General features: G+C 58.1%; 54 protein-coding genes, 1 tRNA gene and 1 pseudogene (1 of these 56 running past the window's edge). 40 read left to right on the forward strand and 16 right to left on the reverse strand.

The window, feature by feature from the left end; genetic code table 11:
* Positions 1-22 precede the first annotated feature (22 nt).
* Positions 23-99, forward strand: a tRNA-Met gene (locus ACQZ6D_RS20475).
* 200 nt (positions 100-299) lie between these two features.
* Here ACQZ6D_RS20475 and ACQZ6D_RS20480 read toward each other — a convergent pair.
* From ACQZ6D_RS20480 to ACQZ6D_RS20495, 4 genes are all read right to left on the reverse strand, one after another.
* A complete protein-coding gene (locus tag ACQZ6D_RS20480) occupies positions 300-518 on the reverse strand; it encodes a hypothetical protein (RefSeq protein ID WP_245260850.1) in 219 nt (72 codons plus the stop codon).
* A gap of 103 nt (positions 519-621) precedes the next feature.
* Positions 622-1,626: a cell division protein FtsZ gene (ftsZ, locus tag ACQZ6D_RS20485; RefSeq protein WP_111804895.1), complete on the reverse strand. Its 1,005-nt coding sequence runs from the start codon at positions 1,624-1,626 to the stop codon at positions 622-624.
* Between the two features lie 57 nt (positions 1,627-1,683).
* On the reverse strand, positions 1,684-2,967 hold the full coding sequence (gene fabF, locus ACQZ6D_RS20490) for a beta-ketoacyl-ACP synthase II (protein ID WP_025595181.1): 1,284 nt from the start codon (positions 2,965-2,967) through the stop codon (positions 1,684-1,686).
* A 164-nt stretch (positions 2,968-3,131) separates the two neighbouring features.
* Entirely contained in the window at positions 3,132-3,719 is a 588-nt protein-coding gene (locus ACQZ6D_RS20495) for a TetR/AcrR family transcriptional regulator (RefSeq protein WP_003519277.1), read from the reverse strand.
* Between the two features lie 98 nt (positions 3,720-3,817).
* Between ACQZ6D_RS20495 and ACQZ6D_RS20500 the strand changes: the two genes are divergently transcribed.
* The 3 genes and pseudogenes from ACQZ6D_RS20500 to ACQZ6D_RS20510 all read left to right on the forward strand — a co-directional run.
* Positions 3,818-4,930, forward strand: coding sequence for an efflux RND transporter periplasmic adaptor subunit (locus tag ACQZ6D_RS20500; protein ID WP_111802152.1), 1,113 nt, complete (start codon positions 3,818-3,820; stop codon positions 4,928-4,930).
* A complete protein-coding gene (locus tag ACQZ6D_RS20505; protein ID WP_111801726.1) occupies positions 4,930-8,040 on the forward strand; it encodes an efflux RND transporter permease subunit in 3,111 nt (1,036 codons plus the stop codon). Before ACQZ6D_RS20500 ends, ACQZ6D_RS20505 begins: the two co-directional genes overlap by 1 nt.
* Before the next feature lie 172 nt (positions 8,041-8,212).
* A pseudogene (locus tag ACQZ6D_RS20510) lies at positions 8,213-8,362 on the forward strand (IS3 family transposase); the annotation flags it as partial.
* Between the two features lie 47 nt (positions 8,363-8,409).
* On the opposite strand, the gene ACQZ6D_RS20515 reads toward ACQZ6D_RS20510, so the two are convergent.
* On the reverse strand, positions 8,410-8,958 hold the full coding sequence (locus ACQZ6D_RS20515; RefSeq protein ID WP_065658404.1) for a TetR/AcrR family transcriptional regulator: 549 nt from the start codon (positions 8,956-8,958) through the stop codon (positions 8,410-8,412).
* 112 nt (positions 8,959-9,070) lie between these two features.
* Here ACQZ6D_RS20515 and ACQZ6D_RS20520 point away from each other — a divergent pair, with 112 nt between their 5' ends.
* From ACQZ6D_RS20520 to ACQZ6D_RS20535, 4 genes are all read left to right on the forward strand, one after another.
* On the forward strand, positions 9,071-9,859 hold the full coding sequence (locus ACQZ6D_RS20520; RefSeq protein ID WP_003519273.1) for an SDR family NAD(P)-dependent oxidoreductase: 789 nt from the start codon (positions 9,071-9,073) through the stop codon (positions 9,857-9,859).
* Between the two features lie 48 nt (positions 9,860-9,907).
* The gene (locus ACQZ6D_RS20525; protein WP_003519272.1) at positions 9,908-11,002 is read left to right on the forward strand and encodes an alkene reductase; all 1,095 of its coding nucleotides are present in this window, start codon (positions 9,908-9,910) and stop codon (positions 11,000-11,002) included.
* A 254-nt stretch (positions 11,003-11,256) separates the two neighbouring features.
* Positions 11,257-12,081 (forward strand): oxidoreductase, encoded by an 825-nt coding sequence (locus ACQZ6D_RS20530; RefSeq protein ID WP_003519271.1) that lies wholly within the window; start codon positions 11,257-11,259, stop codon positions 12,079-12,081.
* Positions 12,082-12,192: 111 nt separating this feature from the next.
* Complete coding sequence (locus ACQZ6D_RS20535; protein ID WP_003519270.1) at positions 12,193-13,197, forward strand: NADP-dependent oxidoreductase; 1,005 nt, start codon at positions 12,193-12,195, stop codon at positions 13,195-13,197.
* A gap of 40 nt (positions 13,198-13,237) precedes the next feature.
* Here ACQZ6D_RS20535 and ACQZ6D_RS20540 read toward each other — a convergent pair whose 3' ends face one another.
* Together ACQZ6D_RS20540 and ACQZ6D_RS20545 are read right to left on the reverse strand one after the other, a co-directional pair.
* Complete coding sequence (locus ACQZ6D_RS20540; protein WP_003519268.1) at positions 13,238-13,819, reverse strand: TetR/AcrR family transcriptional regulator; 582 nt, start codon at positions 13,817-13,819, stop codon at positions 13,238-13,240.
* 219 nt (positions 13,820-14,038) lie between these two features.
* On the reverse strand, positions 14,039-16,324 hold the full coding sequence (locus ACQZ6D_RS20545) for an FdhF/YdeP family oxidoreductase (protein WP_115064512.1): 2,286 nt from the start codon (positions 16,322-16,324) through the stop codon (positions 14,039-14,041).
* Between the two features lie 156 nt (positions 16,325-16,480).
* Here ACQZ6D_RS20545 and ACQZ6D_RS20550 point away from each other — a divergent pair, with 156 nt between their 5' ends.
* On the forward strand, positions 16,481-17,704 hold the full coding sequence (locus tag ACQZ6D_RS20550; RefSeq protein ID WP_448730122.1) for an MFS transporter: 1,224 nt from the start codon (positions 16,481-16,483) through the stop codon (positions 17,702-17,704).
* Between the two features lie 10 nt (positions 17,705-17,714).
* Complete coding sequence (locus tag ACQZ6D_RS20555; protein WP_448730121.1) at positions 17,715-18,830, forward strand: FAD binding domain-containing protein; 1,116 nt, start codon at positions 17,715-17,717, stop codon at positions 18,828-18,830.
* Positions 18,831-18,926: 96 nt separating this feature from the next.
* Here the strand turns inward: ACQZ6D_RS20555 and ACQZ6D_RS20560 are convergent, their stop codons facing one another.
* The 5 genes from ACQZ6D_RS20560 to ACQZ6D_RS20580 all read right to left on the reverse strand — a co-directional run bounded on the left by ACQZ6D_RS20560 (position 18,927) and on the right by ACQZ6D_RS20580 (position 23,666).
* Positions 18,927-20,600, reverse strand: a complete 1,674-nt coding sequence (locus ACQZ6D_RS20560) for an FAD-dependent oxidoreductase (protein ID WP_065658409.1) — start codon at positions 20,598-20,600, stop codon at positions 18,927-18,929.
* A gap of 57 nt (positions 20,601-20,657) precedes the next feature.
* Complete coding sequence (locus ACQZ6D_RS20565) at positions 20,658-20,963, reverse strand: UBP-type zinc finger domain-containing protein (protein ID WP_003519260.1); 306 nt, start codon at positions 20,961-20,963, stop codon at positions 20,658-20,660.
* Positions 20,964-20,991: 28 nt separating this feature from the next.
* Positions 20,992-21,363: a response regulator transcription factor gene (locus ACQZ6D_RS20570; protein ID WP_065663393.1), complete on the reverse strand. Its 372-nt coding sequence runs from the start codon at positions 21,361-21,363 to the stop codon at positions 20,992-20,994.
* Positions 21,364-21,454: 91 nt separating this feature from the next.
* Complete coding sequence (locus ACQZ6D_RS20575) at positions 21,455-22,096, reverse strand: response regulator transcription factor (RefSeq protein WP_013762159.1); 642 nt, start codon at positions 22,094-22,096, stop codon at positions 21,455-21,457.
* On the reverse strand, positions 22,089-23,666 hold the full coding sequence (locus tag ACQZ6D_RS20580) for a sensor histidine kinase (protein WP_448730120.1): 1,578 nt from the start codon (positions 23,664-23,666) through the stop codon (positions 22,089-22,091). Before ACQZ6D_RS20580 ends, ACQZ6D_RS20575 begins: the two co-directional genes overlap by 8 nt.
* A gap of 362 nt (positions 23,667-24,028) precedes the next feature.
* Between ACQZ6D_RS20580 and ACQZ6D_RS20585 the strand changes: the two genes are divergently transcribed.
* From ACQZ6D_RS20585 to ACQZ6D_RS20595, 3 genes are read left to right on the forward strand one after another with little or no spacing between them, the layout of a single operon-like run.
* Positions 24,029-25,048 carry a cupin domain-containing protein gene (locus ACQZ6D_RS20585; RefSeq protein ID WP_448730119.1) on the forward strand — a complete coding sequence of 340 codons (1,020 nt, stop codon included), beginning with the start codon at positions 24,029-24,031 and terminating at the stop codon, positions 25,046-25,048.
* Positions 25,049-25,098: 50 nt separating this feature from the next.
* Positions 25,099-25,617: a Dps family protein gene (locus tag ACQZ6D_RS20590; protein WP_448730118.1), complete on the forward strand. Its 519-nt coding sequence runs from the start codon at positions 25,099-25,101 to the stop codon at positions 25,615-25,617.
* A 24-nt stretch (positions 25,618-25,641) separates the two neighbouring features.
* Complete coding sequence (locus ACQZ6D_RS20595) at positions 25,642-26,613, forward strand: alpha/beta fold hydrolase (protein ID WP_025595168.1); 972 nt, start codon at positions 25,642-25,644, stop codon at positions 26,611-26,613.
* A gap of 71 nt (positions 26,614-26,684) precedes the next feature.
* Here ACQZ6D_RS20595 and ACQZ6D_RS20600 read toward each other — a convergent pair whose 3' ends face one another.
* Positions 26,685-27,638: a LysR family transcriptional regulator gene (locus tag ACQZ6D_RS20600; RefSeq protein WP_025595167.1), complete on the reverse strand. Its 954-nt coding sequence runs from the start codon at positions 27,636-27,638 to the stop codon at positions 26,685-26,687.
* Positions 27,639-27,685: 47 nt separating this feature from the next.
* Between ACQZ6D_RS20600 and ACQZ6D_RS20605 the strand changes: the two genes are divergently transcribed.
* Positions 27,686-28,009, forward strand: coding sequence for a nuclear transport factor 2 family protein (locus ACQZ6D_RS20605; protein WP_448730117.1), 324 nt, complete (start codon positions 27,686-27,688; stop codon positions 28,007-28,009).
* A complete protein-coding gene (locus tag ACQZ6D_RS20610; protein WP_448730116.1) occupies positions 28,006-28,785 on the forward strand; it encodes an SDR family oxidoreductase in 780 nt (259 codons plus the stop codon). The genes ACQZ6D_RS20605 and ACQZ6D_RS20610 overlap by 4 nt, the downstream gene beginning before the upstream one ends.
* A gap of 21 nt (positions 28,786-28,806) precedes the next feature.
* On the opposite strand, the gene ACQZ6D_RS20615 is transcribed toward ACQZ6D_RS20610, so the two are convergent.
* Positions 28,807-29,274 (reverse strand): MarR family winged helix-turn-helix transcriptional regulator, encoded by a 468-nt coding sequence (locus ACQZ6D_RS20615; RefSeq protein ID WP_003519242.1) that lies wholly within the window; start codon positions 29,272-29,274, stop codon positions 28,807-28,809.
* 144 nt (positions 29,275-29,418) lie between these two features.
* Here ACQZ6D_RS20615 and ACQZ6D_RS20620 point away from each other — a divergent pair, with 144 nt between their 5' ends.
* From ACQZ6D_RS20620 to ACQZ6D_RS20630, 3 genes are all read left to right on the forward strand, one after another.
* The gene (locus ACQZ6D_RS20620; RefSeq protein WP_013762166.1) at positions 29,419-30,210 is read left to right on the forward strand and encodes an alpha/beta fold hydrolase; all 792 of its coding nucleotides are present in this window, start codon (positions 29,419-29,421) and stop codon (positions 30,208-30,210) included.
* Between the two features lie 187 nt (positions 30,211-30,397).
* Positions 30,398-31,378 (forward strand): alpha/beta fold hydrolase, encoded by a 981-nt coding sequence (locus ACQZ6D_RS20625; protein ID WP_013762167.1) that lies wholly within the window; start codon positions 30,398-30,400, stop codon positions 31,376-31,378.
* Positions 31,379-31,453: 75 nt separating this feature from the next.
* Complete coding sequence (locus tag ACQZ6D_RS20630) at positions 31,454-32,164, forward strand: gamma-glutamylcyclotransferase (protein WP_025595163.1); 711 nt, start codon at positions 31,454-31,456, stop codon at positions 32,162-32,164.
* Here ACQZ6D_RS20630 and ACQZ6D_RS20635 read toward each other — a convergent pair.
* A complete protein-coding gene (locus tag ACQZ6D_RS20635; protein ID WP_003519235.1) occupies positions 32,151-33,050 on the reverse strand; it encodes a LysR family transcriptional regulator in 900 nt (299 codons plus the stop codon). The genes ACQZ6D_RS20630 and ACQZ6D_RS20635 overlap by 14 nt on opposite strands.
* Before the next feature lie 120 nt (positions 33,051-33,170).
* On the opposite strand from ACQZ6D_RS20635, the gene ACQZ6D_RS20640 reads away from it, so the two are divergent.
* The 17 genes from ACQZ6D_RS20640 to ACQZ6D_RS20720 all read left to right on the forward strand — a co-directional run bounded on the left by ACQZ6D_RS20640 (position 33,171) and on the right by ACQZ6D_RS20720 (position 50,976).
* Positions 33,171-34,103 (forward strand): VOC family protein, encoded by a 933-nt coding sequence (locus ACQZ6D_RS20640; RefSeq protein WP_019566825.1) that lies wholly within the window; start codon positions 33,171-33,173, stop codon positions 34,101-34,103.
* 57 nt (positions 34,104-34,160) lie between these two features.
* The gene (locus ACQZ6D_RS20645) at positions 34,161-35,078 is read left to right on the forward strand and encodes a LysR family transcriptional regulator (RefSeq protein ID WP_003519232.1); all 918 of its coding nucleotides are present in this window, start codon (positions 34,161-34,163) and stop codon (positions 35,076-35,078) included.
* 723 nt (positions 35,079-35,801) lie between these two features.
* Positions 35,802-36,491 carry a hydrolase gene (locus ACQZ6D_RS20650; protein ID WP_013762171.1) on the forward strand — a complete coding sequence of 230 codons (690 nt, stop codon included), beginning with the start codon at positions 35,802-35,804 and terminating at the stop codon, positions 36,489-36,491.
* A 62-nt stretch (positions 36,492-36,553) separates the two neighbouring features.
* Positions 36,554-36,841, forward strand: coding sequence for a XapX domain-containing protein (locus ACQZ6D_RS20655; protein ID WP_003519470.1), 288 nt, complete (start codon positions 36,554-36,556; stop codon positions 36,839-36,841).
* Positions 36,841-38,823 carry an amidohydrolase gene (locus tag ACQZ6D_RS20660; protein ID WP_448730115.1) on the forward strand — a complete coding sequence of 661 codons (1,983 nt, stop codon included), beginning with the start codon at positions 36,841-36,843 and terminating at the stop codon, positions 38,821-38,823. Before ACQZ6D_RS20655 ends, ACQZ6D_RS20660 begins: the two co-directional genes overlap by 1 nt.
* Positions 38,824-38,996: 173 nt before the next feature.
* Positions 38,997-39,440, forward strand: a complete 444-nt coding sequence (locus tag ACQZ6D_RS20665; protein ID WP_003519413.1) for a DoxX family protein — start codon at positions 38,997-38,999, stop codon at positions 39,438-39,440.
* Complete coding sequence (locus ACQZ6D_RS20670; protein WP_065687457.1) at positions 39,437-41,035, forward strand: MFS transporter; 1,599 nt, start codon at positions 39,437-39,439, stop codon at positions 41,033-41,035. Before ACQZ6D_RS20665 ends, ACQZ6D_RS20670 begins: the two co-directional genes overlap by 4 nt.
* A 112-nt stretch (positions 41,036-41,147) precedes the next feature.
* Entirely contained in the window at positions 41,148-41,456 is a 309-nt protein-coding gene (locus ACQZ6D_RS20675; RefSeq protein ID WP_141566664.1) for a hypothetical protein, read from the forward strand.
* A gap of 193 nt (positions 41,457-41,649) precedes the next feature.
* Entirely contained in the window at positions 41,650-41,826 is a 177-nt protein-coding gene (locus ACQZ6D_RS20680) for a hypothetical protein (RefSeq protein ID WP_173995255.1), read from the forward strand.
* A gap of 218 nt (positions 41,827-42,044) precedes the next feature.
* The gene (gene paoA, locus ACQZ6D_RS20685; protein ID WP_003518348.1) at positions 42,045-42,683 is read left to right on the forward strand and encodes an aldehyde dehydrogenase iron-sulfur subunit PaoA; all 639 of its coding nucleotides are present in this window, start codon (positions 42,045-42,047) and stop codon (positions 42,681-42,683) included.
* Positions 42,680-43,630, forward strand: a complete 951-nt coding sequence (locus ACQZ6D_RS20690) for an FAD binding domain-containing protein (RefSeq protein WP_003518347.1) — start codon at positions 42,680-42,682, stop codon at positions 43,628-43,630. Before paoA ends, ACQZ6D_RS20690 begins: the two co-directional genes overlap by 4 nt.
* Positions 43,631-43,635: 5 nt before the next feature.
* Positions 43,636-45,834 (forward strand): aldehyde oxidoreductase molybdenum-binding subunit PaoC, encoded by a 2,199-nt coding sequence (gene paoC, locus ACQZ6D_RS20695; protein ID WP_003518345.1) that lies wholly within the window; start codon positions 43,636-43,638, stop codon positions 45,832-45,834.
* Positions 45,824-46,783 carry an XdhC family protein gene (locus tag ACQZ6D_RS20700; RefSeq protein WP_448730114.1) on the forward strand — a complete coding sequence of 320 codons (960 nt, stop codon included), beginning with the start codon at positions 45,824-45,826 and terminating at the stop codon, positions 46,781-46,783. Before paoC ends, ACQZ6D_RS20700 begins: the two co-directional genes overlap by 11 nt.
* 44 nt (positions 46,784-46,827) lie before the next feature.
* Positions 46,828-47,421, forward strand: coding sequence for a nucleotidyltransferase family protein (locus ACQZ6D_RS20705; RefSeq protein ID WP_448742100.1), 594 nt, complete (start codon positions 46,828-46,830; stop codon positions 47,419-47,421).
* Between the two features lie 139 nt (positions 47,422-47,560).
* Complete coding sequence (locus ACQZ6D_RS20710; RefSeq protein WP_041694711.1) at positions 47,561-47,866, forward strand: putative quinol monooxygenase; 306 nt, start codon at positions 47,561-47,563, stop codon at positions 47,864-47,866.
* 299 nt (positions 47,867-48,165) lie between these two features.
* Entirely contained in the window at positions 48,166-49,152 is a 987-nt protein-coding gene (locus ACQZ6D_RS20715; RefSeq protein WP_448730112.1) for a GlxA family transcriptional regulator, read from the forward strand.
* 66 nt (positions 49,153-49,218) lie between these two features.
* Positions 49,219-50,976, forward strand: a complete 1,758-nt coding sequence (locus ACQZ6D_RS20720) for a putative bifunctional diguanylate cyclase/phosphodiesterase (RefSeq protein ID WP_448730111.1) — start codon at positions 49,219-49,221, stop codon at positions 50,974-50,976.
* Between the two features lie 61 nt (positions 50,977-51,037).
* Here the strand turns inward: ACQZ6D_RS20720 and ACQZ6D_RS20725 are convergent, their stop codons facing one another.
* Positions 51,038-51,241, reverse strand: a complete 204-nt coding sequence (locus ACQZ6D_RS20725; protein ID WP_003518333.1) for a cold-shock protein — start codon at positions 51,239-51,241, stop codon at positions 51,038-51,040.
* 503 nt (positions 51,242-51,744) lie between these two features.
* Between ACQZ6D_RS20725 and ACQZ6D_RS20730 the strand changes: the two genes are divergently transcribed.
* From ACQZ6D_RS20730 to hutC, 5 genes are all read left to right on the forward strand, one after another.
* Positions 51,745-52,857 carry an ABC transporter ATP-binding protein gene (locus ACQZ6D_RS20730; protein WP_019566835.1) on the forward strand — a complete coding sequence of 371 codons (1,113 nt, stop codon included), beginning with the start codon at positions 51,745-51,747 and terminating at the stop codon, positions 52,855-52,857.
* Positions 52,854-53,504 carry an ABC transporter permease gene (locus ACQZ6D_RS20735; RefSeq protein ID WP_019566836.1) on the forward strand — a complete coding sequence of 217 codons (651 nt, stop codon included), beginning with the start codon at positions 52,854-52,856 and terminating at the stop codon, positions 53,502-53,504. The genes ACQZ6D_RS20730 and ACQZ6D_RS20735 overlap by 4 nt, the downstream gene beginning before the upstream one ends.
* Positions 53,501-54,178: an ABC transporter permease gene (locus ACQZ6D_RS20740; protein ID WP_003518330.1), complete on the forward strand. Its 678-nt coding sequence runs from the start codon at positions 53,501-53,503 to the stop codon at positions 54,176-54,178. The genes ACQZ6D_RS20735 and ACQZ6D_RS20740 overlap by 4 nt, the downstream gene beginning before the upstream one ends.
* A gap of 61 nt (positions 54,179-54,239) precedes the next feature.
* Entirely contained in the window at positions 54,240-55,154 is a 915-nt protein-coding gene (locus ACQZ6D_RS20745) for an ABC transporter substrate-binding protein (RefSeq protein ID WP_003518329.1), read from the forward strand.
* A gap of 104 nt (positions 55,155-55,258) precedes the next feature.
* A protein-coding gene (gene hutC, locus ACQZ6D_RS20750) for a histidine utilization repressor (RefSeq protein WP_076845313.1) crosses the window boundary here: on the forward strand, positions 55,259-56,000 show its 5' portion. The gene runs 2 nt beyond the window's last position; the window shows 742 of its 744 coding nt (coding positions 1-742); its start codon is at positions 55,259-55,261; the stop codon is cut by the window's right edge — 1 of its three bases falls inside, at position 56,000.

The raw sequence follows: 56,000 nt of genomic DNA on the forward strand, positions 1-56,000 counted from the left end.
CAATAGGGATTTACGCTGGTAACGCGGGGTGGAGCAGCCCGGTAGCTCGTCAGGCTCATAACCTGAAGGCCGCAGGTTCAAATCCTGCCCCCGCAACCATCTTCAAGACTATCAACAACAAAGCCCTCCCATCCCGGAGGGCGCCTTGCGTTTAGGGCCTTGGATACCGCAAATGAATTGCTGGCGGTATAGCCACGTGGGGCTCTGATAGCGTGCACCTAGGCCTTTGTAAAACACGAGCCGGAACAAGCACTTCAAGCGCTCAGAGCGGCATTCACTCTGTGATCAGGGTTTCCGCGTCACCGACGTGGCGTTGTTTCGGCAGATTCGGGCAAGGTCGCAGGCAGCCGTTTTCTATCTAACGCCTCCGTAGCTGCCTCGAGCCGAGCCACGCGCTTTTCCAAGGAGAAGAGATAGTCCCCCTGCAAATCATCGATACCGAGGAATGCTTCTTCCCATAGACGCCATTTTTCTAAGAAGTGCTTCAGCATGTGCTGTTTTCTCTCGATCGATTTCACTGGAATTTTCTATGTCGCCCTATCTTGGGCCGGGCGGTAGCAGACACGCAGGCACTCTCAAGTCTGCAAGGACATGCTCGCTCGAGGGTGCAAAGGAGCAGGCTCACCCCGTGCGCTCCGCAAGAAAGATCACCTCTGCCGGTTGTCGCAATCCGCTCGCGACAACGGACACTTTCAGTCGACCCGCAAGCGCATCGTCGAACGTCGCGCCGATCACGACATCGGCGTTAGCGTCGACCTCTTCGCGCACGCGCGTGGCCGCTTCGTCCACATCGAACAGCGTCATGTCCGGTCCACCGGAAATCGAGACGAGGAGCCCTTTGGCACCTTTGACCGATGTGTCGTCAAAAAGCGGATTAGCAATCGCTGCTTCGGCGGCAGCTCTTGCACGGCCTTCGCCTGCCGCTTCTCCCGTGCCCATCACAGCTCGGCCCATACCGCGCATCACTGACCTTAGGTCGGCGAAATCGAGATTGATAAGCCCTTCCCTGACAATCAGATCGACGACGGAGCTGACGCCTGCATAAAGAACCCGATCCGCCATTTCGAAAGCCTCAGCAAACGTCGTTGTGGCATCTGCCACCCGGAAAAGGTTCTGATTTGGGATCACGATCACGGCATCCGCGCTTTCGGCTAGACACTCTACCCCGTGTTGGGCCATTCGCATTCGATGTATGCCCTCAAATGCGAATGGCATGGTTACCACGCCGACCGTCAGTATTCCGGCCTTCCGCGCAGCTCGAGCTATAACAGGCGCGGCGCCCGTTCCAGTGCCGCCCCCCATGCCCGCGGTCACGAAACACATATGCATCCCGGTCAGATGGTCCATGATTTCGTCGATCGTTTCTTCGGCCGCCGCTTGTCCGATCTCGGCGAGTGATCCGGCCCCAAGCCCGCCAGTCGCGATCAGGCCGAGTTGAACAACTCGTGGGGCTTTAGACATGGAGAGAGCTTGCGCATCGGTGTTTGCTGCAATGAATTCTACCCCTTGCAGCTTCTGCGCCATCATGTTGTTGACCGCATTACCACCACCGCCGCCGACGCCTATAACGGCAATCCTCGGTTTGAGGTGCAGTATGTCCGGTGTCGTGCCCAAGGTCTGGTTCATTGACGTTCAAGTCCCAAGCGAAAACAGTTTCAGCGTGTGGTGGCGCGACGCTGATCCTCAGCCAGCGCCGTTTGCCTTCGGCCACCGCCGGAACACTGCGCTCGCATTGACACCGCCAAAACCGAAACCATTGGATATTGCGAATTCAGCGTCTAATTGGCGCGCGTGGTTCGCCACAAAATCGATGCCTTCGGCTTCCGGATCCGGAGCATTCAGGTTGAGAGTTGGCGGCGCAATCTGATGCTGGAGTGCTAGAATGGTGAAGATTGCTTCCAATCCTCCAGCCGCGCCAAGTAGGTGTCCTGTTGCTGACTTCGTCCCGCTGACAGCGACAGTCTTCTCGGAACCAAAGATACTTTTGATGGCCCTGATTTCGCCGAGGTCTCCGACCGGGGTCGAGGTGGCGTGGGCATTCAGATGACCTATTTCGCGGGGGGAAATGCCTGCCTGCGCAATGGCGATCTCCATGGCTCTTTTGGCACCGTTCCCGTCTTCTGGTCCTGACGTGATGTGATGAGCGTCGGCTGTCGTGCCGTATCCGACGAGTTCGGCAATTGGTGTAGCGCCGCGAGCAAGCGCATGGCTCAGGGATTCAATGACAAGCATGCCCGCTCCTTCGCCCATGACGAAGCCATCGCGTGATGTGTCGAAGGGGCGCGATGCCTTGTCTGGTGTTTCGTTGAAAGCAGTCGACAGAGATCTGGCGGCTGCAAAACCCCCGAGGCTGACGATGTTCATGCAGGCTTCTGTTCCGCCGCATATCGCAATTTCGGCTTCATTTGACCGAATAAGCCTCGCAGCATCGCCAATTGCCTGAACGCCGGCGGCGCACGCGGTTACCGGTGCACCGAGAGGGCCTTTGAAGCCATGACGGATTGAGACATGCCCGGCTGCGAGATTGACCAGGAACGACGGTATGGTGAAGGGCGAAAGGCGACGGACACCGCGTTGATCGACGGTGCGGACCGCTTCGGTTATCGCAGGAAAGCCGCCTATACCGGACGCGATAATCGTCGCGGTCCTCAGCCGTTCCTCATTCGAGGTCGGCTTCCAGTTTGCTTGTGCAAGCGCTTCTTCCGCGGCTGCCAGTGCAAATATGATAAAACGGTCGACCTTGCGTTGGTCCTTCGGAGCCACAATGGTGTCGGGATCGAAGCCGCCCTCGGGATCTTCCATCAATGAGGGGACAATGCCCCCGATTTTCGATGGAAGGTCCGCCACCACGTCGTCACCCAGCCGTCGAATGCCACTTCGACCCGCGAGCAGGCGCGACCAGGAGATACCGACATTCGCTCCAAGGGGACTGACAGCTCCCATTCCTGTGACAACGATACGACGCATGTTTTACACCTGTTCTTCGTTTAAATTGGCATGCCTTCGGCATCCCGACCGACGGTGCGGTCAGGGCCTGTTCTCCGGATATGCAGTGCCTAAATCGCATCCGCCCGAACCCGACGCGGCGACTGCGTTTGGCTTTTGTTTTCCCTAGCTACCGAGCGCGATCCTCAGGCCGCATGATCAGCGCCTGCGATGCGCCTGATTTCCTCCGCCGCTGCGTCGAGGATTCCTTGAGACGTATTCTCGTCTTCCATGATCCGCGACAGGGTAACGGCGCCGACCATGAGAGACAGGATCGCCATCGCTTTGCCGCTGGGATTGGAGCTTCTGGTGTCATCAAGCAGTTCATTGAGCACCTCGAAGTGAGCGCGTATCCCATCCTCGAATGGACGCCTGACTTCTTCACTCTGCCGAGTAGCGTCCGACCCCAGTGCCACCAGGGGGCAGCCTTCTGCCTTTTCTCCACGGTGGTCCTTGGACAGATAGAACGCCATCACTGCTTCGAGAGGATCGGAACTGTCCGCAGCCGCTTCAGACCATCTGCGTGTAGCGCTTTCCATCGCGCGCCTCGAAGCCTGGGCTGCAAGATCGTCCTTCGATGCAAATTGCTTGTAGAACCCGCCTTGGGTGAGTCCTGCACCCTTCATCAAATCTTTCAGGCCAATGCCATCGAATCCGTGCTCGCGAAACAGACGGCTGGCAACGTTGATCACCGTCTCCCGATTTTCCTCGGCTTGTGCCCGGCTCACTCTCATATCGACCTCCGGTTAGATTTCGTTTGACATTTATAGCGCACATAGATTTAGATCGCAATCTAAATCATTTGCACCGCTGGTCAAGAAGAGAACTTACAATGAAACGCAAACATGTCCTGACTGTCGTGGGTCTTGTCGCAGCGGCTGGGGCCGCCGCCTTTTTCCTCGTTTCTGAAACCCCAAAACGGGAAGCCGAGGTCGCAGACCCAAGGACGGCTTCACCACTGGTAAGGATTGCGGAGGCGAAAAGGACCGGCAGGGCCGATCGGTCATTCACCGGGACGGTCGCATCGCGCGTTCAAAGCAATCTCGGATTTCGCGTTCCCGGTAAAATCGTGGAGCGGCTGGTCGATGTCGGTCAGCAGGTCAAACAGGGCCAACCGCTGATGCGCATTGATGAGACCGATCTTCAGCTTGCACTGACAGCAAAGCGGAATTCGGTCATATCAGCGCGTGCTATTCTGCTTCAGGCGGAAGCCGATGAGAAGCGCTATGCGGCACTGGTCAAGAATGGCCTGGCGGCCACGCCCCAGCGTTATGAACAGGCAAAGGCGGCTCTCGATACAGCGACGGCACAGCTTGCGGCGGCCGAGGCCGAAGCGGAGGTTGCCGAGAATGCGGCAACCTACACCACTCTTGTTGCTGACTCGGATGGAACGGTCGTCGAAACTCTCGGTGATCCGGGACAAGTGGTCGCCGCCGGCCAGACGGTTGTTCAACTCGCAAAGGCGGGCCCTCGCGAGGCGGTCGTCTGGCTGCCTGAGACACTGCGACCTAAGGTGGGATCGGAAGCACAGGCCAGTGTTTATGGAAGCGACGGGCTTAGTGGAAACGCCAGACTGCGACAAATCTCCGATTCGGCTGATCCTCAAACGAGAACCTATGAAGCGCGTTACATTCTTGAGGGTGATGCGGCCTCAGCACCGCTTGGCGCCACTGTAACAATCAGAACACCGGATGCCGAACGCCAGTCGGAAGTCACCGTGCCCGTCGGCGCCATTCTGGACGACGGTAATCGCACAGGCGTGTGGGTCGTCGACGGCGCCACGTCAAAGGTGAAGTTCACCCCGATTAAAGTTCAGCAGATTGGCGAGGAGACGGCATTTGTCACGGGGATCGGGACCGGGGAGCAGGTCGTTGCCCTCGGCGCGCATCTTCTCGACGATGGTGCGACCGTCAGGATTGCCTCGAGCCAAGAGGTGAAAAACTAATGCGCTTCAACCTGTCAGCCATCGCGGTTCGCGAACGTGCTATCACCTTGTTCTTTATCGTGCTGCTGGCCGCAGCCGGCGTCTACGCTTTCGTCAAGCTGGGGCGCGCCGAGGATCCGTCCTTCACCATCAAGACATTGACGGTCACGTCAGTCTGGCCGGGTGCAACGGCGCGAGAAATGCAGGACCTCGTCGCCGAGCCGCTTGAGAAACGTATTCAGGAACTGACCTGGTACGACCGCGTCGAGACCACAACGAGGCCAGGTTACGCTTTCCTGACCGTCACCCTCAAGGATAACACGCCGGCAAGTGCGGTTGCAGAAGAGTTCTATCAGGCGCGCAAGAAGCTTGGCGACGAAGCCCGCAATCTCCCGCCGGGCGTCATGGGCCCATTCGTCAACGACGAATATTCTGACGTGAGTTTCGGCCTCTATGCACTGAAGGCAAAGGGAATGCCGATGCGCGATCTCGTTCGGCAAGCGGAAGTCATCCGCCAGGACCTCCTGCACGTGCCTGGCGTCAAGAAAATCAACATCGTCGGTGAGCGCCCCGAGCAGATTTTCGTCGAGTTCTCGTATGCGAAGCTCGCGACACTCGGCATATCCGCGCAGGATATCGCTTCTGCGTTGCAGCGACAGAACACGGTCACGCCTGCGGGTTCAATCGACACACGAGGCCCACAGGTCTTTATCCGCTTCGACGGAGCTTACAACAGTGTGCAGGCGATTGCCGACACGCCGATCGTTGCTGCTGGACGAACCCTGAAGCTCTCCGATCTTGCAGAGGTGCGACGCGGTTATCAGGATCCCGCCACGTATATCATCCGCCACGAAGGTGAACCGACAATCATGCTGGGTGCGGTGATGCAGGCGGGATGGAACGGTCTTGATCTCGGCAAGGCGCTTGAGGCTCGCTCTGCCGCCATTGCGCAAACGTTGCCGCTGGGGATGACGCTTACCAAAGTCAGCGACCAGGCCGTCAACATCGATGAAGCCGTCGGCGAGTTCATGCTCAAGTTCGCGATGGCGCTTGGCGTGGTTCTGTTTGTCAGTCTGGTGGCACTTGGCTGGCGCGTTGGTATTGTTGTCGCTCTTGCTGTGCCACTCACCCTTGCGGTGGTCTTTCTCATCATGCTGGAGACCGGGCGCTTCTTCGACCGCATCACGCTTGGCGCTTTGATCCTCGCGCTTGGCCTTCTAGTTGACGATGCCATCATTGCCATCGAAGTGATGGTGGTGAAGATGGAGGAGGGCATGGACCGCATCAAGGCGGCCGCCTATGCCTGGAGCCATACGGCAGCGCCGATGCTGTCCGGCACGCTGGTCACGATCATCGGGCTGATGCCCGTGGGTTTTGCCAAGTCGACCGCAGGCGAATATGCCGGTAACATCTTCTGGGTCGTGGGCTTTGCGCTCATCGTATCCTGGATCGTCGCCGTCACCTTCACGCCCTATCTCGGTGTGAAGATGTTGCCCAACATCAAGCCGGTCGAGGGCGGTCATCACGCCATCTATGACACGCCGAATTATCGCCGTCTGCGCTCCGTCATCGAGTTCGCTGTCCGCCATAAGTTCATGGTCTGCGCCGTGGTCGGCATTTCCATGGCCGTTTCGGTCGTTGGAATGGGCGGCGTGAAACAACAGTTTTTCCCGACATCGGATCGGCCTGAGGTGCTGGTTGAGGTGCGCATGCCCGAGGGCACAAGCATCGAGGCGACGGCATCTGCGGTGAAGAAAGTCGAGGACTGGCTGCAAACTCAGCCTGAGACCAATATCGTCACGTCGTACGTAGGGCAGGGCGCACCCCGGTTCTTCTTTGCCATGGCACCGGAACTACCTGACCCTGCCTTCGCCAAGGTCGTCGTGCTCACACCCGATGCCCACGCACGTGAAGAACTGAAGCATCGCCTTCGTGCAGCTATTTCGGAGGGTCTTGTTCCTGAAGCGTCCGTCCGCGTCACCCAGCTTGTGTTTGGTCCTTACACGCCGTTCCCGGTCGAGTTCCGGATCATGGGTCCCGATCAGGATGAACTCTACAGGATTTCTGAGCAGGCTCTGGCGATCATGAAGACTATCCCCGATGTTCGCCAAGCCAACCGTGACTGGGGCAACCGAACACCCGTTCTGCGATTTGTGCCCGACCAGGAGCGGCTCAATCTGATTGGTCTTTCTCCATCGGAGGCAGCCCAGCAATTGCAGATGCTGCTCTCCGGCATCCCCGTTACGCAGGTGCGCGACAATATCCGCAACGTGCCCGTCGTCGCTCGCAGTGCTGGCGAAAACCGCCTCGATCCGTCACGTCTTGCCGATTTCTCTCTGATGAGCAGGGATGGCCGTCAGGTTCCGCTGGATCAACTCGGGCACTCCGAAATCCGGTTTGAAGAACCTATCCTGAAGCGTCGTGACCGCACGCCTGTCATCACGATCAGGTCTGATATCAACGAGGCGACGCAGCCTCCGGAGGTTTCCCAACAGGTTATGAAAGCTCTGCAGCCACTCATCGCGTCGCTTCCCGTTGGATATCGTATCGAGATGGGCGGCAACATCGAGGAGTCTCTCAAGGCGAATACGGCACTCGCTCAGGTTTTCCCGGTGATGATTGCTGCCATGCTGATCGTCATCATTCTGCAGGTTCGCAGTCTCTCGACAATGACAATGGTGATGCTGACAGCGCCGCTTGGTCTTGCCGGGGTGGTTCCGACCCTGCTCCTGTTCAATCAGCCTTTCGGCTTCAACGCCATTCTCGGCTTGATCGGACTGGCGGGTATCCTGATGCGCAACACGCTTATCCTGACAGAGCAAATCAAGGAGAACCAGGCGGCGGGGCTTGATGACTATCATGCCGTTATCGAAGCGACAGTGCAGCGGACACGACCCGTGATCCTGACGGCTCTCGCGGCGATCCTGGCGTTCATACCTCTGACCCACTCAGTATTTTGGGGGTCGATGGCCTATACCCTGATCGGTGGAACGGCAGCAGGCACGGTGATGATCCTGCTCTTCCTTCCGGCTCTCTATGCTGTCTGGTTCCGGATCAAGCCACCCAAGGCGGGTGCCGAAAAAGAGACGGTCGAGCACGTAGGGCAGCCACTGGCGCTCGCGGCAGAGTAGGGGCGTCCATGCGTGCCGGCTCAAACCTGAAGCGTGATGTGACGGCGGCATTTAAGGGCAGCAGGAGCCGAACAATGCGTGGCCTCACACCATCTGGCCGAGCACCGTTGAAAGGCTGGGATTTTCCATCTTATCCACATCCGGACCGATCTTCCGCCCGGACTAGTAGCACGGATACCAGACCCCGGCAGCCTATGCCGGGATCATCACTGCGCCCGGCTCCAATGCTGCGGGAGATCAAAGCTTCGCTTTGCCACCGATTTGCCACACCGCGCCAAATGGAATGTTGAAAAACGCAGAACCTCCAATCGCATTTGGATGAAGGTTCCGTGGGAGGTCATGCCGGTACGCGTCGTCGTTTTTTGCGGACTAACTGACGCTGTTGTCGATCCATGCGTGCGTCTGTTCCAGAATCTCGTCCGATAGTTCCGGATCGTCGATTGCCCGGGCGAGTATGACCGCCCCAACCATGGCCGCCCAGCTTCCTATCGCTGTGCGCCGGCGATCTGCCGGGTCCAGTTGCGGGAGTGCCTTTTCGATCCGGCTGATCTGCGCACGAAGGCCTTCTGTCATGGCGGAGCGCGCCGGCGGCGTCTGATGGCGAATTGCTGCAGCGAGACCGGCGGTTGGGCAGCCACCGGCAGCGTTGTCGCGATGGCGAGGCGCAAGATAGGATTTGACGAAATCGCTGAAGTTGCCTCCTCCGACGCTATCTGAAGCAAGGGCATGGGCAAGGGTCTCCGCGACCAGATCGTCTTTTGAACTGAAATGTCCATAAAAGCCGCCGTGAGTAAGACCGGCTGCCTTCATCACCTCCGCAACGCTGACGGCATCGAACCCCTTGTCGCGAAACAGCCGGCTGGCGACATCCAGAATCCGGCGACGGTTTTCCGCCATCTGTTCTCGGCTGACCTTCATTTTCACAATTCTCCCAACATGGTCGTTGACATTTACATGATGGCTATCATATTTAAATCCAATCATGACGATTGTCATGAATATAGGTTCCATCACAGAAAAGAGCAATCCTATGAGCACAAATCCTGCAGTCCTCATCACCGGCGCCTCCACCGGTATTGGTGCAACCTATGCCGATCGGTTTGCGCGGCGCGGCCACGATCTCGTGCTGGTCGCCCGTGACGTGGCGCGAATGGAGGCCGTTGCAAGCCGTCTGCGACAGGAAACCGGCGTGGCCATAGACATCGTCCAGGCGGATCTCACGCAACTCGCCGATCTTGCGAAAGTAGAGACGAGACTGCGCGACGATGACAGCATCGGCATCCTCGTCAATAATGCCGGAACGGCCATCGGTGGAACGTTCATCGAGCAGAGCACCGACGACATGGCCCGGCTTGTTGCACTCAACTCGACTGCACTCGTTCGCCTTGCCAGCGCAATTGCTCCTCGACTCGTCAAGAAAGGTGAGGGTGCAATCGTCAACATCGGCTCCGTGGTTGGTCTGGCGCCGGAGTTCGGCATGACGGTCTACGGCGCAACCAAGGCCTTTGTCCTCTTCCTGTCTCAGGGGCTTAGCCTCGAGCTTGGACCGAAGGGCGTCTACGTTCAGGCTGTTCTTCCCGCCACGACTCGAACCGAAATCTGGGACCATGTCGGCGCCGACGTCAATGCACTGAACAACGTCATGGAGGTGGGCGATCTTGTGGATGCGGCTCTGGTCGGCTTCGACCGTCGCGAGCCGGTGACCATCCCGCCGCTTCCCGATGCCGGTCAGTGGGAAGCCTTTGAAGCTGCGCGCAAGACCATGCTGGCCAACTTCGGCAATGCGCTGCCAGCCGAACGGTACCGCACCGTCGCTTGAGCAGACCGCGCAACCCATACCGCTGCGGCGGCAACACATAGGTAAATCATGACTAAAAAGACGCTTTTCGAACCCTATACGCTCGGCTCCTTGACGCTTTCCAACCGGATCGTCATGGCGCCCCTGACGCGCAATCGCGCCGGTTCGGGCTTTGTCGCAGGTGACCTGACGGCTGAATATTACGGCCAGCGTGCTTCTGCCGGGCTCATCATTTCCGAGGCCACGCAAATATCACAGCAGGGGCAGGGATACCAGGACACGCCCGGTATCTATACCCAGGCGCAGATCGAAGGCTGGCGCAAGGTCACCAGTGCGGTGCACGAGAAGGGTGGCCATATATTCCTCCAGCTCTGGCACGTCGGTCGCATCAGCCATGTTGATCTCCAGCCGAACGGCGCAGCGCCGGTTGCCCCTTCAGCCATCCGCGCCGAGACAAAGACGTTCGTCAACAATGCCTTCGTGGACGTTTCGCAACCCCGTGCCCTTGAACTGGAAGAGCTTCCTGGGATCGTCGACGATTTCCGTCAGGCAGCAGCCAACGCCATCGAGGCTGGTTTCGATGGTGTCGAGATCCACGGGGCCAACGGCTATCTGCTTGATCAGTTCGCCAAGGACGGTGCCAATGTTCGCACAGACGCCTATGGCGGCTCTGTCGAAAACCGTGCGCGCCTCATGCTGGAAGTCACGGCCGCGGTTGTCCAGGAAATCGGCGCTGCACGCACCGGCATCCGCATCTCGCCGGTCTCGCCCGCCAATGGCATTTCGAGTACTGATCCGCAGGCGCAGTTCGATTACATCGTCGATCAGCTCGAAGCCCTTGGCATCGTGTACATTCATGTCGTCGAGGGTGCCACAGGTGGGCGGCGCGATGTCGCGCCATTCGACTTCGGATCATTGCGCCGTCGCTTCAGCAAGACCTATATCGCCAACAACGGCTATGACCTCGAACTGGCGACTTCGCATCTTACCGAGGGCCTGGCGGATCTGATCGCCTTCGGCCGGCCGTTCATTGCCAATCCCGATTTGGTTGAACGATTGAAAAGCGATGCGCCGTTGGCAGAGATAAACCCGGCTACGCTCTACGGTGGCGGTGCTGCGGGTTATATCGATTACCCCTCTTTGGCGGCAGCTGCCGGGCGTTGACTACTTTTGGGGTCGCTCGCTGGTGCGGCCCCATCAAATCAGTGTGCTGTGCCTGATCCGTTGCGGATTGGTGCCGGGTCCCGACACTGAAGGGTTACCCTTTCCCTCGCCGTCTGAAAGTCACGCTTGACTTTAATGATGATATATATCATTAAAAATCATCAATGATGACGGAAATCATCATAAAATTAGTGTCGTAAAACCATATGCCTTGGCGGCAATCCATGGTGATACCGAAAAGAGAGAAAGACGCTATGGCGACGTTTGCTACTAAAAGACAGAAGACTGCCTTTGTGACCGGGGCTTCCAGTGGGATTGGCAAGGCGGCCGCCACGGCTCTGGCCCGGGCAGGCTACCGGGTGATTGGCACGAGTCGTAAGGCCGCACCTGGCGAGATACGTGATGGCATTCGGATGATTGCTTGTGACGTGACTTCCGATTTGTCTGTCTCGGATGCCGTGGCGCTGGCGCATCAGGAACTTGGCCGTATCGACCTTCTGGTCAACAATGCCGGTTACGCCCTGTCCGGGGCGGCCGAAGAAAGCTCGGTGGATCAGGTTCGTTCGCTGTTCGAAACCAATTTTCTGGGTGTCGTTCGGGTGACCAATGCCGTGTTGCCGATGATGCGCCAACAGGGCTATGGCAGGATATTGAACATCGGCTCTGTCCTGGGCTTAATACCCGGTCCTTTTGGAGCCTATTACTCGGCCAGCAAGCACGCCATTGAGGGCTATTCGGAATCGCTGGACCATGAGGTTCGCCAGTTCGGCATCCGTGTCGCCGTGATCGAGCCTTGGGCAACGAAAACTTCGATCGAGGCCAACTCTCCGCAAGGCGACCGTCCGGTTGCAGCCTATGGCCAGACACTGGCCAGATACCGCACGGCGTTTGACTTGGCCATGGCGACCGGCGACACGGCGGATGATGTTGCGGCCACCATCCTGATGGCGGCGCAGGACAAGGCGCCGCGGTTGCGCTACCCCTCCGGCAAGGCGGCCCGGCAGACCTCGTTTGCCCGGCGTTTCCTGCCGCGCGCGCTGTTTGATCGAACCTTGCGCAAGCAATTCAACATCGCGTGAGCGAGAATGACGGCCACGGCAGGGCCTTCCAACAACATGCTCAGTTCGCGCTGAAAGCCTTGGCTTTTTTAGCCATCTGAGCCGATAATATTTTTACACTGGAGAACGTCCGTGAAAGCCTTCGTTGTCGACAAATACAAAAAGAAGGGCGCCTTGCGTCTGGCAGACATGCCCGAGCCCCGGATGGGCGCGAATGATGTTCTGGTTCGCATTCAGGCCACGGCGATCAACCTTCTGGATTCCAAGGTAAGGGACGGCGAGTTCAAGCTGTTCCTGCCCTATCGCCCGCCCTTTATTCTGGGTCACGATCTAGCCGGAACGGTTGTAAGCGTGGGCGCGAATGTGCGGCAATTCAAGGCTGGGGACGAGGTTTACGCCCGTCCGAGGGATCACCGGGCTGGTACCTTTGCAGAGTTCATCGCAATTGACGCCGCCGATGTAGCGCTGAAGCCCGCGAGCCTTTCGATGGAGCAGGCTGCATCCATACCGCTGGTTGGACTGACCGCCTGGCAGGCGCTGGTGGAGGTCGGCAAGGTCAAGCCCGGCCAGAAAGTGTTCATTCAGGCTGGTTCCGGAGGGGTTGGGACCTTTGCCATCCAGCTTGCCAAGCATCTCGGCGCCACGGTGGCCACCACGACCAGTGCCGCGAATATTGACCTGGTCAAAAGCCTCGGCGCCGATGTGGTGATCGACTACAGGACGCAGGATTTCGAACAGGTGCTATCCGGTTATGATCTGGTGCTGAACAGTCAGGATGCCAAGACGCTGGCCAAGTCGCTGAATGTTCTGAAACCGGGTGGTCGGTTGATATCGATCTCGGGGCCGCCGGATGTTCCCTTTGCCAGATCTCTGGGGCTGAACCTGTTCCTGCGCTTGGTGGTACGGATGCTGAGCCGGGGCGTGCTGAAGAAGGCGAAAAGCCGGGGCGTCTTGTATTCCTTCCTGTTTATGCGCGCGGAAGGGCAACAACTTGCCCAGATCGCCAAGCTGATCGACGCCGGCGTGATCCGTCCGGTCGTGGACAAGGTATTTCCCTTTGCTCAGACGGCGGAGGCCTTGGCCCATGTAGAGACCGGGCGCGCCAGGGGCAAGGTCGTTGTGAAGGTCGCAGACTGAGTTCGTATTTTGCAGGAGATGGGGCCGCATGGCTGCGGCCCTATTGCTCCCGCCCGCCATTTTCGACAGAGGCCCGGCAATCGGCGCGGCAAATATCGAGAATTTCATCCGCCAGGGCCGATGCGTCCGGGCAGGCCCGCGATAGCACGATGGCCCCGACAGCTTGCGCCATAATGCTGATGGCTTGCGTGCGGGCATTTGAGCCGGCGGGCTGGTTCGCCGCAAGATTGCTCTCCAGTGCGTCAACAAGGCGCTCGATGCCTTCGCCGAAAACAGCTCTGGTTTCGTTTGGCAGCCGCGCTGCTTCCCCGCTCAGTGCAGCGGCCGTGCAGCCTTGGCCACGCGCATCACGATGCGTGCGCGAGATGTAGGCGTCGATCATCTCGCCCAAATCATACCCGGCATAGCGTGCCAACGTTTCGGAAAACCCTTTGGCGGAGGTTTCTGCTATGAGCGCCTCCTTCGAGACGAAGTGGTTGTAAAATCCACCATGGGTCAGGCCCGCACCCTCCATCAGGTCAGCCACGCCAACGCCATCGAACCCTCGTTCGCGAAACATCCCGGATGCAATCGCAACAATCCGGTCATGATTTTCCTGCTTCTTTTCCTTGGTGATCCGCATGTCAGAACCCTTTCGACGGCGCCGTCTCCATGATGTTGGATATTATCATGGATTGAGAGTATTGCTGACGCTTATCATTAATAATGCGCTCAACACAAGGAACACGTCGTATCGGCTACCTAATTTTCCGTCCTTCGCCGCCGACATCTTGTCGCTGGCTGCAACGAAGCTTCTGTTTCTGGGAAGCTGGCCCGGATTGTTTGGTAAAATAAAGCTCGGTTACGTGGATCGGCGTATCCTCACTGGAACGCCCTTATATGCTGGGGTCCCGGATTTCCTGTCGTAGTCTGCGAGGGCAATGACCTGGTTCATTTCGGGGTAATAACCTGCTACCGAGCCGGGCGGAATATTGTAGGCAACGGCGGTAAATCCGGTAGCGGTTTTGGCGCCACTCCCGCAAATTGCTTCGACATCGATGAGGTCTCCGTCTCTTAGTCCCCGCGTTTCAAGGTCCCGCTGGTTCATGAAGATGACGTCGCGGCGGCCGTAGACACCACGGTAGCGGTCGTCGAGGCTGTATATGGTGGTGTTGTACTGGTCATGACTGCGCAAGGTGGTCAGCAAAAGGGCTTCGGGGTCGTGCAAGCGTGTGTCCTCATCAAGGCCCGGTGCGACGAGAAATTCGGCCTTGCCGGACGGCGTATTCCACACACGATCAGAAGCCGCGACAGTGAGCCGGAAGCCTCCGGGCGTTTTCACGCGCGTATTGAAATCATGAAAATCGGGAAATACGATTTCGATCTTGTCGCGGATCTGCTCATAGTCGCCGGCCATGCCGTCCCAGTCGATGTCGTGCCGGTTACCTAGCGTCGCCTTGGCCATGCCGGCAACGATCCAGGGTTCCGAGCGCAACTCATCGCTTGGCGGTTTGAGGAAACCGCGCGACGCGTGCACCATCGACATGGAATCCTCTACCGTGACGGATTGGCGCCCTGTCGCCTGAATATCCAGATCCGTTCGGCCCAGAACCGGCAGGAGGATCGATGTCTTTGCCAGCAGCAGATGCGAGCGATTGAGCTTTGTCGCAAGATGAACGGCCATATCGAGTTTCCGCATGCCCGCGAACGTCGCTTCAGGATCGGACATGGCGACAGCAAGATTGCCACCAAGACACACCAACGCTTTCGACCTGCCCTCAATGATGGCCTCGATTGCCTCCACGGCATTATGGCCCTTTTCACCAGACGGGCGGAAACCGAAGGCTTTCTCCATGCCAGCAAGAAGAGCCTCATTGGGAATTTCAGTGATGCCGACGGTTCGGTCGCCCTGAACGTTGGAATGGCCGCGCAGGGGACAGATACCGGCGCCTGGCCGGCCTATATTGCCGCGCAGCATCAGGAAATTGGCGAGTTGCTGCACATTGGCCGTGCCATGGGCATGCTGTGTGATGCCCATGCCATAACAGAGAATGACGTTTTTCGCCTTGAGGTAGACATCCACGGCGCTATCGAGTGCTTCCAGTGAGAGGCCGGATTTCTCGATAATCTCCGGCCATTGCGTCTGATCTACATCGGCTTGCAGGGCTTCGAGGCCAATCGTATGCGCCGCGATGAAATCGCGGTCGATGACGCCGGGTCCGCCAGCTTCGATATCGGCCGCGTCGCGCTCGAAGATGCGCTTCATCATGCCCTTGAGTGCGGCAAGATCGCCGCCGGTACGAACCTGATGATAGGCAGATGCGATCGGCGTGGATGACATCGTCGCCATTTCGATCGGATCCTGGGGGGCTGCAAACCGCTCCAGCGCCCGCTCCTTGAGTGGATTAAAGACGACGATCGGCACACCCCTGCGGGAGGCCTCATGTAATGTCGTCATCATGCGCGGATGGTTGGTGCCGGGATTGTGCCCGAACGAAAAGATCGCGTCGGCATGATCGAAATCCTCCAGCGTTACAGTGCCCTTGCCGACACCGATCGACAGGGGCAGACCGACGCTGGTGGCTTCGTGGCACATGTTGGAACAGTCGGGGAAATTGTTGGTGCCATAGGCGCGAACGAAGAGCTGAAAGAGAAACGCCGCTTCGTTGGAGGCACGACCGGACGTGTAGAACTCGGCCATATGAGGGCTGGGAAGGGCGTTCAACTCCGAGGCAATACGCGCGAATGCGGCATCCCATTCGATCGGCACGTAGCGGTCACTGGCATGATCATAGATCAGCGGATGCGTCAGGCGCCCCTGATCTTCAAGCTTGTGGTCGGTCCATTGCCAGAGATCAGTCACCGAATGAGCGGCAAAGAAATCGGGGCCAACCCGCTTGGCCGTCGATTCCCAGGTGATCGCTTTTGCTCCGTTCTCGCAGAACTCAAACGAACTTGTGTGCTTCGGATCGGGCCAGGCGCAGCCGGGACAATCGAAGCCTTCGGGCTGGTTTGCCTTTAACAATGTCGCCGCGCCCTCGGCGATGATCTGCTGGTGAGCAAGGGTTTTGGCAACGGCTTTTAGTGCGCCCCAGCCACCTGCTGGCGCTGTATAATGCTCTATCCCATCCGGCCGCTTCTCGCTCATCACAGTCTCCCTTCAGCGTGTTTCAATAAATCTAGCATCGAACGCATCAGTACGAACCTAGACCGATGTATAGGTCCAGGTAGACGTCTATCGAATGTGCGGCCAACGAGATTGAGCATATTTTGCCCAGATCAAGATTGGCGGTGGAACAGTATCATGGAAAAGACAGGACAGATGCAAGCCGGGGCGGCAAGCGCCACCCACAATGATGCGATCGGACAAGTGGCGCTTCTGGCCATGGCCGTCGCGGGCGGTATTGCCGTCGCAAACATCTACTACAATCAGCCGATGCTCGGGCTCATCGAGGCGGATTTCAGTCGGCAGCCAGTTACCGGCATGGTGCCCACCGCAACGCAACTCGGTTACGCACTGGGGTTGTTCCTTTTACTGCCGCTCGGCGACCTCGTTAATCGCCGCCGGATGATCATTGGGCAATTCGTGGTGCTTGCCGCCGCGCTCGCGCTGGCTGCACTGGCGCCGACGGCCTGGATGCTGGTTGCAGCATCGGTCATGGTTGGAGCATGCTCGACAGTCGCCCAGCAGATCGTGCCCTTTGCGGCATCGCTGGCCGCGCCCGAAAAGCGCGGCGCCACAATCGGCACCGTCATGGCAGGCGTATTGTCGGGCATATTGTTCAGCCGCACCCTCTCGGGCTTTGTGGGCGAACACGCCGGCTGGCGGGAAATGTTCTGGATCGGCGTACCGCTTGCCCTGCTCGCCGCGGGCCTCATGTTTGCGGTCCTGCCGCATCATCGGCCAACCTCGACTTTGCGATATCATCAGGCGCTCCGGTCGCTCGGCCAGCTATGGAAACGCCACCCGGCCTTGAGGGCAGCGACTATCATCCAGGCGTTTCTGTTCGCGTCGTTCACGGCCTTCTGGACCATCCTCGCTCTCTATCTGGCGGGGCCAGAATTTCAGCTCGGTGCGGATGTCGCGGGTCTGTTTGGGATCGTCGGTGCGGTCGGCATATTTGCAGCGCCTCTGGCAGGAGTTGTTGCCGACAGACGGGGACCGCATTTCGTGGTCTGGATGGGCGCCGGATTGACGATCGCCGCCTGGCTAATCTTCGGCCTCTGGGCATCGATCGCTTCCTTGGTTGTGGGCGTCATCGTGCTTGATTTCGGCATACAGAGCGCGCTGATTTCTAACCAGCACATCATTTATGCCCTGGATGCCGATGCGCGTAGCCGTCTCAACACGGTCTTCATGACTGGAATGTTTCTGGGGGGTGCCACAGGTTCGGCGATGGCGACACTGGCCTGGGGGCAGGGCGGCTGGCTTGTCGTCAGCCTTCTCGGCGCGGCGTTTGGCCTCGCAGCCTTCGCGGTTAAAATATTTCATCATCGCCGGCATTCGTCGACGGTTGTCGGAAACTGAGGGCGGAACGATGGAAAAGCTACGTATAGGAATCGTCGGCGGTTCGCTTGCCGGCCTCTTCGCTGGCATCATGTTACAACAGGCTGGCCACGATGTTCGCATTTACGAGCGATCGAAGAGCGGTCTTGCAGGTCGGGGAGCTGGCCTCGTCGGTCAAAGGGACCTGCTGCACATTCTCCGGCTGATTGGCTGCGAGCATGTCGCCCGTATCGGCGTGGTGGCTAAGGAACGCATCTATCTCGATCAGGACGGCCGTATCGCCCAGACCGTTAAGGCGCCCCAGACCCAGATCTCCTGGGACTACCTGTTCGAAACTGTCGCTTCCCGCATCGCTTCAGGAAGCTATGTGCTGGGTCGGGATGTCGTCAAAGTGCTGGATGGCGAGAGTGGCGCGGAGCTGATTTTTGGTGACGGCACGCGGGTGAATGCCGATCTGGTTATCGGTGCCGATGGCCTTGGTTCGGTGGTGCGCGCAGCGGTCAATCCCGGAGACACTCAAAACCGCTATTCCGGCTATGTCGCATGGCGTGGATTGATACCGGAAACGAGGCTTCCAACGGCAGCTAATCTGCTTCTCGACCGGTTTGCCTTTCATGTCGGGCCGGGCGTACATGCGCTCGGTTATCTTGTCCCGGGCTCAAAGGGCGAAATGGACATCGGCAATCGCCGATATAACTGGGTCTGGTATCGCAAAGTGCCAGCAAGCGAACTTGCCCACACGTTCACCGATCTGGATGGGCGAACGCATGCATTTTCGCTGCCGCGTGGTGGCTTGTCGAGCGACCGTCTGGAGGCGTTGCGCGTCGATGCGCTGCAGATGCTTCCGCCGCAATTCGCCCAGGCGGTCGAGGCGGAGCCAAGCCCCTCTATCCAGGGCATTTTCGACTACGAGTCGCCCCGCATGACGGGCCGTTCGGTCGTCCTCATCGGCGACGCCGCCTTTGTCGCGCGTCCGCACACCGCGATGGGCGTGTCGAAAGCAGCGGGCGATGTCATGGCGTTGAGCAACTGCCTGGAGTCCGAGGTTGACCTTCCCAGTGCCTTGCAGCGGTTCGAGGATGATCGCATCGCGGTTGGCCGGGAAATCGTTGCTTATGGCCGGCAACTCGGTGCGTCGGCTATCTGAGTATCGACCGGCTGTCTGTCACGGTACTCAAGAACGATATTTTTAACCCGCTGGCTTCTGCCAGCGGGTTTTTGATTTTGAGAAAGGTCGGATGCTTCAGTTTGGGGGCTTTATAAGGCTTAGTGCGGCGTGGATTTGCGAGACGACGGCGGCACCTTCCCCAACTGCTGCCGCGACCCGCTTGGTCGATCCGGCACGGACATCCCCGATGGCAAAGACATTCGGCAGGCTGGTTTCGAGAGGCAATGGCTTGCGGGAAAAACGACAATGCTCATCGAAGGATTGCCCAGTGACGATGAAGCCCTTGTCATCGGTTTGCACCCGGCTGCTGATCCAGCCAGCGTTCGGATCCGCGCCGATAAAAAGGAAGAGATGATGAAGCGGCAAGGTGTTCACGCTTCCATCCAGGCGGTTGCGCAGTCTTGCGGAGGAGATGCCAGTGGCGTTATCGCCATTGATCGCGTCCACTTCGCAATGCATGTGCAGTTGGACGTTCGGCAGGGCCTTGATACGGTCGATCAGATATTGCGACATCGTATCTTCGAGTGCGCGCCGCACGACCAGATGAAGTGTCTTGACCTGAGGCGCCAGAAAAACGATGGCCTGGCCTGCCGAATTGCCGCCGCCAACCAGGACGATCTCTTCGCCGGCGCAAAGTTTTGCCTCGATCGGCGAGGCCCAATAGGAAACGCCGTTGCCCTCGAAACCGTCAATGTTGGTGATGTCCGGTCGCCTGTAGCGAGCGCCGGATGCGATGACGACACTGCGGGCCGTCACCGATTTTCCACCGTCGAGTTCGAGCGCCAGCACACCTGCGTCATCTTTCGGAGGGATCAGATTTTTGACAGCGACGGGAAGAACCATTTCCGCCCCGAACTTGAGGGCCTGATTGTAGGCACGTCCCGCCAGCGCCTGTCCGGATATGCCCGTCGGGAAGCCGAGATAGTTTTCGATCCGAGACGAAGCGCCGGCCTGCCCCCCAATCGAGTGTTCGTCGATGACAAGGACGTCGAGCCCTTCCGAAGCGGCATAGACGGCGGTGGCAAGGCCCGCCGGTCCAGCGCCGACAACAGCGACGTCATAGAGCTTTCCGGGCTTGAGGTCCGGCGTCATGCCGAGACATGCTGCGGCCTCCGCATCGGTCGGTTTCTTGAGCACGGTGCCGTTGGGGCAGACCATTAGCGGAAGGTCGGAGGCGAGAATACCCAGGCGTTCGATCAGCGCCTTACCTTCACCCTCCATGGCAGCATCAAGCACGATGTGGGGAAAGGCATTGCGGGCTAGAAATCCTTGCAGGCGCGAGAGCGCGGCATTGCCAGCGGTTCCAATCAGAACAGAACCTGCTCCTGCATCGATCAGACCGACGCGGCGCAGGATGAAGGCGCGCATGATGATTTCGCCGACATCGGCCGATCCGATCACCAAGGCCCGCAAATGGGCGGCATCAAAGGGAATGGCCGTGCAGCCCTCGGACCCGGCGCGGGCCCCGGCAAGTGTCGGTCGACCCGACAGCTGGTTGACTTCGCCAGACAACTGGCCTGCTCCATGCGTCGTGATCGGCGCCTCGCCGGAAAGACCTTCGTGGCGAAACACGTCCATCGATCCCTTCAGCACCAGCCAGGCGGGCGCTGCGTGGTCTCCTACCTTGTAGACGAAGTCACCACGGGCGAAATCTTTTGGCTCGCCGCTGGCAAAACGCTTCGCCGTCTCGACCTGATGGGGGTTGAGCACCGGAAACATCTGGTCCAGGCGCGCGCTGAGATCTGCCATCTGTTACCTCCAGCTGGAAATGTCGTCCGCAGGACACCGCCGATTTTTCGGCGAAGTTCAGTAATATCGCGGTATCGGCCCGCGTTGCGGTGTCTGATCAGGCAGGTCCACCATGGTTTCGTCCACATAACACCAGCCCCAGCCTTCCGGCGGGTCATAGCCCTCGATGATGGGGTGGCGGGTGGTGTGGAAATGCGCGGTCGCGTGGCGGCCGGGGGACTGATCGCAGCAGCCGACATGACCACATTCGCGGCAGAGCCTCAAATGAAGCCATATCTGGCCAGTTTCGAGACATTCCTCGCAGCCAAGCGTCATGGGCTTGACCGATCGGATCGTCGGCAGGTGCGAGCATTGATCAGACATGGTTCCACTCCTGAACGTGTTGGAAATTTCAGTGCTTCAGTGCTTCTTCAAGACACAGTATAAGCTGGTTGAAATCGACTGGTTTCCCAAGGAATGCGAATGCACCGCCATCCATTGCCGCTGCTCTCGTTCGCTCGTCGCAATAGGATGTCATGAAAATCATCGGCGGCTTTTGATCACCACGCGAGTTTAACACGTCCTGCATCTGGATGCCGCTCAAGCCTGGCATTTTAACGTCGACCAGCATGCAGTCGATCGCGACGCGATCACCGCAGGCCAGAAAGTCTTCCGCAGACGAAAACAGCCGGCTCTCGTAACCGCAGGACAAAACGAGATCGTCAAGGGCTTCGCGGATCGACCGATCGTCGTCAACGATGGCTATGACAGGTGTTCTGGACAATTTGATTGGGCCTTGCCTCTTAAAATCAACTGGCTTCTATATGCGCCATCGAGACACAACATTGCACCATACAAGGGTCTAGGTTTTGGCCTCAAAGGCCCAGCAGTTCCGCCTTGCGCACCAGTTCGGCTACGGAGCGCGCCTCCATTTTGCGCATGACATTGCCGCGATGCAGCTTGACCGTGATCTCGCTGATCCCGAGGTTGAACGCGATCTGCTTGTTCATCAGGCCTTGCACGACAGCCGTCATGACCTCATGCTCGCGGCGGGTCAATGTCTTGGCCAGTTCCACGACGGCGCCATTTGCAGCAGATTGCTGGCGCATTTCCCGATCTTTCTGAAAAGCAACCGAGACGGCGTCGAGGATGTCCTGGTCCCGAAAAGGTTTGGTCAGGAAGTCGATGGCGCCTGCTTTCATGGCACGGACTGTCATTGGTATATCACCGTGACCGGTCATGAAGATGATCGGCATTCGGTTGCCGAGTTTTTCCAGGTGGAGCTGAAAATCAAGGCCGTTCGCACCGGGCAGGCGAACGTCGAGAAGAATGCAGCCAGGTCGGTCCAGATCGGCATTTTCGAGCAGGTCCTGGGCGCTTTCAAAGGATTTTGCTTCTGTTCGAATTGACAGGAACAGATCGACCAAAGCCTCGCGTATCGCAGTATCGTCGTCGACGACGTAGACAACCGGCGTATCGCCGTTCGGCGGTTTGGCGGACTTTCTCGCATCATTCATGGGTTGCCTCCATCGGGACGATCATTTCGAACAATGCGCCACCATCGGTGTGATTGCCGGCAGACAGCGTGCCGCCGCGGGCTTCGAGCATGCTGCGGCAGATGGCAAGGCCCATGCCAAGCCCGGTTGGTTTGGTCGTGCAGAATGGTTTGAACAGGTTTTTGAGAACGTCCGGACTGAGCCCGGGACCTGTGTCGAGAACCTTGATGATCACGCTTTGATCATCCCCAGGCTCGATCGTTACCGATATCCGCCGCATCGCTTCCGGGGTTTCGGCCATGGCGTGAAGCGAATTGGTGATCAGGTTGATCAAGACTTGCTGCAGCTCTATCCGCACAGCGTTGACGGTGGGCACATCGCTTGCTTCAGCTATTTCAACAATGACCCCGTTTCTGACAAGCTCGCTCTCCATCAGCGCGCGTGTCTCGGTGACGAGATCGGCCAGCGAAACCGGCTCGATATCGGGCGGGCGGTTACCAAGCATTGATCGTGCGCTCTGAATGATGTCGCTGGCACGCTGGCTGTCACGAGCGATGCGCTCAGCTGAGCGGGAAACGGCTGCCAGATCCGGCGGGTCGCGATCCAGCCAGCGCTGCAGGGTCTGGGCGTTGACCACCAAGGCGCCGAGCGGCTGATTGAGTTCGTGCGCGAGCGAGGCAGATAACGCGCCGACGGTTGCCGCGCGCGACGCCAATGCCAATTCCGCCTGGGCCTCGAACAGTGCTTTCTGGGCCAGTTCCCGCTCCGTAATGTCGAACATACCGACAATGACACGGTTGAAATTGGCAGGATCTTCAGGAAAGCCAACGGTCAGCAGCACAAATTTGCTGGTGCCATCGCTGGTGATGATGCTGCCCTTGCCTTCGAAATGCGTCTCGTTGTTGAAAATTGCCGCGATGAGATCGAGAAAGGTGGCGTCGTCCTGGGCAATGTAGCGACGCATGGAGCCGGGATTGCTGTTGCCCACATGACCCAGCAATTCAAGTGCCGCCGCGTTGGCGGCAACGGTAGGGACGCTGACGATGCATCGCTCCAGAAAATCCGGGTTCTCCCGAGCGTGAGCACCAAGGTCTTTGACACCATTTGCTTTCAACGCCATCAGCATTGCGCGGACCTGCGAATAGTCGCGCTCCCAAAGTGCAACGCGGCTTTGCTCGAAAATCGTCCGGTAGCGCTCTTCGCTGCTCTGCAGGGCGGCATTGAATTTCACAAGATTGAGGCGCGCGCGCTGATTGCGGATGATCAAGGCGCAGGTGATCAACATTGCAGCAACCGCGACCGCCAGGCGTAGGGTTGCGGCGAGGTCGGTTTGCAGCCCATGAGCTGCAAGATACGAGACTGCCGCCAGACTGATACAGATACCGGTCACCAGGATCGTTCCTTTTTCTGTCAGGGTTTCTGCCGACAGAAGCAAGGTGATGACATAGAGCGTGGCAAGCGCGCTGTGAATGTCGGTATAGGTATCGAGATAGAAGATCAGCGCTGCGAGCAAAAATGCGCAGACGAGCACGCCAAGTTCAAAGCGCGCCGGCAGCCGTCTTTCCGGGTTTACCAGGACCAGCGAATGCAAGGAGATTTCCCACGTTGAGATCGACCGCATTATCAAGCCATCCCTGCTGCCAAAACGCAAATGGCAATTCCAATATTCCTATGCAAACTCAATCTCATAACCGCGCAAAAAAGAAAGGCCATTCCAGGGTTGGGATGGCCTCAGATGGATCGCGACATCCATGCGAAATGGCGCGCTTGAAAATTTAGGGTGCATTGGCATCCAGCATCTCTTCAGTGGAGGGCCTGAATTTGTAGCCTCGGTTCGGCAGGTGAGCCACTATACTTAGGTGTCAGTCCGACTAACCAAGCATTGGATACCGCGCAACCAGATCCTCGCCTACAACCATCTCGTCAAACAAACGATGTCGGCAGGAGCTGAAGATGCAGATTTCAAAACATGTTCTTTCTCTCAAGGACCGGCCTGCAGCCTTCGAAAGCCCGGCGGGATCGATCATGCGCCTTGGTCGCAATCAACTGCCAATCCTCAAAGGCCTTTCAATACGCAGGCTGGTGCTCACGGCACACGCGATCAGGGAGCCTCACTGGCATGCGAATGCCAATGAACTGGGCTACTGTGTCCGCGGACAGGCACTGGTGACTGTCGTCGGCAATCATGGCAGCCGCGATGTCTTTCTTATCGGCATTGGCGAAATGTTCTTCGTTCCGTCAGGCACGGTTCACGCGATTGAAAATACCGGTGAAACGGAGGCGGAGTTCATCCTTGCCTTTTCGAACGAGGATCCGGAAGATTTCAGCCTGTCTGGCGCCTTCGACGTGATGTCCGACGCCGTGCTGCTGAGCACATTCGAGTGGCAACCGCAAAAGCCGCCGAGTTTTGGCAGGCTGAACGCGAACACAGAGATATTCGACCTGCAGGCCCAGCCAGCCATTGAAAAGCAGGCGCTTCATCCAAACAGGCTCAAATTCCGCGTCGAGGAGTCAGCGCCGCACGTATCGTCGCCGGCGGGCTCTGCAAGGACCGCGCAGGCTCCGGCTTGGTCTGTTCTCGATGGTCTTTCGATGTTTTCTGTCCGCATCAGCGAGATTGGCCTGCGCGAACCGCACTGGCACCCCGAGACCGCCGAGATGGGCTATGTGCTCGAAGGGACCGGTCAGATGACAGTCCTTGATCCCGATGGAAGCGCTGACACCTATTCGATCCATCCGGGTGACGCTTATTTCGTGCCGCCGGCTTACCCGCATCACATCGAAAACACCGGCAGTGGCACACTGCATATCCTGATTTTCTTCAGTCGCAGCGCGCCACAAGATATCGGTTACCGAGCAGCGGCGGCCGGTTATTCACGCAGTGTGATCGCTAGCCAGTTGGGCCTTTCCGAGCAAGCCCTCCTGCCTCTTCCTGTCGATATCGACGATCCGCTGATCGTTGCACAGCTCTGAAACCCTGAAATCCAAATCCAAACCCAAACCCAAACCCAATGGAGATTACCATGAACCGCACCCTCGCTGAAAAACATCGCAAGTCGCCTCTTGCAACACCGACTGCCCTTGGCACGAACGCAACCGCCGATATTTCCGGCGCGTTGACGGCGCTGCTGGCCGATGTCTTCGCGCTTTATCTCAAGACGAAGAATTTTCACTGGCATATGAGCGGTCCGCATTTCCGTGATTACCATTTGATGCTGGACGAGCAGGGCGAGCAGATCTTCGCCATGACGGACGACATTGCCGAGCGAGCCCGCAAGATCGGCGGCACCACACTTCGTTCGATCAGCCATATTTCCAGGTTGCAGCGGCTTCTCGACAACGACGCCGATTTCGTGACCCCGGCGGATATGCTGGCCGAGCTTCGCGACGATAACCTCACACTCGTCTCGATGATGAAGGCGACACACAATCTTTGTGAAGACCATGGCGACATCGCAACCGCCAGCCTGATCGAAAACTGGGTGGATGAGGCAGAGCGCCGTGCCTGGTTCCTGTTCGAAAGCACCCGCGGCGCCGAATGAGCGCGCGAAATTTCGGAGAGGCCCATGATCAACGAACTTTCACTGTCCCGTCGGCAGGTCCTGTTGGCCGGCACCACGGTTTCTCTTGCCTTGGCCATGCCGGCGATGGCTTCCGAAAAGAAAATTTCCCGTAACCCAGAAGGAATTGCATCGATGACCACGAATTTCGTCACCACCAAAGACGGCGTAGAGATCTTCTTCAAGGACTGGGGTCCGAAGGATGCACAGCCGATCGTCTTCCACCATGGCTGGCCGCTGTCGTCAGACGACTGGGATGCCCAGATGCTGTTCTTCCTCAGCAAGGGATATCGTGTTGTGGCCCACGACCGCCGCGGCCATGGACGCTCCAGCCAGGTGAGCAATGGTCACGACATGGATCATTACGCTGCCGATGCCTCCGCCGTCGCCGAATATCTTGACCTGCGCAATGCCGTTCATATCGGTCACTCCACAGGCGGCGGCGAAGTCGCTCGGTACGTCGCACGGCATGGTCAGCCACAGGGCCGCGTGGCAAAGGCTATCCTCGTCAGCGCCGTTCCGCCGCTGATGCTGAAAACCGCAGCCAATCCTGACGGCACGCCGATGGAAGTCTTCGATGGGTTCCGTAGCGCCCTGGCAGCCAATCGCGCGCAGTTCTTCCTCGATGTTGCGTCGGGCCCATTTTATGGTTTCAACCGGCCGGATGCGAAAGTTTCGCAGGGTGTGATCGACAATTGGTGGCGCCAGGGGATGATGGGCAGCGCCGTGGCGCACTATGAAGGTATCAAGGCGTTTTCGGAGACAGATCAGACCGAAGACTTGAAGGCGATTACCGTTCCCACGCTGGTGACCCAGGGTGATGACGACCAGGTCGTTCCCTACAAGGCCGCCGTAGAGCTTCAGGCCAAGCTGATCAAGAACAGCACGATGAAGATATACAAGGGCTTCCCGCACGGGATGCTGACCACGCATGCCGACGTGATCAATCCAGACCTGTTGGCCTTCATCAAGGCTTGATTGTTTCTCTATCCCAAGACGTGTGTGGCGGCTCCCCAAAAGGCCGCCACTACAAATGCGAGGTCAGCGGGTTAGTCAGCCGCTCGTCGCGAAAGCTCGCGGGCCAGATCAAGAAACGCTTTCACTCCAGCCGACAGATTTCGGCGCCCGGGATAATACAGGCAGAGCCCCGGATACGGTGGTGTCCAGTCCTCCAGCACCCGGACAAGGCGCCCCGCTTTGATGTCGGGGAGCACTTCCTCTTCCATGGTATAGCCCAGGCCGGTACCTTCCAGCACCGAAGTCCTCACAAGGCCCGCTTCATCAAGTGTGATCGGGCCTCGCACATCGATTTGCACCGGCTCGTCGTCTTTTTCAAACCGCCATCGAAACAGTGATCCGTCCGGCAAGCGAACGCGAATGCATCTGTGATTGAGAAGATCCGGAGGAACCACGGGTTTGGGATGTTGTGCGAAATAGTCCGGAGAACCAACAACAGCGTGTCGCTGGGGCCGGCCGAGCGAAACGGCAATCATGTCGCTGGGAACGAGACCTGCCACCCTGACGCCCAGATCAAAACCGTCATTGACGATATCAACCATTTTTCCTTCCGTGACCAGATCGACATTCATCTCGGGATAGCGACGCAGGAACTCAAGCACGAGCGGTGAGATGATGGCGCGTGCTGCAAACGGTGCCGCATTGATGCGTATCGTTCCAGATGGTGTCTCGCGTTGTGAGCGAACCGTTTCCAGAGCGGCATGAAGGTCCTGAAGCGAAGGCGCAACCTGCTGTACAAAGAGCCTGCCGGCATCTGTCAGCGAGACGCTGCGCGTGGTGCGATTGAACAATCGTACGCCGAGCCCCGCCTCAAGCCTGCCGATGGTGTGGCTGAGCGCAGTTGTGGACATACCGAGATCGATAGCCGCTGCGCGAAACGTCCCGCGCCTGGCGATCGCGATGACTGCTTCGAGTTCCCTAAGGTTTAACTGTTCCATTATCCCGATCTGTTCAACATCGCGTGCATATTTATCCCACTTATCCATGCAATGGTAGAGCACTAACTTAGGGGCACCTCACAAGGAGAAATAAGATGGATATGCCCCAAGTTGTGAATATGTATTTTGACGCTGACACCCGCAACGATGCCGACGCGCTGTTGCAAACGCTTGATGTCGATGCGGTGGTCGAGGACGAGAATGCCCGCTATCAGGGCACTGCCGCCATCCGTCAATGGTGGGTGGCCGCCAAGAGGTCGGCTCAATACGTTGCCGAACCTGTGGAAACCACGGTTGACGGTGACAAGACACTCGTGCGGGCGAGGGTGAGTGGCAAGTTTCCCGGTAGTCCGGTGATGCTAATCCATGCCTTCACGATCAAGCACGACAGGATCGTCAGGCTGGAGATCCGGTCATGACTGACTTTCTCAATCTGAACGGCAAACGCGCACTCATTACGGCTGGAACCAAGGGTGCTGGCGCTGCGACCGTCAGCCTGTTTCGCGAACTCGGCGCAAAGGTGCTGACGACAGCGCGTGCCCGTCCGGAAAACATGCAGGAAGAATTGTTCGTCGATGCGGACCTGAGCACCGAAGAGGGATGTGAAATCGTCGCAGAGGCCACGCGGCGGCGCCTTGGCGGCGTCGATGTCATCGTCCATATGCTGGGTGGCTCCTCAGCATCGGGGGGAGGCTTTTCTGCCCTGTCGGAGGATGACTGGCACAAGGAAATGTCGCTTAACCTTTATCCGGCTGTCCGACTGGATCGGCAACTGGTCCCGGATATGGTCGACCGGGGAAGCGGCGTCGTCGTGCATGTGACATCCATCCAGAGAGTCCTGCCGCTTCCGGAATCGACAACAGCCTATGCCGCAGCGAAAGCGGCACTTTCGACCTATAGCAAGGCGATGTCGAAGGAAGTGTCGCCCAAAGGTGTGCGCGTCGTTCGGGTTTCGCCGGGCTGGATCGAAACGGAAGCCTCCGTCCACCTTGCAGAGCGCCTGGCGAAGCAGGCCGGAACTGACCTTGAGGGTGGCAAGAAGATCATCATGGATGGACTGGGCGGCATTCCGCTCGGCCGCCCGGCAAAACCGGAAGAGGTCGCAAACCTGATCGCCTTCCTCGCTTCCGACCGTGCGGCTTCGATTACTGGTACCGAATACACAATTGATGGGGGGACGGTGCCGACAGCGTAGGTTCCGAGATGCGCCTGCAGATCAGGCGGGCGCGTCCCACCCGCCGATCTGTGAATAGATCGCGTCGCGGAGATGGCGGACGTCGTGGTTCAGATCGGCCAGCTCCTTTGGAGTTTGCATTGAAGCTGCAAGCAAGGTGTCGCTGAGGCAACCCGCCCTGTGCTGCAATGCGCGGCCTTCCTCGGTCAACGCGATCACCACCTGCCGCTCATTGCTGAGGTTTCTGGTCCTGCGCAACAAGCCGGCTGTCTCAAGACGCTTCAAGAGCGGCGTCAGTGTGCTCGATTCCAATGCGAGGGCGTTCGCAATGGCGCCAACGGTTTGCTCATCTCCGCTCCAAAGCACGTTTAGCACGAGATATTGCGGGTACGTCAGCCCCAGCTCATCCAGAAGGGGCTTGTAAGCGCGCTGGATGGCAATGCCGGCAGTATAAATTGCGTAGCACAGCTGGTCGTGCAAGGGCGGTGGATTGTTGTGACGTATGGTCATTCTAGGCTCCTTCACACATACATATAGCCAATCATACGGCAAAAATAAATATCGCGATAAGAATTATCTTGACGGAAGCATCGGCATCTGTCAGTCTATGTATATCGCGATAACAGTTATCGCAAAACAAAAAAGGAAGAAGCCATGACACGCAAGTCCGCAACCGCCCTTTCTGCAATTGCCGCCGCCGCATTGTCTGCCGCACTGCCGGCAAACGCTGCCGACACCATTTCCCAGAACCAGTCCGTAAAAAACGTCGTGCTCGTCCATGGCGCTTTTGCTGACGGCTCTGGCTGGAAGGGTGTCTACGACAATCTCACAAAGCGTGGTTACCGCGTGACCATCGTCCAGAATCCCCTGACCTCTCTGGCGGACGACGTTGCCGCCACAAAGCGTGCTCTCGAGCGGCAGGACGGTCCGGTCATTCTGGTCGGACATTCCTGGGGCGGCACCGTCATTACAGAAGCGGGCGTTGATGAAAAGGTTGCTGGCCTCGTCTATGTCTCTGCGCTCTCACCAGATGCCGGCGAAACGACAGCCCAGCAATATCAGGGGTTTGCTCCCGCATCGGAATTCGTCATCGAAACCACGAAAGACGGTTTTGGATATGTCAGCCCGGCAAAGTTCAAGGCTGGTTTTGCTCATGACGTTAGCGATGCCGATGTTGCGTTCATGAGGGACGCTCAGGTCCCGATCAACATGTCGGCGTTCGGCACGAAGCTCGAACATGCTGCCTGGCGTACCAAGCCCAGCTGGGCTGTGATCGCTACCGAGGACAAGGCATTCGACCAGGCAATGCTGATCCATATGGCCGAACGCATCAAAGCCAAGATCACCAAGGTCTCAGCAAGCCACGCCCTGTTCATGACGCAGCCGACGGTCGTCGCTGATACCATCGATGCTGCCGCCAAGGCCGTCTCGGCAAAGCAGAAATGATAGATTCCGCGTTATCGGGACAATCCGTACTGTCCCGATAACGACCGGAACGTATCATTGCAAATTTCACAACAAACTATGAATTATTAGTTCAATTGTTGTGCCCGCGACTTGGCAGCAATATCCACGCATCAGACGAGCAACGGCGTCGCCTGAAACACGAAACCATACATTTGCAGGACGTGAGATGACCCAGAACGACTTTTCCATAACGCGCCGTGGCGCACTGCTTTCAGTTGGTGCAGCCGCAGCGGCGATGGCCATTTCACCCGTATTCACCTTCGCAGCAAACGCTGCCCCCACCAACACATCAATCGAAGGAAACAAGACCATGGGTACTATCACCACCAAGGACGGCGTCGAAATATTCTACAAGGATTGGGGCTCCAAGGATGCGCAGCCCATCGTCTTCCATCACGGCTGGCCGTTATCGTCTGACGACTGGGATGCCCAGATGCTGTTCTTCCTCGCCAACGGTTACCGGGTCGTTGCCCATGATCGCCGTGGCCACGGACGCTCTGCCCAGGTTTCCGAAGGGCATGATATGGACCACTATGCCGCCGACGCTTTCGCCGTCGTCGAAGCGCTCGACCTGAAGAACGCAATCCACATCGGCCATTCCACCGGCGGTGGCGAGGTGGCGCGCTATGTGGCGAAGTTTGGTCAGCCGGCCGGTCGTGTCGCCAAGGCCGTTCTGGTATCGGCAGTCCCGCCGCTGATGCTGAAGACCGCAGCCAATCCCGAAGGCCTGCCGATCGAAGTGTTCGACGGCTTCCGTTCGGCGCTGGCGGCCAATCGGGCGCAATTCTTCCGCGACGTCCCGGCCGGCCCGTTCTACGGTTTTAACCGCGATGGCGCCAAGGTTCAGGAAGGCGTAATCCAGAATTGGTGGCGCCAGGGCATGATGGGCGGTGCAAAGGCGCACTATGATGGCATCAAGGCCTTCTCCGAAACCGACCAGACGGAAGATCTGAAGGCAATCACGGTGCCGACGCTCGTTCTCCACGGCGAAGACGATCAGATCGTTCCAATCGCGGATTCTGCACTGAAGTCCGCCAAGCTGCTGAAGAATGGTTCGCTTAAGACCTATCCCGGCTTCTCGCATGGCATGCTGACCGTGAATGCCGATGTCCTGAACGCCGATCTTCTGGCATTCATTCGATCCTGACGATAAGAGGTGGCCGTGGCGGAACCTGCCACGGCCACTGATGCAATCCTTGCCGCACTACCGATCGAGACGACGATGCAGTTGACGCCCGAGCTTGTAGCCCTGACCATCAGAGACGTCCGTGACGACGGCCCGGAGCCGGGCTGGACGCCGTTATCTGAAACAGAACTTGACGCTCTGGTTGCCGCTATCGAGCGCGAAGCCGATAGCGATCCGATCTGGGTGTTTGCATACGGTTCCCTGATCTGGAATCCTGAGTTCAAGCCAGCCGGCAGGCGACGCGCCACCGCCCATGGCTGGCATCGTTCGTTTTCCCTGAAAATCGAGCGCTGGCGGGCAACGAGCGCGCAGCCAGGTCTGATGATGGCGCTTGAGCGTGGTGGACAGTGCGACGGCGTCATCCTGCAACTCTCGTCCGAGCGGCGGCGTGACGACCTTCGAGCTCTCGTCGCCCGCGAAATCAGGTATCGGGAAGTCATCGACATGGTGCGCTGGGTAAAGGTCAAAACGCCTGACGGCATCCAGAAGGCTCTGACATTCTGGGCGAGCACAAAGCGCGCGGGTCTGACGGCGCCGCTACCGGTGGAAACGACCGCAAAACTGATCGCCAGCGCCTGCGGAGAGGGCGGATCCTGCGCCCAGTATCTGCACAACACGATCGTCGATCTTCAGGCAGAAGGCATTCGCGATCGAAACCTCTGGCAGTTACAGGCGCGGGTCGCGGCCGAGATCTCCGCACAGCAAGGACGCTGTGGCGGGACAGTCCGGGATATCAATCAAGCATGACCATCTGCGCCGCAACCTGCTCCTCGAAGAATTTGGAGAAGGATGCAATGCGGGGAGGCAGAGCCTGATAGGGCGGGTAGTAGAGGGTCAACCACAGATCGGGTGGGGCCCAGCCCTTGAAGACATGCACGAGGCGCCCACTCTTGAGGTGTTCCGAGACGTGAAAGTTCGGCAGCATGGCAACGCCTGCTCCATCTGCGGCCATGTCGGCCAGAACCTCACCATTATTGGCGCTGAAGGCGCGCCCTGCCGATATCGTCATGCTCGAGCCGCCGTCCGAGAGCACCCAGTTCTCTCGCCGGCTTTCGCCGCTATAGGCGAGGCAATCGTCTGGCGTCAGCTCGTTCGGATGCTGCATCTCGACAAACCGGCTTCCCGGTGCCGCAACCAGAATGCGCGGCACGACGCGGATTTTCCTCCATATCGTGAACTTGTCCGATGGCTGAGACGAGATGCGGATCGCCAGATCGTAGTCATCATCAACGATATTCACCAGTCCGTCGGACAGTGATATCTCGAAGCCCATCTTCGGGTACCGCTCTTTGAAGCCGGAGAGGATCGGTGGGAGCACCGCCTTGCCAAACCACGTCGGCGCACTGATCCTGAGACGCCCTTCGTCGGCTTTGTGAGCGTTCATCACGTCGCGGCGCGCTTCTTCAAGCGTCTTCACCGCCGGCTGAATCTGGGCGGCGAAGATCGCACCGTCTGTTGTCAGCGACACTTGCCGGGTCGTACGGACAAACAGCTGAACGCCGAGTTCGGCTTCAAGTGCCGCAATAGCCCTTGTGACTGCAGCCGGCGTCATGTCGAGTTCGCGGGCAACCTGGGCGAAATTTCGCTTTTCGGCCGCAAGGAGGAAGGTTCGCAGAGCTTTGTAATCGTTCATTGGGATTGTTTCAAAAAGAGCAACGCAGTCGAAATTAATATTGCAATTCTCTGGTGTGATCAATCGGTCTAGATATTCGTCAACAGCCAAACACTAACGGCGACATTGAAAGGCAAGGACATGATCAAGGATATCAAGGGACTGCATCACGTAACCTCAATGGCTTCGGATGCGCGTCAGAACAATCGCTTCTTCACCGACACACTGGGCCTGCGTCGCGTCAAGCAGACCGTTAACTTCGACGACCCGAACGTCTACCACCTTTATTATGGTGACGAGAACGGCTCCGCAGGCACCGTCATGACCTACTTCCCGTTCCCGAACATGATGCTGGGTCGTCCCGGTGTTGGTGAGGTCGGGGAAACCCAGTTCTCTGTGCCAAAGGGCGCATTGAAATTCTGGCAGGATCGGTTTACCGCGCACGGTGTCGATGGCTTGGAAACTGACACCGTCTTTGGCGCCAACAGACTTCAATTCATGGGTCCGGACGGTGACAGTCTGGCGCTGATTGAATCTGCCGATGACAACCGCGCTCCGTGGCTGGCGGACGGCATTCCGGGCGATGCAGCTATCCGCGGTTTTGCCGGCGCCCGGTTCAGCCTGCACGATACTGCCGCGACAGAAGAGCTTCTGGGTTTCATGGGGTATCAACGCGCCGAGAAGGAAGGTGACGTGACCCGCTTTATCATTCCCAATGGAAACGGCGCCGATACGATTGATGTCGCAGCACTGCCGAAAACGTCGTTTGCCCGTCAGGGCGCCGGTTCGGTTCACCATATCGCCTTTGCCGTCGAAAACCGCGAAAAGCAACTCGAAGTTCGCAAGGCACTGATGGACACGGGTTATCAGGTTACGCCCGTCATTGACCGCGATTATTTCTGGGCAATCTACTTCCGCACACCAGGCGGCGTGTTGTTCGAGATTGCCACGAACGAGCCGGGGTTTGACCGGGACGAGGACACGGCACATCTGGGCGAGGCGCTTAAGTTGCCGAGCCGGTATGAAGCGTTCCGTGACCAGATCCAGGCAAATCTCGAGCCGCTGACTGCCTAACAACCCCCGCTCACTGGTGTCTGTGGCAACTGATCGGGCTTCTATGGAGAAATGCCAATGGATCAATTGGGAGCAATCAGAGCCTTTGTTCGCGTCGTCGAGGCCGGATCCTTTGCAAAGGCTGCCAGCACGATGGGTGCGCCACGGTCCACCGTGAGCAAGCTTGTTCAGGATCTTGAGGCCAGCTTGAGCCTCAAATTGCTGGAACGAACGACACGTTCACTCACGGTGACACCCGAGGGCGTTGCTTATTACGAGCGCGCCCTCCGGCTGATCGCCGATTTCGATGAAATGAACAACGAGGCGACCCGCGGGCGCCTTGCCACCAGGGGAAAACTTCGTGTTGACGTAGGAGGGACCTTCGCCAATACGATTCTGATCCCTCGGTTGCCAGAGTTTTACGCGCTCTATCCAGAGATCGAGTTGCACCTTGGTGTGACAGAACGTCAGGCCGACATCGTTGAAGAGGGAATAGATTGCGTCATTCGTGCCGGAGATCTGCCCAGCGCATCTCTTGTTGCGAAGAAACTATGCAGCGTCGAGATAGTAACCTGCGCCACCCCGGCGTACCTCGAAAAATACGGCGTGCCAGCTTCGCCATCGGATCTGCAGCGTGATCATGTTTTCGTTCAGTACTTTTTCGCGCGCAGCCTGAAGGCCGCACCAGTGCGATTGATGAATGGTGACGAGAAAATAGAAATCTACAGCCCGATCAAGCTCTCCACCAGTGATGCGACTGCGCATTTGCATGGAATATTGGCGGGGCTGGGTATTGGACAGACATTTGAATTCTTGGCACGCGCCCATATCGCTCGCGGCGCACTGGTCCCCATCCTGCAAGATTGGGCGCCACCACGTTATCCTGTTCACATAGTTAGGCCAGCGGGCCGGTTTCCGAGCGTGAAGTATCGGGTATTTGCAGACTGGGTTGCGGGCGTGTTTTCTGCCTACGATGAGGGCATCGCCACGTCCTGATAGCTTTATCCATATCCATGGATAGTTACTCCACAACGGCGGGCTTCTCCACGTTCTCCTTTGACGATATCCCACGGCTGATGTGAGCCCGTGGCTCTATCCCGAATGGGAGTATGCTTTGACAGGCTTGGCTCCTTGGTCGCACGAACCCACCTGCAATTTGGAATAACGGTTGTTCAGATCAAGTATAAGGCGACGTGATCGCGATATGGGGCGTCAATGCCAACGGTGACCCGCCATCTTGTCGCGTCAATACTCAACGGCAGACTGCCAAGGATTACGCGGCTCACACACCGCGCAACCGTTGTTCACTGGCAGTGCCGCGCAGAGCAAATTCAGCCAAATCGCTTTCCACCGAGCAGCGAAACCAAGGACGCTGCAGAGGTCTTCAAGGCCGACTCTGCGCATCAAATTTCCTTCAGAAGTTTTCGGAACGCGTGGCCGCGTATCGCTGCCCCGTGCGAAGTCCGCAGCTCAGCCGAATCGAGAGATTATTATTGCGATAAAAGCAATTCATTCCCAATTAATATTGCAATTCTACGGGGTCGCAAGTCGCGCTACCTTTTCTTTCAGCAGCCGAGGCAGCAAGCGAAAGAAAGCATCGGTTTCAACCTCCCGACGGTCTTGGAAGCTGTGTCCCAGGGCACGGCATCCGTCCGAAAGGTCCTGCTCATTTCATCACCGGCCGCATTCGCGGTCCAAAACAACCGAAGAGGAATTGACATGTCCAAGCTTGAAGTTCTTACCCCCGCCAACAGCCAGCTCATTTTCATCGATCAGCAGCCGCAGATGGCATTCGGCGTTCAGTCTATCGACCGCCAGACCCTGAAGAACAACGTCGTTGGCTTGGCCAAGGCTGCTAAGATTTTCAACGTGCCAACCACGATTACCACGGTTGAGACCGAGAGCTTCTCCGGCAACACCTTCCCCGAACTTTTGGCCGTCTATCCGCAGAATGACATCCTTGAACGCACCTCGATGAACTCCTGGGATGATCAGAACGTACGCGATGCGCTGGCAAAGAATGCTGCAAACGGCCGCAAGAAGATTGTTGTCTCCGGTCTGTGGACCGAAGTCTGCAACACGACCTTTGCACTCTCTGCTTTGCATGACGTTCCGGAGTACGAAATCTACATGGTCGCCGACGCTTCCGGCGGCACCTCTTCCGATGCGCACAAATATGCAATGGACCGCATGGTGCAGGCTGGCGTCATACCCGTCACCTGGCAGCAGGTCTTGCTCGAATGGCAGCGCGACTGGGCTCGCAAGGAAACCTACGATGCGGTCACCACACTTGTGAAGGAGCATTCCGGCGCTTACGGCATGGGCATCGATTACGCAGTCACCCACGTCCACGGCGGTGCCGAACGCGTCAGCCATGGGAAGCGCATCGGCCCGAACCCCGCGAAGTAAGCCAGATCAACCGCTCCGGTGACGCATCGGAGCGGTTGTCCGTTTTAACGAGGATGACTCTCATGAAAATCTATCTTCTGTCTCTTGGCGCGGGTCTGCTGGTCGGCATCGTCTACAGCCTGCTCAACGTGCGTTCGCCTGCTCCGCCGGTTATCGCGCTTGTCGGCCTGCTCGGCATTCTCGTCGGTGAGCAGATCATCCCGCTCGCCAAATCGCTCTGGAGCAAGGAGCCGGCAGCGGTTTCCTGGCTCCAGCAGGTGAAGCCCCACATGTTCGGTCACATGCCGAAGGGCGGAAATTCTCCGGAGATTGCCCATCGTTCGCAAACCAATTTGGAGGAGCGGAGCTGATGACGACGCGCCGAACCTTCCTTGGAGCGGCCTCGAGCCTGGCGTTTTCGAACCTCTTCTCAAAGGCCAATGCCGCCGATCCCAACCAGACCGGAATAGATACCATGCACCCAGACCTGATCCTCCATAACGGTCGTTTCACGACCCTTGACCGCACCAATCCAAACGCGACCGCGGTCGCCATCAAGGATGGACTGTTTCTTGAAGTCGGTTCGGACAGCGAGGTCATGTCCCTTGCTGGTTCCAACACCAGGATCGTCGATCTCAAGGGCAAGCGCGTTCTGCCCGGCCTCATCGATAACCACACCCACGTTGTGCGTGGCGGGTTAAACTACAATATGGAATTGCGCTGGGACGGCGTGCGCTCGCTGGCAGATGCAATGGACATGCTCAAGCGCCAGGTGGCGATAACGCCAGCCCCGCAATGGGTGCGTGTTGTCGGCGGGTTCACCGAACACCAGTTTGCGGAGAAGCGTCTGCCGACGATCGAGGAGATCAACGCGGTCGCGCCAGATACCCCAGTATTTCTGCTGCACCTCTATGATCGCGCGCTCTTGAACGGTGCTGCACTGCGCGCCGTCGGTTACACCCGCGATACGCCCAATCCACCCGGTGGCGAAATCACCCGTGATGCCAACGGCAATCCGACTGGTCTGTTGCTGGCCAAGCCTAATGCCGGCATTCTCTATTCCACCCTTGCCAAGGGACCCAAACTGCCTCTCGACTATCAGGTCAACTCCACCCGCCATTTCATGCGTGAGCTCAATCGTCTTGGCGTAACGGGTGTGATTGATGCAGGCGGTGGCTTCCAGAACTACCCTGATGACTACGAGGTCATTCAAAAACTCTCTGACGAGAACCAGATGACGGTGCGTCTGGCCTATAATCTCTTTACCCAGAAGCCCAAGGAAGAAAAGCAAGACTTTCTCAACTGGACGTCTTCGGTCAAATACAAGCAGGGCAACGACTATTTCCGTCACAACGGTGCCGGCGAAATGCTGGTCTTCTCCGCGGCGGACTTCGAGGACTTTCGCCAGCCACGTCCGGAAATGGCGCCGGAAATGGAAGGCGAACTCGAAGAAGTGGTGCGCGTTCTGGCCGAGAACCGTTGGCCATGGCGCATGCACGCCACGTATGACGAGACAATCTCCCGTTCGCTTGATGTCTTCGAGAAGGTCAACAAGGACATTCCGCTTGAAGGTTTGAACTGGTTCTTCGACCATGCCGAAACCATCTCGGACCGGTCCATCGACCGCATTGCGGCCCTTGGTGGCGGCATCGCAACCCAGCATCGCATGGCCTATCAGGGCGAATATTTTGTCGAGCGATATGGCCAAGGCGTTGCCGAAGCGACCCCACCGATCCGAAAGATGCTCGACAAGGGCGTCAACGTTTCCGCCGGCACGGATGCGACCCGCGTCGCCTCCTACAACCCTTGGGTCTCGTTGTCCTGGATGGTGACCGGCAAGACGGTTGGTGGCATGCAACTCTATCCGCGTGCCAACTGCCTCGATCGCGAGACGGCTCTGCGGATGTGGACTGAAAAAGTCACATGGTTTTCGAATGAAGAAGGCAAGAAAGGCCGTATCGAGAAAGGCCAGTTCGCCGACCTTGTCGTTCCCGACAAGGACTTCTTCTCCTGCACCGAAGACGAGATCTCGTTCCTGGTATCGGAGCTGACCATGGTTGGCGGCAAAATCGTCTATGGAGCGGGTGACTTCAAAACGCTCGACGAGAACGACGTGCCGCCTGCAATGCCCGACTGGTCTCCAGTCCGCAAGTTCGGCGGATATGCGGCATGGGGCGAGCCGGAAGGTGCTGGCGCGCGGTCTCTAAGGCGCACGGCTATCTCGACCTGTGGCTGCGCCAGCGATTGCGGCGTGCATGGTCACGACCATGCGGGAGCCTGGACCTCGAAACTGCCGATCGCCGACCTCAAGGGTTTCTTCGGCGCTCTTGGCTGCTCTTGCTGGGCAGTCTGATCGTGCCCTCGCTTGGGCGACTTCTGTTCGCCCAAGCGATCCGACCCTATAATTGCAATATTGGCAATTAAATCGAAACTATTGCTGCAATTGTTGGCAGAGCGATCACCGGCCAATATCGCTCCATCAAACGCGGCCGCTCGATCACGTCAGCGACCAAAAAGGAGCAGGATATGACCTACCAATCCCCTATATCGAATTCGGCCTTGAGCGGACTTGCACGCGTCGTCGGCTCTCCCATTACGAGAACTGTATCGCTGCTTGCTCTCTGCGCTGCCTACATCCAGGGTCCACTCACCAAGATTTTCGATTTCAATGGCGCGCTTGCTGAGATGAATCATTTCGGTCTGCGCCCTGCTGCTCTCTTTGCCGTCGTCGTCATCGTGTTCGAGCTTACGGCCTCTGCGATGGTGGTCTCGGGCTTCCTGCGCTGGGCAGGCGCGCTCGCACTTGCAGGCTTTACGCTTCTCGCAACGTTCATTGCTCTTCGCTTCTGGGAAATGGCGCCCGGCATGGACCGCATGATGGCAACGAACGCCTTCTTCGAACACGTCGGTCTGGCCGGTGCATTCATCTTCGTTGCAGCGGCCGACCTTGCAAAGGGAGCGGGTAAATGAGCGCCGCGAAAACATCCGGGGGCACTTTTGCTCCTCTCGCACAGCCCGTCTTCGCGGTCCTGTGGATTGCAACGGTTCTCGGCAATACCGGAAGCTTCATGCGCGATGTCGCAAGCTCATGGCTGATGACGGACCTCTCGGCATCGCCTGCTGCAGTCGCCATGGTTCAGGCGGCCGGAACATTGCCGATCTTCCTGCTTGCCATTCCGGCAGGCGTTCTCACCGACATTCTGGATCGCCGCAAGTTCCTGATTGCGGTCCAGCTCCTGCTGGCCTCCGTAAGTATCTCGCTGATGGTCCTCTCGCAGACAGGCATGCTTTCCGTGAGCGCACTGATCGGCCTGACCTTCCTCGGCGGCGTTGGTGCCGCATTGATGGGCCCGACCTGGCAGGCGATTGTTCCTGAACTGGTGAAACGCGAGGACGTGAAGAGCGCTGTCGCTCTCAACTCCCTCGGCATCAATATCGCTCGTTCCATCGGCCCAGCTGCTGGCGGTTTGCTTCTGGCAGCGTTCGGGGCGGGGATCACCTATGGCGCAGACGTTGCAAGCTACATCTTCGTTATCGCGGCTCTGGTGTGGTGGCCACGTGCCAAAAACGCCAACGACGCTCTACAAGAGAACTTCTTCGGCGCGTTCAGGGCTGGCCTACGTTACACTCGCTCAAGCCGCCCCCTGCATGTCGTCCTTCTTCGTGCCGCCATCTTCTTCGCATTCGCCAGTGCCGTCTGGGCACTTCTTCCGCTGGTTGCCCGTCAACTGCTGGGTGGTGATGCCAGCTTCTACGGTATTCTGCTTGGTGCGGTCGGCGCCGGTGCGATCGGTGGAGCATTGGTCATGCCGAGGCTACGCGAACGCCTGAGCTCGGATGGTTTGCTTCTTGGCGCAGCGGTGATCACCGCAGTTGTCATGGGTGTCCTTTCGCTCGCCCCGCCGAAGATCGTCGCCATTATCGCTCTTCTGTTCCTCGGTGGTGCTTGGATCACCGCCCTGACGACCCTGAACGGCGCAGCCCAGGCTGTTCTGCCCAACTGGGTGCGTGGGCGTGGCCTCGCTGTCTATCTGACCGTATTCAACGGAGCCATGACGGCGGGCAGCCTCGGCTGGGGTGCTGTGGGCGAAGCCGTTGGAATTCAGACGACATTGCTTATCGGTGCAGCTGGCTTGCTCGTTGCGGGGTTCATCATGCACCGCGTAAAGCTCCCGGCTGGTGACGCCGACATGGTGCCGTCCAACCACTGGCCGGAACCGCTGGTCGCCGAGCCTGTTGCTCATGACCGTGGTCCTGTCCTGATCCTCATCGAGTACAAGGTCGAGAAACAGCATCGTTCAGCCTTCCTGCGTGCTCTCGACCACCTGTCTCAAGAACGCCGCCGCGATGGTGCCTATGGGTGGGGTGTGACGGAAGATTCCGCCGATCCGGAAAAGATCGTCGAGTGGTTCATGGTGGAATCCTGGGCTGAGCACCTCCGCCAGCACAAGCGGGTTTCCAACGCCGATGCAGACGTGCAGGGAAAGGTTCTGACCTACCATGTTGGTCCGGACAAACCCGTCGTTCGTCACTTCCTGACGATCAATCGGCCAGGGGCGGCGTAAATATTCCATAAAAAGGGCGGCTCTGGCCGCCCTTTTTTCATGCCATTTGACGCAGGAAACTTGGAGCCGACTAAACTTTTCTCATTCATCCGTTGTCGTGATAAGGTACCAGATGGATGTCGGCCATCATGCAAGCGGCATCTCAAAACACGAGCGCTATCGCGCCAATCGATTTGGTTTTCTCGCCCATCCTCCCCGCCAGAAAAGCCTGACCAAACGGCGCATATACGGATCGATTAACCGGCTCCTGCTGCATTCGAAGCGAAAAAGCCGCAATCCAGCTTTACAACTGTCTGAAAGACGTGGAGGAGCGTGGCACCGTGAAACATCCTATCCCAGCGCTGTTTGTATGTATGGCGTCGCTCGTCGCCTCAACCGCCCCCGTTTTCGCAAATTGCTTTTCTCTGGTTGGGCGGCCTGAATGGCCGCTCATTGCAGGGGCAGTTTCCTCAGCACAGGTTTGTGAGCAGCTCCCAGCCGGGCCCAACCAAACTCGCAGTTTCCGCGTGCAATCCGCAGAACTTTGCCGTGGCGTGGATCAAAACTCCACTCTCAGAGCTACGGCCATAGTTACTTGCGAAAGCCCTCCCGACGCGCTTTTCGAGATGCCACCGATGCAGTCGGAGATTGCGGTGATCGTTTCAGTCAACGAAAGAGCATGCAAAATCACCGATGCTCAAATTCAGATCGGCGGTGAGCTGGGAAGGCTGCTGCCCGGCACGGTGGATGCCAGCGAACTCGCGAGGCGCTGGACGGGGTCGCAATTGTCGCAACTCTGCCAGATGCGTTAGTTTTATGAGCGCGTGGTCTACTCCATCTCTCGAAAGACGGCCTGGGTAACAGTGGGCGGCTGACGGTGGCTGCCCCATGGATCGCGTATGCCGATTTATGAGCCTCGCTAATAAGTGTTAGCGAAAAGGCGCATCTAATCATCTTCTTTTGCTTCCCTATGTTGAGATATGGCGTTTCTCCGAGTGCGCCAGGCCATCAACAACGAATGGAGCTGGAGATGAGAGATCACTCACATTTGGAACTTTCGCGGCGGGACTTACTTGTTTCCTCGGCGGCGGCAATTGCTGTCACGGGAGTTGCGGCAAAAGGAGCCGCAGCACAGTCCTCGGGGGAAGAAATGAATTTCAAGACAAGTGTTTCCTTCAAAGTGAACGGCGAGATGCATGATCTCGAACTCGACAATCGCACGAGCTTGCTCGACGCCTTGCGCGAGCACCTTCATCTAACCGGCACAAAGAAAGGCTGCGATCACGGACAGTGCGGCGCTTGTACCGTGATGGTGGATGGACGCCGGATCAATTCGTGCCTGACGTTGGCTGTGATGCACGACGGTGACGAGGTCACCACCATCGAGGGCCTCGGACAGCCTGGAAACCTGCATCCCATGCAAGCCGCGTTCATCAAACACGACGGTTTTCAGTGTGGTTACTGTACTCCCGGACAAATCTGTTCCTCCGTGGCGGTCTTGGAGGAAATTAAGTCGAATATCCCAAGCCACGCCACTGCAGACATTTCCGCAAAGGTGGAAGTCACCGCGGCAGAAGTTCGGGAACGAATGAGCGGAAACATCTGTCGATGCGGCGCCTACTCGAACATTCTCGATGCAATTGCCGAAGTCGGGGGGATCGAAGCATGAGAGCCTTCACATACGAGCGAGCCACAACGGCTCAGGCGGCAGCGAAAGCGGCAGCAGCCAATCCGGAAGCCAAATTCATCGCCGGCGGGACAAATATCCTGGACTTGATGAAGCTGGAGATCGAGCACCCGGCGCATCTCATCGACATCAACGGAGTTGGTCTCGACAAGATCGAAACCACCTCTGATGGCGGTCTGCGCATAGGGGCTCTGGTCCGCAATACCGATCTGGCAAGCGACGAGACTGTCCGTCGCGACTATGGTTTGCTTACCCGCGCCCTGGTCGCCGGGGCGTCTGGTCAACTGCGAAACAAGGCCACCACCGCGGGCAATCTCCTACAGCGCACGCGCTGTCCGTATTTCTATGACACCAACCAACCGTGCAACAAGCGGCAGCCGGGAAGCGGATGTTCGGCCCTTGGCGGTTTTTCGCGACAGCATGCAGTCGTTGGAAGCAGCGAATCCTGTATCGCCACTCATCCCAGCGACATGGCTGTTGCGATGAGGGCGCTCGACGCAACCGTCGAAACGGTCAATGGCGACGGCCGTAGCCGCGCAATCCCGATCGCAGACTTTCACAGGCTTCCCGGCGATACCCCACACATCGAGACGGTCCTGGAGCCGGGCGAGTTCATAACTGCGGTCACGCTGCCGAAGCCAATTGGGGGCAAGCATATCTATCGCAAGGTGCGCGATCGGGCCTCCTACGCGTTTGCGCTCGTATCCGTCGCTGCGGTGATCCAGCCGGATGGCACCGGCCGCGTGGCTGTCGGTGGCGTCGCTCACAAACCCTGGCGAACAGGCTCAGGTGACCGGGAGCTGAAGAGCGGTGCAAAAGCCGCAAGCGCGGCACTTCTCGGCGACGCTCGCCCGACGGAGCAAAATCGCTTCAAGATAACCCTCGTGGAACGAACGATCGGTGCGGTGATCGCAGAGGCAAGGGGATAACGACCATGAAATTCGACACACCTGCAATCAACAATCCCATCGACCGGATGAAAGTCGTCGGTCAGCCTATCCCACGCATTGACGGCCAAGAGAAAACGACGGGCCGAGCAATGTATGCCTACGAATGGCACGATCCGAATATTCCTTACGCCTACGGGTATCCGGTCGGTGCCGCGATTGCGAAGGGCCGTATCCGGTCGATATCGACCGACGCCGCAAAGCGGTCCCCCGGCGTTTTGACGGTTGTCACCACCTTGGACGTGGGCAAGCGCGAGAAGGGTAAATTCAACACAGCCAATCTTTTTGGTGGCGATGAAGTCCAGCACTATCACCAGGCGGTGGCAGTGGTCGTCGCAGAAACCTTCGAGCAGGCGCGCGCCGCAGCTTCGCTTGTGACAGTAGAATATGAAACTGCGCCCGGGAGCTTCGATCTCAAGAAGGCCAAGGACAGTGCGGTCAAGCCCGACGAGAAGCAGCAGCCCGACACGGCAGTCGGTGACTTCGAGGGAGCCTTCAAGAGCGCACCGGTCACTCTCGACGAAAGTTATACCACTCCAGATCAGTCACATTCCATGATGGAGCCCCATGCGTCCATCGCTGCGTGGCATGGCGATAAACTGACCGTTTGGACGTCCAGCCAGATGATTGATTGGTGGCGATCCGATCTGGCGACTACACTTGGTATCGACAAGGACAATATCCATTTGATGTCGCCATTCATAGGCGGGGGTTTCGGGGGTAAGCTTTTCTTGCGGGCCGACGCGGTGCTCGCTGCCTTTGCAGCAAAGGCTACTGGACGTCCGGTCAAGGTTGCGCTTCCCCGTCCGTTCATAGCCAACAACACGACGCATCGGCCGGCGACGATCCAGCGTATTCGCATTGGAGCGACACAGGACGGCAAAATCACCGCGATTGCTCACGAAAGCTGGTCGGGTGACCAGCCTGGGGGCCAGCTGGAAACGGCTGTCAATCAGACACGACTGCTCTACGCGGGTGAGAACCGGATGACTGCCATGAGACTGGCCACGCTTCACTTGCCCGAAGGCAATGCGATGCGGGCGCCCGGCGAAGCGCCGGGGTTGATGGCCCTCGAGATCGCCATAGACGAGATAGCCGAAAAGGTGGGCGTCGATCCGGTCGAGTTTCGGATACTCAACGACACTCAGGTCGATCCTGAGAAGCCCGAGCGCGCTTTTACCCAAAGGAACCTGGTCGGCTGTCTCAAGCTCGGGGCGGAACGGTTTGGCTGGAACCAGCGCGGCAAGCCGGGTTCCCGACGAGAAGGAAACTGGCTTATCGGATCGGGTGTTGCAGCCGCTTTGCGAAACAATCTTCTCCTCCCATCCGCAGCAAGGGTTCGGCTCGGCGTGGACGGTATTGCAACGGTTGAAACCGATATGACCGATATCGGGACCGGCAGCTATACAATCATCGCACAAACAGCAGCTGAGATGTTGGGCCTGCCGGTCGATCGAGTAGCCGTTCAGCTGGGCGATTCCCGCTTTCCGGTTTCGGCGGGGTCGGGCGGGCAGTTCGGCGCGAACTGTTCTACCTCCGGCGTCTACGCAGCCTGCGTGAAGCTTCGTGAGGCGGTGGCGCAGAAACTCGGCTTTAACACTGATGACGTCGTGTTCGAGAACGGACAGGTTCGATCTGGAAACCGTTCGGTAGCGCTTACGGAGGCGGCTGCGCCAAACGGCCTTGTTGGCGAGGATGGAATGGAATGGGGCGATCTTTCCGAAGCCCATCAACAGTCAACGTTCGGTGCCCACTTCGTGGAAGTCGGCGTTGACGTGGCCACGGGTGAAACGCGCATTCGACGCATGCTGGCCGTCTGTGCGGCCGGACGGATCCTGAACCCGATAACAGCGCGCAGCCAGGTGATTGGTGCCATGACAATGGGTGTGGGTGGAGCGCTGTCAGAGGAGTTGGCGGTCGATACGAAGCAAGGCTTCTTCGTCAACCACGATCTGGCTGGCTACGAAGTTCCGGTGCATGCCGACATTCCCCATCAGGAAGTGATTTTCATGGACGAAGCAGACCCCATGTCGTCGCCGATGAAGGCCAAGGGCGTTGGCGAGCTTGGTCTCTGCGGGGTTTCTGCAGCTGTCGCCAACGCAATCTACAATGCCACCGGGGTGAGGGTGCGTCACTATCCTGTGACGCTCGACAAGATCATAGGCGGGCTGCCGGATGTTGCATGACGACATCGCCGCCCTCACGGATATCTGTCCTCAGGAGGATATCCAAGCTGCGACAAAGCCGACGCCGGTCAGGTCGTTGCTCACCGATGATACGGAAGAAATATTTGGCTTTGCGATAAGAGAGCTTGCAAAGGGCAGGGTGGCACTTGCCACCCTTGTCGAAATTCGCGGGGGAGCGGCTCGCGCGCTTGGATCCCATGTCGCCGTTGCGGCCGATGGTCGTTTTTGTGGTTATGTGTCTGGGGGCTGCATCGAGGCAGCGGTCGCTTCCGAGGCGCTCGACGCAATGGGCGAGAACAGAGATAGGGAGGTGAAGTTCGGATTAGGCTCCCCCTTTTTCGACATTGCCTTGCCGTGCGGCGGTGGGATTACCGTGTCGATCCACGTGCTGCAAAATACCGAGATGTTGAGCGGCGTTCTTGAACAGCTTCATCAGCGCCGGACCACGGGCCTGCGCTACACGAGGCAGACCCAACAGCTCGAGATCGTCGAGCCGCCATCGCGGGCCGGTTACGCCGACGACCGCTTTTTCACGGTCTATCGGCCGCGCACGCGTGTCGTGATTTCCGGTCAAAGTATAGAGGCCGAGAGGGCCGCTGATATAGCCCAATCCTCCGGCTACGAGGTGGTGGCCTGCACAGCGAACGAAAAAGTTGTGCCCGATATCGATCAGTACACCGCTGTTGTTCTTCTCCATCACGACCTTGATGCGGAGCAGGCCGTTCTGCAAGCCGCGTTACGGTCACCCGCATTCTACATCGGCGCCTTGGGGAGCACCCATACACACCGTAGACGGGTCGATTTCCTTGTCAGCTCCGGTTTCTCCCGGGCAGATACTGATCGGATAAGGGCACCGATCGGGCTTTTCGGGCCAACCCGCGATGCGAACTCCCTTGCCCTGTCCATCCTTGCCGACATCGCGGCAAGCCGCTTGTCCCTCTATGCGTGAGGTTCGGTGTGGAAGCGGCAGGAGATAGACGAGTTTCAGTTGCCGTGGTTGTACTGGCCGCTGGACGATCAAGCAGGATGGCGGGTGCCGGGCACAAGCTTCTTGCGCGTTTTCGGGAAACTAGCCTCGTTCGTCGGGCCGCATTGGCAGCTATTGGGGCCGGCAGTCGTTCTGTGGTTGTTGTGACCGGATACCGAAGCTCGGACGTCGAGGCCGAAATTGCAGGGCTCGACCTGATCATCGCGAGAAACTCCAACTTCAGTGACGGAATGGCAAGCTCGATCGTGCTCGGCGTCCAGCGCGCCGCGTTGCAAGCTCCCGACGGGATTATGATCATGCTTGCGGATATGCCGTTGCTTGAACCTGCGGATATTGACGCACTCATCGGCGCTTTTGCGGAGAGAAACGGAAAGGCGATTATTCGCGCGGTGTGCGAAGGAAATCCGGGAAACCCGGTTGTCTTTCCTCGCGCCGCATTCCCGCAGCTCATGGAGCTTATAGGCGACAGCGGCGCGCGCAAGATAATCACCCAATCTGGTCTCGACGTCATCGACATAGAGATCGGCGAAAGCGCCAAGGTGGACATAGACAACACAGAGCAGCTCGTTGCTTTAGGTGGCCATCCAGAAATCGACTGATCATCGAAACCTCATGTGTGCAGAGGCGTGGATCGCTTTTTTTACATCGACACACCTTTTTATTGTCCATCACCGAACATTTGTCGTGCTTAACGCGTTCCTTCAGTTGCGGCACAATGATGTGCCCATGGAGGTGGTCATGACCAAATTCGCGCTTTACGTTCCGCTCGAGGCAATGCCCGGCAAGGAACAGGAGGTCGCCGAGTTTCTGCAATCAGCCTTACCGCTGGTCAATGCAGAGCCCGGCACGATTTCCTGGTATGCGATACAGGGAGGCCCAAGTTCGTTTGCAATCTTCGATACGTTCGACGATGAGGACGGTAGGGATGCGCATTTAAATGGCCAAGTCGCTGCAGCCTTGATGGCGAAGGCAGAGGCAGGGGACCTGTTCGCCAAGCCGCCGCAGATACACATGCTGTCTATCCTCGCCGAAAAGCGTTCATAACCCAGACTATTCGGCCCTCACGATGTCGAACAGATGGGCTCAGATCGGCAACAAAATGAGATAATATCTCGTTCACCAATGGCTGGCGGCTGGGATTGCGGTAGCAATCATAAAAGCATCCGTTAGTGGTCGGTAGTTCGAACAAAGCTAGCGCGTGCAGAGTTCTTCCGTCGCTTCGAGCTAATACCTTTGACTTTGACGGACCTTCAGCATTGTGCAACCGTCGCCACATAGACCGGCGTCGGCGCGTAGATCCTCGTCGAGAGCTTTGAGTCCTTTGTGCAGGGAAAGATACTCTCATGCGGATCGTGATCTTCGTTCCAAAGGACGTGCATTCTCTGGAGCTTGCAGGGCTAATGGACGTGTTTGCCGAAGCAAATGCCCGTGTTGAAAAGTTATTCTACGAAGTTGCTGTCTTGGCAGGGCACGAGGGCACGATCCGCTGTGCATCCGGGCTAAAAATCCTGACCGACTGCGCTTACGACGCGTACCTTGGTAGCCCCGATACATTGCTTGTGGCCGGGAGCGTCGGAGTTCCGCAAAGTCCGGGCGGGCGTGTTGTCGACTGGATTGTTAAAATCGCGGCTCAGGCGCGGCGCTATGGCTCCGTCTGCACGGGGGCATTCGTGCTTGGCGAGGCAGGTCTACTAAAAGACCGGCGTGTTACGACGCACTGGCAGTTCGCGTCACTGTTGGCCGAGCGCTTCCCCGAGACGCGGGTGGAAAGCGACCGGGTTTTTGTCCGTGATGGCGCGATGATCACGTCGGCCGGTTCCAGCGCGGCTATAGATCTCGGCCTTTCCCTCGTCGAGGAGGACTTGGGCCGGGAGATTGCGCTCTACGTTGCTCGCCGGCTCGTCGTGTTTCTGAAGCGACCAGGCGATCAGTCACAGTTCAGCGTGCATCTGGCGGCACAGGCTATCGACCGCAGCCGTCTACACAACGTCCAGCAATATGTTCTGAACCATCCTGCGGCGGACCTCTCTGTCAGCGCCTTGGCGACGATCGCGGCCATGAGTGTGCGGAACTTTACGCGTGTTTTTTCGCAGGAGGTCGGTATATCGCCATCAGACTATGTCGACCGGACCCGTATCGACGTTGCGCGCTTCCTTTTGGAAGGGAGCCGCCTGCCAATCGCTTTGGTGGCAGCGAGAAGTGGTTTTGGATCGACACGCGCGATGCGCCGTGCCTTTGTTTCGCACGCTGGAGTGACGCCGTCCGACTACCGTGATCGCTTTCGGACGTCTGGCGATGGCGCGAGAATCAGTTTGTCCGAAAACGGCTGACGCTTGTCCTGGAACCGCCTCGGCTGCGGGTTGCCCCGTCTGTGTTCGCCGTCCATGGTTCTTGTCATGGAAGAATTCGAAAAACGCATGCAGTCGCACCCCATGCAGCCCGCGCCGGTCATGTCGGACAATGCGCTTCTCAGCTCCGACGCTATCAGGCCAATTCTTGCGACGCTGGTCGAAGAACTAACCGATGGGATCGCGATCGCACAGCGTTTGGGCGCCAATTCGCCCTTGCTCTATGTCAATAAGGCTTTCGAGCATCTGACTGGCTACGCTCGGAACGAGGTCGTCGGGAAAGATTGCCGCTATTTGCAGGGCAACGAGCGCGACCAACAAGAGGTCGTCCACATTCGCGCTGCGATCGAGGCGGCGGAGCCTCTGGACTCAACGCTGCGTAACTATCGAAAGGACGGGTCGGCGTTCTGGAACAGTCTCAGTCTCCGGCCTGCCTGGGTGGGCGAAGAACTATTCTACGTCGGCATACTGCGCGACGTCTCGGCGATTCGCCAGGCGCACACCGCGCTGGATCGTGTCGCGAACCTCGACGCGACCACGGGTTGCCTGAACCGTCAAGCATTTATCCTGGCTACCGAGGAGCGTTTCGCAACCAATGCCAAAGCGACGCCCTTGGTCGTGAAGCTGGATGTGATCGGTTTTCACGATTTCAACACGGGATACGGTTTCGAAGTCGGGGATGCCCTGCTTTATGAAACAGGGCGGCGGCTGCGGGACGTGGGCGCTGCCCAGGTGGGACGCATGGGCGCCAATGAGTTCGCTTTGGCTTTTGAGCTCACGGATGGATCAAGTGCGGATACTATTGTGGCAGCGGTATTCGCTTCGCTTGCCGCTGACTTCGTCGTGCCAGGTGCAAGTGTCTCACTGCGTTTCGCCATCGGCTATGCGGTGGGGCAGCCTCGGGCGAGACCCATTTCGCTGATCCGGAATGCCGGCATCGCCCTGTGGGCCGCCAAGTCCGCCCCTCTGGGTGGTCCGCGACGGTTTCGAGACTCGGATCACGAACAGGCAAGCCGACGCGTGCGAATGACTCGCGAATTGAAGGTCGCGGTCGCGAATGACGAATTTGTGTATCACTTCCAACCCCAGGTAGACCTTGCAACCGGCGAGTGGGTGGGTGCGGAAGCTCTGATACGCTGGAATCATCCTCTGTTTGGCAGCCAGCTCCCCGGAAGTTTCGTCGAGACTGCCGAGCGATCAGGTCTGCTGCTTGATCTGACCGAACGAAGTCTGACGACCGTCGCAGCTTATGCACGGCGCATTAACGCGCATCGCGGCAAGGCTTTGCGCTTTGCGGTGAATGTATCCGCCGGGGAGTTCCTGCAGCATGACATGGCCGAAATGCTGGATCGGGTCCTGTGCCTGACCACGGCCGACCCGGCATGGTTGACGCTTGAGATCACCGAAAGCATGTTTCTCAGCGATACACCCGGCGTGATGGACGCATTTCAGCGGCTGCGACAGAGCGGCGTCGGCCTTTCCGTCGATGACTTCGGCACGGGCTATTCAAACCTGCGATCGCTCGAAACCTTTCCGGTTACCGAGATCAAGATAGACCGCACCTTTATCAGCGAACTCGCAACGAGGCCGTCCAGAAGGGTGATTGTCCAGGCCGTTATCGATCTTGGACGCGCCCTTGGGTTAACTGTGGTTGCAGAAGGCGTGGAGACCGAGGCCCAGCGCAAAATGCTTCGCGAAATGGGCTGTCCGGTCGGCCAAGGCTACCTTTTCGGCCGTCCCATCGACGCCGAAGTTTTTGCAGCCGGCTTGGCACGGATCGGGAGCGACGGGGTGGAAACAGTCTAAGGTCAGCGGGAGTCAGGACCGATTTGGCCCCGCGAGTAATCGCGGAGCCAAGAGACGCTGATTAGATGAGGCTGACGTTCTCGGCCTTGGACTTTCCAGTCTTGCGGTCCTGTCCCACATCGTAGCTGACCTTCTGGCCATCCTGAAGAGAACCACCAAACCCTACGGCGGAGATGTGGACGAAGACGTCCGGGCCGCCGTTGTCCGGAGTGATGAAGCCGAAGCCCTTGTCCTGTGCGAAAAATTTGACGGTACCTGTTGCCATGTTATCCTCGTTAATTGAATACGACGCGGTAATACTATTGTTCGATGGCGGTGGCCACAAGGCTTTATGGCCTTCTCGAGACAAGTCGCCGTGGATGAGTGGCTTTCAAAAACGCCTGTTTTGCGGTCTCAGTCACGATCAGCACGCGATCTGTTGAATTTCAGCACGAATTAATTCGTATTTCCATTCTGCTCCCGCGCACAAAAATCGAAGCAACGAGGTGCTTATGAACAAATTTGTCGCGTTGAGCGGGCCTGATCTTGATCGGCAAAGCAGCGCGGTTTGAAGGCGTAAAGAGTTGCGGCCGCCGAGATCGCTTGCTCTATGTGCATACAACGTCTCTATAGCGGTCAAAATGCTTAAATTTTAGTCTTTTCCAGTGTTGCGGATATTTTCATCGATCTATCTTGCGGACGCGCTATTTGCGTGCTTGTATAGACAACCTAGGCAGTCATCACAGTTGCCGAGCCTGAAGGCGCAGACAGAGCGCAGGAGAGATTTGCATGATCGTCTTCGACAACGTCACCAAGCAATATGCGGGCGCGGCTACTGCCGTAAACGGTTTGTCCCTGACGGCGCCAAACGGCAAACTGACCGTGTTCGTCGGCCCTTCGGGGTGCGGGAAAACCACATCCTTGCGGATGATCAACAGGTTGATCGTACAATCGTCCGGGTCGATCCTTCTTGACGGCGAACCGACAGATGGCATGGACGTGGCACTGCTGCGTCGTCGTATCGGTTATGTCATCCAGCATGCCGGGCTTTTCCCCCATCGCACCGTTGTTCAGAACATAGCGACCACTGCGCGGCTAAACGGAGCGCCAAAGGAAAAAGCACTGCGCACGGCGCATGAGTTGCTTGAGCGTGTAGGGCTGACCGCCGCCTTTGCCGATCGTTATCCGTGGCAGCTTTCGGGTGGCCAGCAGCAACGCGTCGGCGTTGCACGTGCACTCGCTTCCGATCCCAAATTCATGCTGATGGACGAACCCTTCAGTGCTGTCGATCCCGTCGTTCGCACACAGTTGCAGGACGAATTTCTTCGCTTGCAGCGTGAGATTGGCAAGACCATCATCATGGTGACCCATGATATTGACGAAGCGTTGAAGCTTGGCGATCAGGTTGCTGTTTTGCGTGCCGGCGGAACGCTTGCGCAGATCGCCACTCCAGAAGAATTGCTGGCGCGCCCGGCAGATGCCTTCGTGGCGGACTTTATCGGCCGGGACAGAGGGTATCGCTTCCTGAGTTTCGCCGAATTTGATGGTGCAGTCCCTCTCGGTGCGGAGCCGACAGCCTTGCTCGGCGCAACACCGGACAGCCTTCGTGGCGTTGCAACGGATCGCTGGGTTCTGGTGACTGACGCCGAACATCGTCCGATCGGATGGGCCGATGCGCAGGGTCTCAGGCAGCCACTGCGTGAGGGAGATCTCAATCTCAGCGGTACGCTGGCGCCGGAAGGTAGCAGTTTGCGCCATGTGCTAGATGCAGCGTTGAGTTCGCCCTCCGGCCGCGGGGTCATCGTAGGGTCAACGGGCCAGCTTGTCGGCACCGTCACACTCTCTGATGTCGCCAAAGCCATCGAAGCCGCGCGGGTCGGTCGCTTCGGAGGTCAGCCATGAGGTTTGATTGGCTCTACCGGGAATCCGGGCGGATTTTCGAGCTTTTTATCTGGCATCTCGGCCTTTCGGTCATCCCGGTGGTGATCGGCCTGCTTCTTGCCCTGCCGCTCGGTTGGATTGCGCAGCGGGCCGGTTTATTCCGGTCGACCCTGCTGGGGGTTGCCGGACTTCTTTACACAATTCCGTCGCTTGCGCTGTTCGTACTGCTGCCGCTGGTGCTCGGCACCCGTATACTCGATCCGCTAAACGTCGTCGTCGCGCTGACGATCTACGCGTTGGCGCTTCTGGTGCGAACAGTGAACGATGGTTTGGAATCGGTTTCGCCAGACGTCCTCCAGGCGGCCAATGCCATGGGCTACAGACAGGTTGCGCGTCTGGTGATGGTGGAGCTACCTCTCGCCGTTCCTGTGATTGCCGCCGGATTGCGTGTGGCCGTGGTTTCCAATGTCAGCATCGTTTCCGTTGCGGCACTGGTTGGAACGCCGCAACTTGGTCTGCTCTTCACGCAGGGGCTTCAACTGCGGTTCCTGACGCCGATCATAGCAGGCATCGTACTCTGCGTGCTTCTCGCAGCCTTGCTGGACGGGCTTGTTCTGTTCATTTCACGTCGCCTGACGCCGTGGCAGCCTGGGAGTGCGGCGCGATGATCGAATGGTTTAGCGATCCAGCTCACTGGACAGGGAGTGATGGTGTCATCGTTCTCGTCGGTCAGCATCTGGCTTATAGCTTTGCGGCCCTTTTTCTCGCCTGTCTGATTGGCTTGCCGGTTGGGCTTTATGTGGGACACACGGGACGCGGTGTCGTCTTCATCGCGGGTCTTGCAAATGCGCTGCGCTCCCTTCCAAGCCTCGGCCTGATCGCACTTCTTGTGATTGTTTTTGGCCCCGTTTTCGCATCCGATATGGCTTTTATCGTACCCAGCCTTATCGTGCTCGTGCTTCTGGCCGTGCCGCCGATCATGACTGGCAGTTACGCCGGTATCGCGGCGGTGGATCCCGCTGCGGTGGATGCTGCAAGAGGCATGGGGAAACGTCCGCTCGATATTCTGTTCGATGTGGAACTGCCCTGCGCTCTGCCATTGATCTTTTCCGGTCTGCGCAGCGCCACGCTTCAGATCATCTCGACCGCAACTATCGCCGCTTATGTTTCTCTTGGTGGTCTCGGTCGCCTGATCATCGATGGGCGGGCGCAGAACGATTATTATCAGATGGCCGCAGGTGCCGTTCTCGTCGGTGCGTTGGCCCTGACCGTGGATCTGATCATCGGCGTCATATCGAGGGTCACCGTATCACCAGGGCTGACGCGTCGAGCGAAGCGGTAGAGGTTCTAAAATAACGCGGTTTTCTATTCCACGACTGTTTCAACATAAAGGAGAAGCTCGCATGGCATTCAGGATCATCACTGCCGCCAGCGCATTTGCGCTCATGGCACTTTCCGCTGCTTCGGCATTGGCGCAAAGCAATCCGCTGGCCGCGCCAGCCACTCCGCGAACCGATACGACGACAATCATCGTCGGTTCCGCCGACTTCCCCGAAAGCCAGCTTCTGGCGACGATCTACGCCAAGGCCCTTGCCGCCAAGGGTGTTGCCGTCGAAACGAAGTTGAGCATCGGTAGCCGCGAAGTCTATATCCCTGCGTTGCTGGACGGATCAATCGATCTGTTGCCGGAGTATGCTGGTGCGACGCTGAGCTATCTCGACAAGAACGCCACGGCCCATTCGCCGAGCGATGTGGCCGCAGCGCTCAAGGCGGCTCTGCCGAAAGGCGTCTCGATGCTGACACCCTCCGCAGCACAGGATTCCGATAGCGTGGCTGTGACGCGCGCGACCGCTGACAAATACAAGCTGAAGACGATTGCCGATCTCGCACCCGTAGCCTCGCAGCTCGTACTTGGCGGTCCACCGGAATGGAAAACGCGCAAGGAAGGCATTATCGGTCTGAAGGAACTTTATGGCCTCGAGTTCCAGTCGTTCAAATCGCTTGACGTCGGTGGCCCGCTGACCCTTTCGGCACTCATCAACGGTCAGGTCCATGCTGCAAACCTGTTCTCGACCGATCCGGCCATCGCTGCAAACGATCTCATCGTGCTTGAAGACGTCAAGAACCTCTTTCCCGCCCAGAACATCGTACCAGTGATTGCCACACCGAAAGTTAGCGACGTTGTGACAAGCACTCTCGATGCTGTTTCTGCCGCCCTGACGACGAAAGATCTCGTCGTTATGAACGGTCGTCTGGCCAATCACGACAGTTTCGATGTCGTGGCGGGCGACTGGCTGGCCGAACACAAATTGAACTGAATCCATCGGCAAAGGGCGTGGCATTGCCCCGCCCTTTGCCGACAACCCTGCGTATTGGTGACGTCATAGCTATGGATCACGACAGAAAGATTTTCCGGGAAGTGATGCCGCCGATATCTGAGGACGCTCGTGACGCGCAGGGCACCGAAGACCAGAGTTCACCACTCTATGTAAAGCTGAAGGACTATGTCCGCAGTCGCGTCGAGGCGGGTGAGTGGAAGATCGGTCAACGTGTTCCATCGGAAAACGAACTGGTCGATATTCTCGGTGTCAGCCGTATGACGGCCAACCGCGCTTTGCGTGAGCTGGCCGACGAAGGGCTTGTGGTGCGTGTACGCGGCAAAGGTTCGTTCGTTGCGTCCAAGAAGCGCACATCGCAGTTCCAGAGCGTACCCAACATTGCCGAAGAAATAACACGCAACGGCGGTGTTCACAGCGCGCGGGTCATACTTCTTCAAATCGAAACCTGCGATCCAGATCTTGCCGAAGCGCTCGCTGTTCCGGCTGGCAGCCTTGCTGCGCACTCGATCATTGTGCATGCGGAAGACGGCGTGCCGATGCAAATCGAGGATCGTTTCGTCAATTCGGACTGCGCGCCCGATTACATCAAACAGGATTTCAACCTCGTAACACCCAACGGTTATCTCACGCGAGTGGCACCGATCGTGAAAGCCGAGCAGCATATCGAGGCGGTCAGCGCACAGCCCTGGGAATGCAAGCTGCTGGCGATTTCCAAGACGGAACCATGCCTGCTCGTGCGTCGTCGCACATGGTCGACAAAGGGGATCGTGTCTTCTGTCCGCCTCCTTTATCCCGGCAGCCGCTATCGTCTTTACAGCAGTAATT

The sequence above is a fragment of the Agrobacterium sp. 22-3639C2 genome (assembly GCF_053522105.1).

Excerpts from the sequence above, each read along its gene's own strand:
- ACQZ6D_RS20605 (WP_448730117.1), top strand. The coding sequence starts at position 27,686 with ATGGATATGCCCCAAGTTGTGAATATGTATTTTGACGCTGACACCCGC.
- ACQZ6D_RS20710 (WP_041694711.1), top strand. The coding sequence starts at position 47,561 with ATGACCAAATTCGCGCTTTACGTTCCGCTCGAGGCAATGCCCGGCAAG.
- ACQZ6D_RS20715 (WP_448730112.1), top strand. The coding sequence starts at position 48,166 with ATGCGGATCGTGATCTTCGTTCCAAAGGACGTGCATTCTCTGGAGCTT.
- ACQZ6D_RS20595 (WP_025595168.1), top strand. The coding sequence starts at position 25,642 with ATGATCAACGAACTTTCACTGTCCCGTCGGCAGGTCCTGTTGGCCGGC.
- ACQZ6D_RS20740 (WP_003518330.1), top strand. The coding sequence starts at position 53,501 with ATGATCGAATGGTTTAGCGATCCAGCTCACTGGACAGGGAGTGATGGT.
- paoC (WP_003518345.1), top strand. The coding sequence starts at position 43,636 with ATGAAATTCGACACACCTGCAATCAACAATCCCATCGACCGGATGAAA.
- ACQZ6D_RS20530 (WP_003519271.1), top strand. The coding sequence starts at position 11,257 with ATGGCGACGTTTGCTACTAAAAGACAGAAGACTGCCTTTGTGACCGGG.
- ACQZ6D_RS20680 (WP_173995255.1), top strand. The coding sequence starts at position 41,650 with ATGCAGTCGGAGATTGCGGTGATCGTTTCAGTCAACGAAAGAGCATGC.
- paoA (WP_003518348.1), top strand. The coding sequence starts at position 42,045 with ATGAGAGATCACTCACATTTGGAACTTTCGCGGCGGGACTTACTTGTT.
- ACQZ6D_RS20615 (WP_003519242.1), bottom strand. The coding sequence starts at position 29,274 with ATGACCATACGTCACAACAATCCACCGCCCTTGCACGACCAGCTGTGC.
- ACQZ6D_RS20745 (WP_003518329.1), top strand. The coding sequence starts at position 54,240 with ATGGCATTCAGGATCATCACTGCCGCCAGCGCATTTGCGCTCATGGCA.
- ACQZ6D_RS20675 (WP_141566664.1), top strand. The coding sequence starts at position 41,148 with ATGGATGTCGGCCATCATGCAAGCGGCATCTCAAAACACGAGCGCTAT.
- ACQZ6D_RS20665 (WP_003519413.1), top strand. The coding sequence starts at position 38,997 with ATGACCTACCAATCCCCTATATCGAATTCGGCCTTGAGCGGACTTGCA.
- ACQZ6D_RS20730 (WP_019566835.1), top strand. The coding sequence starts at position 51,745 with ATGATCGTCTTCGACAACGTCACCAAGCAATATGCGGGCGCGGCTACT.
- ACQZ6D_RS20670 (WP_065687457.1), top strand. The coding sequence starts at position 39,437 with ATGAGCGCCGCGAAAACATCCGGGGGCACTTTTGCTCCTCTCGCACAG.
- ACQZ6D_RS20625 (WP_013762167.1), top strand. The coding sequence starts at position 30,398 with ATGACCCAGAACGACTTTTCCATAACGCGCCGTGGCGCACTGCTTTCA.
- ACQZ6D_RS20520 (WP_003519273.1), top strand. The coding sequence starts at position 9,071 with ATGAGCACAAATCCTGCAGTCCTCATCACCGGCGCCTCCACCGGTATT.
- ACQZ6D_RS20645 (WP_003519232.1), top strand. The coding sequence starts at position 34,161 with ATGGATCAATTGGGAGCAATCAGAGCCTTTGTTCGCGTCGTCGAGGCC.
- ACQZ6D_RS20500 (WP_111802152.1), top strand. The coding sequence starts at position 3,818 with ATGAAACGCAAACATGTCCTGACTGTCGTGGGTCTTGTCGCAGCGGCT.
- ACQZ6D_RS20555 (WP_448730121.1), top strand. The coding sequence starts at position 17,715 with ATGGAAAAGCTACGTATAGGAATCGTCGGCGGTTCGCTTGCCGGCCTC.
- ACQZ6D_RS20660 (WP_448730115.1), top strand. The coding sequence starts at position 36,841 with ATGACGACGCGCCGAACCTTCCTTGGAGCGGCCTCGAGCCTGGCGTTT.
- ACQZ6D_RS20610 (WP_448730116.1), top strand. The coding sequence starts at position 28,006 with ATGACTGACTTTCTCAATCTGAACGGCAAACGCGCACTCATTACGGCT.
- ACQZ6D_RS20620 (WP_013762166.1), top strand. The coding sequence starts at position 29,419 with ATGACACGCAAGTCCGCAACCGCCCTTTCTGCAATTGCCGCCGCCGCA.
- ACQZ6D_RS20575 (WP_013762159.1), bottom strand. The coding sequence starts at position 22,096 with ATGAATGATGCGAGAAAGTCCGCCAAACCGCCGAACGGCGATACGCCG.
- ACQZ6D_RS20600 (WP_025595167.1), bottom strand. The coding sequence starts at position 27,638 with ATGGATAAGTGGGATAAATATGCACGCGATGTTGAACAGATCGGGATA.
- ACQZ6D_RS20655 (WP_003519470.1), top strand. The coding sequence starts at position 36,554 with ATGAAAATCTATCTTCTGTCTCTTGGCGCGGGTCTGCTGGTCGGCATC.
- ACQZ6D_RS20515 (WP_065658404.1), bottom strand. The coding sequence starts at position 8,958 with ATGAAGGTCAGCCGAGAACAGATGGCGGAAAACCGTCGCCGGATTCTG.
- ACQZ6D_RS20690 (WP_003518347.1), top strand. The coding sequence starts at position 42,680 with ATGAGAGCCTTCACATACGAGCGAGCCACAACGGCTCAGGCGGCAGCG.
- ACQZ6D_RS20590 (WP_448730118.1), top strand. The coding sequence starts at position 25,099 with ATGAACCGCACCCTCGCTGAAAAACATCGCAAGTCGCCTCTTGCAACA.
- ACQZ6D_RS20545 (WP_115064512.1), bottom strand. The coding sequence starts at position 16,324 with ATGAGCGAGAAGCGGCCGGATGGGATAGAGCATTATACAGCGCCAGCA.
- ACQZ6D_RS20540 (WP_003519268.1), bottom strand. The coding sequence starts at position 13,819 with ATGCGGATCACCAAGGAAAAGAAGCAGGAAAATCATGACCGGATTGTT.
- fabF (WP_025595181.1), bottom strand. The coding sequence starts at position 2,967 with ATGCGTCGTATCGTTGTCACAGGAATGGGAGCTGTCAGTCCCCTTGGA.
- ACQZ6D_RS20560 (WP_065658409.1), bottom strand. The coding sequence starts at position 20,600 with ATGGCAGATCTCAGCGCGCGCCTGGACCAGATGTTTCCGGTGCTCAAC.
- ACQZ6D_RS20495 (WP_003519277.1), bottom strand. The coding sequence starts at position 3,719 with ATGAGAGTGAGCCGGGCACAAGCCGAGGAAAATCGGGAGACGGTGATC.
- ACQZ6D_RS20725 (WP_003518333.1), bottom strand. The coding sequence starts at position 51,241 with ATGGCAACAGGTACCGTCAAATTTTTCGCACAGGACAAGGGCTTCGGC.
- ACQZ6D_RS20700 (WP_448730114.1), top strand. The coding sequence starts at position 45,824 with ATGTTGCATGACGACATCGCCGCCCTCACGGATATCTGTCCTCAGGAG.
- ACQZ6D_RS20720 (WP_448730111.1), top strand. The coding sequence starts at position 49,219 with ATGGAAGAATTCGAAAAACGCATGCAGTCGCACCCCATGCAGCCCGCG.
- ftsZ (WP_111804895.1), bottom strand. The coding sequence starts at position 1,626 with ATGAACCAGACCTTGGGCACGACACCGGACATACTGCACCTCAAACCG.
- ACQZ6D_RS20525 (WP_003519272.1), top strand. The coding sequence starts at position 9,908 with ATGACTAAAAAGACGCTTTTCGAACCCTATACGCTCGGCTCCTTGACG.
- ACQZ6D_RS20635 (WP_003519235.1), bottom strand. The coding sequence starts at position 33,050 with ATGAACGATTACAAAGCTCTGCGAACCTTCCTCCTTGCGGCCGAAAAG.
- ACQZ6D_RS20550 (WP_448730122.1), top strand. The coding sequence starts at position 16,481 with ATGGAAAAGACAGGACAGATGCAAGCCGGGGCGGCAAGCGCCACCCAC.
- ACQZ6D_RS20640 (WP_019566825.1), top strand. The coding sequence starts at position 33,171 with ATGATCAAGGATATCAAGGGACTGCATCACGTAACCTCAATGGCTTCG.
- ACQZ6D_RS20505 (WP_111801726.1), top strand. The coding sequence starts at position 4,930 with ATGCGCTTCAACCTGTCAGCCATCGCGGTTCGCGAACGTGCTATCACC.
- ACQZ6D_RS20630 (WP_025595163.1), top strand. The coding sequence starts at position 31,454 with ATGCAGTTGACGCCCGAGCTTGTAGCCCTGACCATCAGAGACGTCCGT.
- ACQZ6D_RS20650 (WP_013762171.1), top strand. The coding sequence starts at position 35,802 with ATGTCCAAGCTTGAAGTTCTTACCCCCGCCAACAGCCAGCTCATTTTC.
- ACQZ6D_RS20585 (WP_448730119.1), top strand. The coding sequence starts at position 24,029 with ATGCAGATTTCAAAACATGTTCTTTCTCTCAAGGACCGGCCTGCAGCC.
- ACQZ6D_RS20735 (WP_019566836.1), top strand. The coding sequence starts at position 52,854 with ATGAGGTTTGATTGGCTCTACCGGGAATCCGGGCGGATTTTCGAGCTT.
- ACQZ6D_RS20565 (WP_003519260.1), bottom strand. The coding sequence starts at position 20,963 with ATGTCTGATCAATGCTCGCACCTGCCGACGATCCGATCGGTCAAGCCC.